Origin of the sequence: Streptomyces sp. NPDC059534, from assembly GCF_042743475.1 — a bacterium.
In the GTDB taxonomy this organism is placed as follows: domain Bacteria; phylum Actinomycetota; class Actinomycetes; order Streptomycetales; family Streptomycetaceae; genus Streptomyces.
Genome location: NZ_JBHWAQ010000034.1, coordinates 1 through 57,671, shown reverse-complemented (window position 1 = coordinate 57,671; position 57,671 = coordinate 1). Strand labels below are relative to the sequence as shown.

General features: G+C 72.9%; 44 protein-coding genes, 1 tRNA gene, 1 rRNA gene and 1 pseudogene (1 of these 47 running past the window's edge). 22 read left to right on the top strand and 25 right to left on the bottom strand.

The window, feature by feature from the left end:
- On the bottom strand, positions 1–134 hold the beginning of the coding sequence (locus tag ACFVZH_RS31575; RefSeq protein WP_384902677.1) for a TIGR03619 family F420-dependent LLM class oxidoreductase. Its footprint begins 784 nt before the window's first position; the window shows 134 of its 918 coding nt (coding positions 1–134); the start codon lies at positions 132–134; the stop codon falls past the left edge of the window.
- Positions 131–1,420, bottom strand: coding sequence for an MFS transporter (locus ACFVZH_RS31570; RefSeq protein WP_384902675.1), 1,290 nt, complete (start codon positions 1,418–1,420; stop codon positions 131–133). Before ACFVZH_RS31570 ends, ACFVZH_RS31575 begins: the two co-directional genes overlap by 4 nt.
- A gap of 311 nt (positions 1,421–1,731) precedes the next feature.
- Here ACFVZH_RS31570 and ACFVZH_RS31565 point away from each other — a divergent pair, with 311 nt between their 5' ends.
- Positions 1,732–3,393 carry a glutamate--tRNA ligase gene (locus ACFVZH_RS31565; protein WP_384902673.1) on the top strand — a complete coding sequence of 554 codons (1,662 nt, stop codon included), beginning with the start codon at positions 1,732–1,734 and terminating at the stop codon, positions 3,391–3,393.
- A 36-nt stretch (positions 3,394–3,429) separates the two neighbouring features.
- Here the strand turns inward: ACFVZH_RS31565 and ACFVZH_RS31560 are convergent, their stop codons facing one another.
- Genes ACFVZH_RS31560 through ACFVZH_RS31550 form a run of 3 tightly spaced genes read right to left on the bottom strand, consistent with a single transcriptional unit; the run spans position 3,430 to position 6,325 of the window.
- Positions 3,430–4,809, bottom strand: a complete 1,380-nt coding sequence (locus tag ACFVZH_RS31560) for a hypothetical protein (protein WP_384902671.1) — start codon at positions 4,807–4,809, stop codon at positions 3,430–3,432.
- 17 nt (positions 4,810–4,826) lie between these two features.
- Positions 4,827–5,792 carry a hypothetical protein gene (locus tag ACFVZH_RS31555; protein ID WP_384902670.1) on the bottom strand — a complete coding sequence of 322 codons (966 nt, stop codon included), beginning with the start codon at positions 5,790–5,792 and terminating at the stop codon, positions 4,827–4,829.
- Between the two features lie 47 nt (positions 5,793–5,839).
- Complete coding sequence (locus ACFVZH_RS31550; RefSeq protein ID WP_384902668.1) at positions 5,840–6,325, bottom strand: hypothetical protein; 486 nt, start codon at positions 6,323–6,325, stop codon at positions 5,840–5,842.
- Positions 6,326–6,999: 674 nt separating this feature from the next.
- Here ACFVZH_RS31550 and ACFVZH_RS31545 point away from each other — a divergent pair.
- The 4 genes from ACFVZH_RS31545 to ACFVZH_RS31530 all read left to right on the top strand — a co-directional run bounded on the left by ACFVZH_RS31545 (position 7,000) and on the right by ACFVZH_RS31530 (position 11,895).
- Complete coding sequence (locus ACFVZH_RS31545; RefSeq protein ID WP_384902667.1) at positions 7,000–8,232, top strand: RCC1-like domain-containing protein; 1,233 nt, start codon at positions 7,000–7,002, stop codon at positions 8,230–8,232.
- A 16-nt stretch (positions 8,233–8,248) separates the two neighbouring features.
- Positions 8,249–9,415 (top strand): RCC1 domain-containing protein, encoded by a 1,167-nt coding sequence (locus tag ACFVZH_RS31540; RefSeq protein WP_384902665.1) that lies wholly within the window; start codon positions 8,249–8,251, stop codon positions 9,413–9,415.
- 19 nt (positions 9,416–9,434) lie between these two features.
- Entirely contained in the window at positions 9,435–10,619 is a 1,185-nt protein-coding gene (locus ACFVZH_RS31535; RefSeq protein ID WP_384902663.1) for an RCC1 domain-containing protein, read from the top strand.
- Between the two features lie 277 nt (positions 10,620–10,896).
- Entirely contained in the window at positions 10,897–11,895 is a 999-nt protein-coding gene (locus ACFVZH_RS31530) for a TAXI family TRAP transporter solute-binding subunit (protein WP_384902710.1), read from the top strand.
- A 66-nt stretch (positions 11,896–11,961) separates the two neighbouring features.
- On the opposite strand, the gene ACFVZH_RS31525 is transcribed toward ACFVZH_RS31530, so the two are convergent.
- Both ACFVZH_RS31525 and ACFVZH_RS31520 read right to left on the bottom strand, forming a co-directional pair.
- Positions 11,962–13,428, bottom strand: coding sequence for an ATP-binding protein (locus tag ACFVZH_RS31525; protein WP_384902661.1), 1,467 nt, complete (start codon positions 13,426–13,428; stop codon positions 11,962–11,964).
- A gap of 18 nt (positions 13,429–13,446) precedes the next feature.
- Entirely contained in the window at positions 13,447–14,151 is a 705-nt protein-coding gene (locus ACFVZH_RS31520) for a response regulator transcription factor (protein ID WP_384902659.1), read from the bottom strand.
- Between the two features lie 274 nt (positions 14,152–14,425).
- Between ACFVZH_RS31520 and ACFVZH_RS31515 the strand changes: the two genes are divergently transcribed.
- The 8 genes from ACFVZH_RS31515 to ACFVZH_RS31480 all read left to right on the top strand — a co-directional run bounded on the left by ACFVZH_RS31515 (position 14,426) and on the right by ACFVZH_RS31480 (position 21,058).
- Positions 14,426–15,211: an amino acid ABC transporter ATP-binding protein gene (locus ACFVZH_RS31515; RefSeq protein ID WP_384902657.1), complete on the top strand. Its 786-nt coding sequence runs from the start codon at positions 14,426–14,428 to the stop codon at positions 15,209–15,211.
- 54 nt (positions 15,212–15,265) lie between these two features.
- Positions 15,266–16,087, top strand: a complete 822-nt coding sequence (locus ACFVZH_RS31510; RefSeq protein WP_384902655.1) for a glutamate ABC transporter substrate-binding protein — start codon at positions 15,266–15,268, stop codon at positions 16,085–16,087.
- 119 nt (positions 16,088–16,206) lie between these two features.
- Positions 16,207–16,881 carry an amino acid ABC transporter permease gene (locus ACFVZH_RS31505; RefSeq protein WP_384902653.1) on the top strand — a complete coding sequence of 225 codons (675 nt, stop codon included), beginning with the start codon at positions 16,207–16,209 and terminating at the stop codon, positions 16,879–16,881.
- Complete coding sequence (locus ACFVZH_RS31500; RefSeq protein ID WP_384902651.1) at positions 16,878–17,768, top strand: amino acid ABC transporter permease; 891 nt, start codon at positions 16,878–16,880, stop codon at positions 17,766–17,768. Before ACFVZH_RS31505 ends, ACFVZH_RS31500 begins: the two co-directional genes overlap by 4 nt.
- A gap of 192 nt (positions 17,769–17,960) precedes the next feature.
- Positions 17,961–19,625, top strand: coding sequence for an FAD-dependent monooxygenase (locus ACFVZH_RS31495; protein WP_384902649.1), 1,665 nt, complete (start codon positions 17,961–17,963; stop codon positions 19,623–19,625).
- Between the two features lie 32 nt (positions 19,626–19,657).
- Positions 19,658–19,744 (top strand): putative leader peptide, encoded by an 87-nt coding sequence (locus tag ACFVZH_RS31490; protein ID WP_315986099.1) that lies wholly within the window; start codon positions 19,658–19,660, stop codon positions 19,742–19,744.
- A gap of 94 nt (positions 19,745–19,838) precedes the next feature.
- Complete coding sequence (locus tag ACFVZH_RS31485) at positions 19,839–20,510, top strand: cysteine dioxygenase (RefSeq protein WP_384902647.1); 672 nt, start codon at positions 19,839–19,841, stop codon at positions 20,508–20,510.
- 134 nt (positions 20,511–20,644) lie between these two features.
- Entirely contained in the window at positions 20,645–21,058 is a 414-nt protein-coding gene (locus ACFVZH_RS31480) for a rhodanese-like domain-containing protein (RefSeq protein ID WP_384902644.1), read from the top strand.
- A gap of 164 nt (positions 21,059–21,222) precedes the next feature.
- Here the strand turns inward: ACFVZH_RS31480 and recX are convergent, their stop codons facing one another.
- From recX to ACFVZH_RS31465, 3 genes and pseudogenes are all read right to left on the bottom strand, one after another.
- The gene (recX, locus tag ACFVZH_RS31475; RefSeq protein WP_384902642.1) at positions 21,223–21,789 is read right to left on the bottom strand and encodes a recombination regulator RecX; all 567 of its coding nucleotides are present in this window, start codon (positions 21,787–21,789) and stop codon (positions 21,223–21,225) included.
- Positions 21,790–21,793: 4 nt separating this feature from the next.
- Positions 21,794–22,927: a recombinase RecA gene (gene recA, locus ACFVZH_RS31470; RefSeq protein ID WP_384902640.1), complete on the bottom strand. Its 1,134-nt coding sequence runs from the start codon at positions 22,925–22,927 to the stop codon at positions 21,794–21,796.
- 297 nt (positions 22,928–23,224) lie between these two features.
- Positions 23,225–24,146: pseudogene (locus ACFVZH_RS31465) on the bottom strand (alpha/beta fold hydrolase).
- Positions 24,147–24,498: 352 nt separating this feature from the next.
- Here ACFVZH_RS31465 and ACFVZH_RS31460 point away from each other — a divergent pair.
- From ACFVZH_RS31460 to ACFVZH_RS31445, 4 genes are all read left to right on the top strand, one after another.
- Positions 24,499–25,758 carry a sensor histidine kinase gene (locus ACFVZH_RS31460; RefSeq protein ID WP_384902638.1) on the top strand — a complete coding sequence of 420 codons (1,260 nt, stop codon included), beginning with the start codon at positions 24,499–24,501 and terminating at the stop codon, positions 25,756–25,758.
- The gene (locus tag ACFVZH_RS31455) at positions 25,755–26,423 is read left to right on the top strand and encodes a response regulator (RefSeq protein WP_384902636.1); all 669 of its coding nucleotides are present in this window, start codon (positions 25,755–25,757) and stop codon (positions 26,421–26,423) included. The genes ACFVZH_RS31460 and ACFVZH_RS31455 overlap by 4 nt, the downstream gene beginning before the upstream one ends.
- A 157-nt stretch (positions 26,424–26,580) precedes the next feature.
- The gene (locus ACFVZH_RS31450; protein WP_384902634.1) at positions 26,581–27,879 is read left to right on the top strand and encodes a cytochrome ubiquinol oxidase subunit I; all 1,299 of its coding nucleotides are present in this window, start codon (positions 26,581–26,583) and stop codon (positions 27,877–27,879) included.
- Positions 27,880–27,918: 39 nt separating this feature from the next.
- The gene (locus ACFVZH_RS31445; RefSeq protein WP_384902632.1) at positions 27,919–28,698 is read left to right on the top strand and encodes a cytochrome d ubiquinol oxidase subunit II; all 780 of its coding nucleotides are present in this window, start codon (positions 27,919–27,921) and stop codon (positions 28,696–28,698) included.
- 47 nt (positions 28,699–28,745) lie between these two features.
- On the opposite strand, the gene ACFVZH_RS31440 is transcribed toward ACFVZH_RS31445, so the two are convergent.
- Together ACFVZH_RS31440 and ACFVZH_RS31435 are read right to left on the bottom strand one after the other, a co-directional pair.
- The gene (locus ACFVZH_RS31440; RefSeq protein ID WP_384902709.1) at positions 28,746–29,906 is read right to left on the bottom strand and encodes an AI-2E family transporter; all 1,161 of its coding nucleotides are present in this window, start codon (positions 29,904–29,906) and stop codon (positions 28,746–28,748) included.
- Between the two features lie 247 nt (positions 29,907–30,153).
- Entirely contained in the window at positions 30,154–30,348 is a 195-nt protein-coding gene (locus tag ACFVZH_RS31435) for a DUF3046 domain-containing protein (RefSeq protein ID WP_030692366.1), read from the bottom strand.
- Between the two features lie 79 nt (positions 30,349–30,427).
- Between ACFVZH_RS31435 and ACFVZH_RS31430 the strand changes: the two genes are divergently transcribed.
- Positions 30,428–31,357 carry a hypothetical protein gene (locus ACFVZH_RS31430; protein WP_384902629.1) on the top strand — a complete coding sequence of 310 codons (930 nt, stop codon included), beginning with the start codon at positions 30,428–30,430 and terminating at the stop codon, positions 31,355–31,357.
- 90 nt (positions 31,358–31,447) lie between these two features.
- Here the strand turns inward: ACFVZH_RS31430 and ACFVZH_RS31425 are convergent, their stop codons facing one another.
- The 3 genes from ACFVZH_RS31425 to ACFVZH_RS31415 form a co-directional block, all read right to left on the bottom strand.
- Positions 31,448–31,756: an AzlD domain-containing protein gene (locus ACFVZH_RS31425; RefSeq protein ID WP_384902627.1), complete on the bottom strand. Its 309-nt coding sequence runs from the start codon at positions 31,754–31,756 to the stop codon at positions 31,448–31,450.
- On the bottom strand, positions 31,753–32,631 hold the full coding sequence (locus ACFVZH_RS31420; protein ID WP_384902626.1) for an AzlC family ABC transporter permease: 879 nt from the start codon (positions 32,629–32,631) through the stop codon (positions 31,753–31,755). The genes ACFVZH_RS31425 and ACFVZH_RS31420 overlap by 4 nt, the downstream gene beginning before the upstream one ends.
- A gap of 68 nt (positions 32,632–32,699) precedes the next feature.
- On the bottom strand, positions 32,700–33,560 hold the full coding sequence (locus ACFVZH_RS31415) for an AraC family transcriptional regulator (RefSeq protein ID WP_384902624.1): 861 nt from the start codon (positions 33,558–33,560) through the stop codon (positions 32,700–32,702).
- 145 nt (positions 33,561–33,705) lie between these two features.
- Between ACFVZH_RS31415 and ACFVZH_RS31410 the strand changes: the two genes are divergently transcribed.
- From ACFVZH_RS31410 to ACFVZH_RS31400, 3 genes are all read left to right on the top strand, one after another.
- Entirely contained in the window at positions 33,706–38,355 is a 4,650-nt protein-coding gene (locus ACFVZH_RS31410; protein ID WP_384902622.1) for a DEAD/DEAH box helicase, read from the top strand.
- A 62-nt stretch (positions 38,356–38,417) separates the two neighbouring features.
- Positions 38,418–39,263 carry an Fpg/Nei family DNA glycosylase gene (locus ACFVZH_RS31405; protein WP_384902620.1) on the top strand — a complete coding sequence of 282 codons (846 nt, stop codon included), beginning with the start codon at positions 38,418–38,420 and terminating at the stop codon, positions 39,261–39,263.
- Between the two features lie 32 nt (positions 39,264–39,295).
- Positions 39,296–40,060 (top strand): SDR family NAD(P)-dependent oxidoreductase, encoded by a 765-nt coding sequence (locus ACFVZH_RS31400; protein ID WP_384902619.1) that lies wholly within the window; start codon positions 39,296–39,298, stop codon positions 40,058–40,060.
- Positions 40,061–40,647: 587 nt separating this feature from the next.
- Here ACFVZH_RS31400 and ACFVZH_RS31395 read toward each other — a convergent pair.
- The 8 genes from ACFVZH_RS31395 to ACFVZH_RS31360 all read right to left on the bottom strand — a co-directional run bounded on the left by ACFVZH_RS31395 (position 40,648) and on the right by ACFVZH_RS31360 (position 54,469).
- A complete protein-coding gene (locus ACFVZH_RS31395) occupies positions 40,648–41,031 on the bottom strand; it encodes a helix-turn-helix domain-containing protein (protein ID WP_384902617.1) in 384 nt (127 codons plus the stop codon).
- A gap of 109 nt (positions 41,032–41,140) precedes the next feature.
- Positions 41,141–41,662 carry a CinA family protein gene (locus ACFVZH_RS31390; RefSeq protein WP_384902615.1) on the bottom strand — a complete coding sequence of 174 codons (522 nt, stop codon included), beginning with the start codon at positions 41,660–41,662 and terminating at the stop codon, positions 41,141–41,143.
- Positions 41,659–42,333, bottom strand: coding sequence for a CDP-diacylglycerol--glycerol-3-phosphate 3-phosphatidyltransferase (gene pgsA, locus ACFVZH_RS31385; protein WP_384902613.1), 675 nt, complete (start codon positions 42,331–42,333; stop codon positions 41,659–41,661). Before pgsA ends, ACFVZH_RS31390 begins: the two co-directional genes overlap by 4 nt.
- On the bottom strand, positions 42,330–43,823 hold the full coding sequence (gene rimO, locus ACFVZH_RS31380) for a 30S ribosomal protein S12 methylthiotransferase RimO (RefSeq protein ID WP_384902611.1): 1,494 nt from the start codon (positions 43,821–43,823) through the stop codon (positions 42,330–42,332). Before rimO ends, pgsA begins: the two co-directional genes overlap by 4 nt.
- Before the next feature lie 90 nt (positions 43,824–43,913).
- Complete coding sequence (locus ACFVZH_RS31375; protein WP_384902609.1) at positions 43,914–44,741, bottom strand: helix-turn-helix domain-containing protein; 828 nt, start codon at positions 44,739–44,741, stop codon at positions 43,914–43,916.
- Positions 44,742–45,032: 291 nt separating this feature from the next.
- The gene (locus tag ACFVZH_RS31370; RefSeq protein ID WP_384902607.1) at positions 45,033–47,846 is read right to left on the bottom strand and encodes a DNA translocase FtsK; all 2,814 of its coding nucleotides are present in this window, start codon (positions 47,844–47,846) and stop codon (positions 45,033–45,035) included.
- 173 nt (positions 47,847–48,019) lie between these two features.
- Positions 48,020–48,694 (bottom strand): two-component system response regulator, encoded by a 675-nt coding sequence (locus ACFVZH_RS31365; protein WP_189834697.1) that lies wholly within the window; start codon positions 48,692–48,694, stop codon positions 48,020–48,022.
- Between the two features lie 294 nt (positions 48,695–48,988).
- Positions 48,989–54,469 (bottom strand): HAMP domain-containing protein, encoded by a 5,481-nt coding sequence (locus ACFVZH_RS31360; RefSeq protein ID WP_384902605.1) that lies wholly within the window; start codon positions 54,467–54,469, stop codon positions 48,989–48,991.
- Positions 54,470–54,737: 268 nt separating this feature from the next.
- On the opposite strand from ACFVZH_RS31360, the gene ACFVZH_RS31355 reads away from it, so the two are divergent.
- Positions 54,738–57,383 (top strand): SpoIIE family protein phosphatase, encoded by a 2,646-nt coding sequence (locus ACFVZH_RS31355; RefSeq protein WP_384902603.1) that lies wholly within the window; start codon positions 54,738–54,740, stop codon positions 57,381–57,383.
- A 117-nt stretch (positions 57,384–57,500) separates the two neighbouring features.
- On the opposite strand, the gene ACFVZH_RS31350 is transcribed toward ACFVZH_RS31355, so the two are convergent.
- Positions 57,501–57,573, bottom strand: a tRNA-Thr gene (locus ACFVZH_RS31350).
- A 4-nt stretch (positions 57,574–57,577) separates the two neighbouring features.
- Positions 57,578–57,671 (bottom strand): 5S ribosomal RNA (gene rrf / locus ACFVZH_RS31345); the annotation flags it as partial.

Below are 57,671 nucleotides of genomic sequence, written 5' to 3'. Positions count from 1 at the left end.
TCCGGGGTGAGCGCCACGTGGTCGGAGACCATGGCGTAGTGGTAGCCCATCGACTCGACCCGCAGCGCCCAGTCGGCGAGGGCGTCGGGGGTGGCCTCGGGCCCGTAGTTGGGCAGATTGACGCCGAACTTCATGGCGCGTTCCTTTCCAGGGGCTCGGCCGCGGTCGCGTCCGCGGCTCCGCCCCCGTTGGCATGGTCCGTGATGCGGTGGTCGGTCGCGTGGCCGGCGCCGGGGGTGACGGCGTCCGCGGGAAGCGGGGCGCGCCGGGCGACCGCGCGGGCCACGGTGAGGTGGAGGAGGACTCCCGCGAGCGCGACCCCGGCGGCGGGGAGCGGGAGCCAGCGGGCGTCGAGCCCGTGGGCGAGGGCGAGGCCGCCGAGCGCGGAGCCGGCGGCGCCGCCGAGGTAGGTGGCGGAGCTGTTGAGGCCGACGGCTGCGGCGCCCGCGGCGCTCCCGGTGGTGTCCTGGGCGAGCAGCCGGTGCTGCTGCGGCACGACGAAGGCCCAGCCGGCCGCGCCCCAGAGGATCAGCGGCAGCAGGACAAGGCCGGGGACCGAGCCGGTCCACGGGAGCAGTGCCAGGGCGCCGCCGAGGGTGCCGAGCAGGGTCACCGCGAGGAGGGCGGGTCTCCCGGTCCGGTCGACGAGGGTTCCGGCGAGGAGGCTGCCGCAGACCCCGCCGATGCCCCAGGCCCAGAGGTACGGGACGGCGCTGCCGACGCCGGCGGCCCGGTGGAGGACGGGTTCCAGGTAGGTGTACAGGCCGAGGCTGGCCACGGTCTGGGTGAAGGTGACGGCGACGACCACGGCCACTCGGGGGCGGGCGAGGGCGCCGAGCCGGGCCCGCAGCGAGGGCGCCGCGGCCCCCTCGACAGCCGGGAGCGCCGTCGCGACGCCGAGGAGCGCCACCAGGCCGAGGCCGGTGATCAGCCACAGGGCGGCCCGCCAGCCGGAGCCGGCGGCGACGAGCAGTCCGAGCGGGACGCCGAGGACGGTGCCCGCGCTCATCCCGCCGAGGACCAGGCCGAGGGCGCGCCCGCGCCGCTCGGGCGGGACGAGCGCGACGGCCGCGGTCGCCGCCGCCGGGGTGAACAGGCCGGCTCCGGCGCCGGAGAGCGCGCGGGCGGCGAGGAGTTCGGCGTACGAACCCGCGAGGGCGCTCCCGGCGTTGGCGACGGCGAAGACGACCAGCGCGGTCACGAGGAGCGTACGGGTGCCCCAGCGGGCGAGTACGGCCGAGAACAGCGGGGCGGCGAGCGCGTAGCAGAGGGTGAAGGCGGTGACCGTCTGGCCCGCGAGCGAGACGGAGACGTGCAGGTCGGCGCCGATGGCGGGGAGCAGTCCGGCCATCGCATAGGCGTCGGTCCCGACGGCGAAGGAGCCGAGCGCCAGCAGGCCCACGGCGCGCGTACCGCCCATCACACCCTCCTTGTCGTGCGTCTCCGTGCGTCGTACGGCCGTCCGTCGCGGTACGGCGTACGTCTCCGTGCTCGGGGACGTCCCGTGCTCCGGAGGTCCCGTGCTCGGGGACGTCCCGTGCCCCGGACGTCACGCCCCGTCGTGCTCCGTACGGAGCGGTCCTCGGGACGCTACTGACCGGGCACGGCCCTCGCAGCCTCCAACGCCGAAGAGGGTTCGGGGTTCCGCAGCCTCGCGCCGCCGGGCCTCTCGAATCGGCCGGTCACCGGCCTACGGTGGATCTCTCCAGGAACCCCAGGAGGGAGTCCACCGTGCTCGACCTGTCCGTCATCAACGCGATGTTCCCGCCCGACCTTCCGGAACCGGCCGACTGGGAGCGCCGGTTCCGGCCGCGCGCCCTGCCGGACGGCGCGGAGGTGACGCGCTTCGCCCCGAGCCCCACCGGACATCTGCACATCGGCGGCCTGTACACGGCGGCCGTGGCCCGGGCGCTGGCCCACCAGTCGGGCGGTGTGCACGTGCTGCGCGTCGAGGACACCGACCGTGCGCGTCAAGTGGCGGGCGCGGCCCAGGAGTTCTCCCGGCTGCTCGGGGCCTTCGGTCTCGCGCCCGACGAGGGCGGCGTCTCCGGGGACGGGGCGTGGGGTCCGTACCTCCAGTCGGAGCGCCGGGACGTCTACCTCGGCCATGTGCGCGAGCTGCTGAGGCAGGACCGCGCCTACCCCTGCTTCTGCGGCAAGGAGCTGCTGGCGCACAGCGGCGTGGAGCAGAGGGCGGGCCGGTCCCCGCTGGGCTACTACGGCCGCTGGGCGCCGTGCCGGACGCTCGCCCCGGAGGAGGCGGCGCGCCGGATCACGGCGGGCGAGCCGTACGTGGTGCGGTTCCGCTGCCCGTACGAGTTCCCCGGCCGGGTGCGGTTCGCGGACCGCATCCGCGCCTCCGTCACGATGCAGGACAACGGCAACGACATCGTGCTGCTGAAGTCGTCGCAGGACGAACTGCCGCTGCCGACGTATCACTTCGCGCACGTGGTGGACGACCATCTGATGCGGGTGACGCTCGTCGTGCGCGGCGAGGAGTGGCTCTCCTCGACGCCGGTCCACCTCCAGCTGCACCGCGCGCTCGGCTTCGAGCCGCCGGCGTACGCGCACCTCGCGCCGCTGATGAAGGCCGAGGGGGCCTCGCGCCGCAAGCTCAGCAAGCGCAAGGACCCCGAGGCGTCGGTGGACTACTACCTGTCCGCCGGCTATCCGCCGGCCGCCGTCCAGCACTATCTGCGCGGTCTGGCCAACATCCGGCTGATGGACGTGCCCACGGCCGAGGCGCTCGCCGCGACCGTCCGGCTTGACGGCATGCGGCCCTCGGGCCCTCTGCTCGATCTGCCCAAACTGCACTCCCTGAGCCGGGAGTTCATCGCCTCACTGCCTCCGCGGGAGGTGTACGCGCAGCTCCTCGCCTGGGCGGAGGAGTACGACCCGGAGCTCGCGGCCGTCCTCGCCCGACAGGAGGGGCTCGCCCTGGCGGCCGTCGCGGCGGGCCGCCCGGAGGGGGCGCCGGCCCGGAAGGACCTGGAGCGCTGGTCGTGCTTCCGGGACCGTTACGGCTTCTTCTTCGCGGAGCTGTTCGGCGCGGTGCCGACGGCCGGGGACGACCGGTACGGCGGCCTCGCCCCGGAGCTGGTGCGCCGGATCGCCGCGGACTTCGCCGCCGACGCCGCCTTCGCCACCGGGCCCGGCGCCTCCCCCGACGCGTGGTACGGACGGCTCGGGGAGCTCGCGGAGCGGCACGGCTTCGCCCCGGACACCGCCGCCTGGCGCCGGGAGCCGGGCCGCTGGGCGGGGCCGCCGAGGGAGGTCGCGAACGTGGTCCGCGTCGCCCTCACGGGCGCCACCCGCAGCCCCGACCTCTTCGCGGTGGCCCGGGCCCTGGGCCGGGACGAGGTCCTGCGCCGTCTCACCGCGGTGGCGCGGTGAGACGGCGCGGTCCCGGTCCCGCGGTGGAGGTGCCCGTCACCCCAGCGGCAGGCTCCGGGACGCGGCGCGGACGCCCGGGGCCGTCGGCGCCGGTGTCCTGAGGAGCCCCTTGTCGCTGGAGCTCGCGGGCGCGTCCGCGCCCACCGGGGTGGTGGTCATGGGACGGGAGGCGGCGCAACGCTGCTTCTCGGCCTCCGACATGGGGCCGGTGCGCTGGAGCAGCCGGTCGGGGACGGCCCGGGAGGGGCCGTCGACGACGGCGTGCAGCCGGTAGTCGTCCTTCTTGCTGACGAACCAGCCCTCGACCCGTTCGCGGCTCGGCTGCATCTCGACCCAGCTCACCTCTCCGGGCTGGATCCGCTCCACGATCGTCCGCTGGTCGCTGCTGAACCACTGCCAGGGCCGCTGCCAGCCCTTCTCGTACGCGAGGGCGAACTGGGTGGCCATCGGGCGTTCCTTGACCCGCTTCTCGTCCTCCTCCCGCACCCCGCTGGTGGGCAGTCTGGCCACCTCGTTGAGCGCGAGGCCGGCGTCGGCGTAGGTCTGGGCGATGCTGTCGTGGCTGCGCTCGGCGTACGACAGGAGCCGGCTGTGCTCCAGGGTGTTCCGGGTGCAGTTGACGAAGGCTTCGCCGACCACCCGCGCCTCGTCGTAGTAGCGGAAGGACATCCGGGCGTCGGGCCGGAAGACACAGGCGTTCTCGCCGTTGCAGGCGGCGGCCGCGTTGTGGAGGGTGCTCTCGCGGTCGTTGCCCTTGTACGCCTCCGACGTGCCGAGGCGTGTCTTGTCGACGGTCTTGTCGAGGGCGGGCGGCACCTCGGCCGCGCGGACGCGGGCGATCATCGGCGAACAGGTCACATGGGTACGGGTGTCGGTGACCCGGGAGGTGAAGGTGAGCAGCGGCTCGTTCTCGCCGGCGGTGAACACATAGGCGCGGCCGGTCCAACGGCCCTTGCCGGGCGTGCCCTTCACCCGGTCGGGGTCGCCGGCGGTGGTGACCTCCTGGACGGGGCCGCCGGAGGCGGTGACCGCGTACGGCTGGCCGTCGGCGACCTGTTCCCCGGTGCACTCCTTGGAGACGGCGGGGCTGTCCTCGTAGGTCACGGTGACGCGCGCCCCGGCGCGCACGCCGCGGAGCCGCTGCCGCAGGGTGTTGCCGTCCTTCTGGAGGGCGACGCCGTGGGAGGCGTCGGTGCGGCCCGAAGCGGCGGGCGAGTAGCGCTGGTTGAGGCCGGTCCAGAAGTCGATGCCGACGGTGGTCGGGCCGTCGCCCTTCATGACCGGGTCGGCGAAGTCGCCGTTGAGGACGGGGACGGCCTGCTCTGCGGGGGCGGCGGCCGAGGAGGGGAGGGCGGCGGCGGGGAGCAGCAGCCCGGCGGCGCCGAGGACGGCGAGCGCGGAGAGCGAACGGTGCATGGCGGGACTCCTCCGGCTCAGGAACCGTGGGACGACAGGACGACTTCGCGCTTCGGGTCGGCGCCCGGGGGCACCGCCCGCACGGCCGGCACCTCCCGTACGGCGTCGCGGAGTCCGCCGGGCGGGGGCGCGTTGTCGTTGTCGGGCGCGGTGTCGCCGGTGGGGCGCTTGCGGCCGCAGAGCCCGTCGGGGACGGCGTACGTCTGGGCGACGAAGGTGCTGCTGTTGACCATGGAGGGGCTGTCGACGCGGATGCCGAGGACCTTCTGCCCGTTGTCCGTGACGAGGCTGCCGACCACGCGCCGCATGGCGGCGCTCGCCCCGAAGACCAGCATGTCGTAGGGCTTGACGGTGGTCTTGTACGTGGTCGTCTCGGAGTTCTCGATGGTCCAGGACTTGGAGTACGTGGCCTTGAAGGCGGCCTCGAAGGCGAGCTTCGCGCTCATCGAGCCGGCCACCTTGCCTCCGGCGGCGACGCTGGTCTTGGTGCCGTTCGTCGAGGTCGGACCGTCCTTGAGGTTGGGGGTCTTGTTCTCGCTGGTGATGTCGTTGGTGAGGTTGGTGGTGACCTCGCCCGAGGCGGTGACCGTGCCCTCGGCGGCGATCTTCCCGGAGATCTCGCCGCCGATGTTGTCGGTGCTGCTGGTGCGCAGGGTGACGGCCCGGTCGACGCTCATGTCGCTCGTGGTGCAGTTGACGACCGCGTTGCCCAGGGACTTGACCGCGGTGGCGTACTCCCGGTCCTGCTTCGGGTCGATCGTGAAGGTGCAGGCCGTGCGCTTCGTCCCGCAGTACTCCAGGACGTCGGCGATCTTCGCGGGGCGGCCGTCGGCGCGGACGGCCCGGGGCGCGGGGGTCTCGCCCGGCCCCTCCTCGGCGGCGGCGGGCTGGACGAGCAGGCCGAGGGGCGCGGCGAGGCCGAGGGTGAGCGCGAGGGGGCGGGCGAGGGACGGCAGGCTGGCGCGGGGACGGCGCGGAGGCATGACGGAGGAACCCTTCGTGCGAGGGAGGACGTGGGGGGCGGGGTGGTTCAGGAACCGAGCAGGGAGCAGAGCTGGGAGACCGGGAAGGGTGACTGTCCCTGGCCGTCGGATCCCTGCGGCAGGGAGGCGGGGAAGGCCGTGCAGGTGGAGGTCACGGCGGTCTGCGCGTTGTCGGTGGGCTCCGGCTCGTACGTGGAGATGGTGGTGGTCATCTCCGCGAGCCCCTTCTCCTCGGCGGCGCCCTTGCCCCCGGTCAGCTTGCCCATGCAGGAGCTGGAGCCGGGCGGGCATTCGTCGAGCTTCTTGCCGACGTCCGCGATGTCCTTGTCGGCCTTGCCGGCGGCCTCCTGCGTCTTCTTCTGCTGCTCCTCGATCTCCTTGGCCTCCTTGGCGTTGGCCTCCTTGTCCTGACATGCCTGGTCGTCGGGCTTGCACTCCTCGGCGTGCGCGACGGCGGTCATGGGCAGGGCGAGGGCGGCGGCGAGGACGGCGGCGGTCAGCACACGACGTGCCGATGCCTTCAGTGCGGGCATGGGAACTCCCTTGGGACAGGGGTGACTTGGGGCGCTCGGGCGGGGACGCCAGGGGCGGACAGGGGACTGCCCTCAAGATCACCGAGCGCATTCCGACGCTAGCCCCCGGGGCCCCGGCGCCCCGGCAGGACACACGGCGCGGCGCCCGCCGACGGGCCCGCTCACCACTTCGGCGGAGCGCACTCGGAGCCGCCCCGGGGGCCCGGCGCGGGGACGTCCGGGGGCGGCTCGGCCGGCGCGCCGGTCCACCCGTTCGTAGGGATTCGGGGCGCCGGGCGGGAGGCCGGGGCACCGTGCGCGGCGGGGCCCCTCACTCCCCCGGACGCCGCCGAACGGCGGCCCGCCGGCCGCCGGGCCGAACAGTCCCGCAGGGCGTACGCCGAAGCCGAACGCGCCCCCCGAGGCACCACCCCGAACGGACGTCCGTCAGACGGGTGTTTCAGCGGGTCCCGCTCGCCGTGGTGATCGTTCTCGGCCAGTCTGCTCATGTGCCCGGCGGCCCGTCCCGGCCGCCGCACCCGGCCGTGGGCGCCCCATGCCCGAAGGCCCGGCACGGCCTGTCCGCATGACCCGCACCCGGCCCCGGCCCGCCTGTCCCCGCCCTCCCCGCGGGGCCACCGGGACGCCCCGGGCGCAAGCGCTCCCGTGTGTCCCCGTCGAAGGAGAGCAGAGCCATGTCCCGTACACGCCGCAGTCCCCTGCGTCCCCCCTTCCCCCGGCGGCCATTGGCGGCCGCCGCCGTCCTCACGGCCGCCGCCGCGCTGACCGCCGTTCCGGCGCTCGCCCCGGCCGCGAGCGCCAACGAGGGCAACCCGACCGTGCTGAGCTGGGGTGCGGGCCGCACCGGCCAGCTCGGCAACGGCACCCTGTCCGACAGCCTCAGCCCGTCCTCGGTCACCAGCCTCTTCCGCGGCGACGTCGACCAGGTCTCGGCCGGCGGCACCTCGTCGGCCGACTCGTTCGTCCTCGCCCGTACCGACAAGACGGTCAAGTCCTGGGGGCACAACTCCTCGGGCCAGCTCGGCAACGGCGGCAACACCAACCAGGCCGTGCCCACCACCGTCCCGCGCCTGGCCAACATCAAGGACATCGCGGCCGGCGGCAAGCACGCCCTCGCCCTCGACACCTCCGGCCAGGTCTACTCCTGGGGCGACAACGCCTACGGCCAGCTCGGCAACAACCGCACCGGCGACAGCCGCACCGTCCCCGACCGCGTCCAGGGCATGCCCAAGGTCAAACAGATCTCGGCCGGCTGCGACTTCAGCCTCGCCCTCCTGGAGAACGGCAAGGTGTACGCCTGGGGCCGCGGCATCCACGGCCAGCTGGGCAACGGCAGCCGCGCCACCAGCTCCGTACCCCGGCAGGTCACGGGCCTGGAGAACATCGTGGAAGTCGACGCCGGCTGCCACCACGCCCTCGCCCTGACCGCCGACGACACGGTCAAGTCGTGGGGCTACAACCTCTACGGCCAGCTCGGCAACTCCTCCACCAAGTCCGCCACCCTCCCCGTCGACGTTGACTGGGTCGAAGGCGTCTCCGACATCGAGGCGGGCGCCTTCCACAACTACGTCAAGACCAGCGACAGCCACGTCTGGGGCTGGGGCAACAACCAGTACGGCCAGCTCCTGGAAGGCGACGAGGCGTTCGGCGACAACGTCTCGCGCACCAACCGCACCGCGCCCGTCGAGATCCCGCGCCTGGAGGGCGTCCAGCATCTCGCCGCCGGCGCCCGCCACGGCGTCGCCGTCACCGCCGACGACGTCTTCACCTGGGGCCACAACGGCGAGGGGCAGCTCGGCAACGGCACGACGGTCTCCCGGTACGAGTCGGTGAAGATCCTCAACGAGGGCTCGGCGATCAAGGCGGTGGCCGTCTCCCTGGGCGGCAACACGACGTACGCGTACTGAACCGGGGTGCGCTCCGATGACGTACACCTTGATACGGGGTCTCGCCGCCGCCCTCGGTCTGGCGGTGCTCGCCACCACCCCGGTCCACGCCGAACCCCGTGACCCCTGGGTACGGGCCTGGGGCCAGAACAACTCGGGCCAGCTCGGGAACGGCTCCACGCTCGACCAGCTCACACCCACGGCCGTGACGGGCCTCGCCCGCGACGACGTGACCGAGGTGACGAGCGGCGGCTGGACCACCCACCAGGTCTTCGCCCTCGCCCTGCTGCGCGACGGCACCGTCGAGTCCTGGGGCGGCAACGTCAACGGCCAGCTCGGCGACGGCAGCACCGCCAACCGGTCCTTCCCGGCCGCCGTCGCCGGCCTCCACGGCGTCTCCGACATCGCGGCGGGGCTCGACTTCGCCGCCGCCGTCAGGGACGGTCGCGTGCTGGCCTGGGGCAACGACGCCTACGGCCAGCTCGGCAACGGTCTCCCCGACTCGGCGGAACCGGCCACCCGGCCCGTCGCCGTCCAGAGCCTGAACAAGGTCAGGACCGTCTCGGCGGGCTGCCAGTTCGCCGTGGCCCTGCGCGAGGACGGAACGGTGTGGGCCTGGGGCCGGAACCACGAGGGCCAACTCGGCGACGGCACCACCACCGACCGCAGCACCCCCCGGCGGGTGCCCGGCCTGACGGACGTCGTGTCGGTCCGGGCGGGATGCCGGCACGTGCTGGCCCTCACCGCCGATCACACGGTGAAGGCATGGGGCCGCGGCGGCAACGGCGAACTCGGCAACGACACCACCGATCCCAGCTCCTCCCCCGTCGACGTCCGGCACCTCGACGACGTCACCGAGATCTTCGCGGGGCCGTACCACAACCTCGCCCTCCTGGCGGACGGCAGCGTCCGTGCCTGGGGTGCGAACTGGTCCGGCCAGCTCGGCGACGGCACCAACGTCAGGCGTACCACCCCCGTCCCCGTGCCCGCGCTGAGCGGCGTCTCCAGCCTGCTCGGGGGCTACGACTTCTCCCTCGCCGTGCTGGACGACCAGTCCGTCCTCGCCTGGGGCGGGAACGACGTCGGCCAGCTCGGCGACGGCACCACCACCCCCTCCCTGTCCCCGGTCGTCGCGCTGCCCCCGGGCAGCGGCACGACCCGCCTCGCGAGCGCCGCCGCGTGGAAGACCGGCTATGCCTACTGAACCCCGAAAGGTTCCGCAGATGTCCCCCACCCTGCGCAGCACCCTCCTCGCCGCCCTCACGGCGGCCGCCGCGGCCGCCCTCCCCGGCCTCCCCGCCCACGCCGCCGCCGGCACCGACCCCTGGGTCCGCGCCTGGGGCGAGAACGCCCAGGGCCAGCTCGGCAACGGCAGCGTCCTCGCCCAGCAGACCCCCGCGGCCGTCACCGGCATCACCCGCGACGACGTGCGCGAGCTCTCCGGCGGCGGAGGCGGAGCCGCCGCTGCCGCCAACCCCTTCGCCGTCGCCCTCCTCAAGGACGGCACGGTGAAGAGCTGGGGCTCCAACGCCACCGGCCAGCTCGGCAACGGCACCATCACCGCCCAGTCCTTCCCGGCGACCGTCGCGGGCCTCTCCGGCGTCAGCGAGGTCTCCGCGGGCCTCAACCACGTCCTCGCCGTCAAGGGCGGCCGGGTCCTCGCCTGGGGCAGCAACGCCTCCAAGCAGCTGGGCACCGGCCAGGACACGACCAACCCGTACAAGACCCCGATCCCCGTGCAGAGCCTGGACAAGGTCAAGGACGTGGGCGCGGGGTGCGACTTCAGCGTCGCGCTCCGTCAGGACGGCACGGTCTGGACGTGGGGCAAGGGCGACAACGGGCGGCTCGGCACGGGCAACAACACCACCCGCGAGACCCCGCAGAAGGTCCCCGACCTCGCGGACGTCGAGTCCGTCGCCGTGGGCTGCGACCACGTTCTCGCGCTCACCGCCGACGGCACGGTCAAGTCCTGGGGCAAGGGCGCCGAGGGCCAGCTCGGCAACGACTCCACCGCCGACAGCAACAAGCCCGTCGACGTCGCCTACCTCGACGCCGTGGCCAGGATCTTCGCCACCTCGGCGTCCGGCTTCGCGGTCCTCGACGACGGCAGCCTGGCCGGCTGGGGCAAGAACACCGACCGTCAGCTCGGTGACGGCACGAACGCCAACCGCACCACACCGGTCGTCCTGGACAGCCTCAAGGGCGTCCAGAGCATCGCGGGCGGCGCCGACTTCACGGTGGCCGCGCTGGACGACGGCTCGGTGATCGGCTGGGGTGCCAACGCCGCCGCCCAGCTCGGCGACGGCTCGACCACCAACCCCACCGGCACCACGGTGGCGCTGCCGCCCGGCAGCGGCATCACCCACGTCGCCACGACCATGACGGGCAAGTCCGGCTTCGCCTACTGACGGGACCGGCCCACGACCGGCGGGGCCGCATCCGGGCCGGGCCCTCGCCGGCCCGGGGCGGAGGAGGCCGGGGCCACGACCGGCTCGGGCCCGTGTCCGGCCCGTGCGCATCGGCCCCGGGCCCTCGCCGGCCCCCGATGCCACGGCCGGTCCCGCCCGCCGGGGTCCCGCGCGGGACCCCGGCGACACCCGGACGGCAGCCCGGCGACACCCGGGCGGCAGCCCACCGCCCGGCCGAGCCTGGCCAGGAACGGCGGTGAGCTGGCAGGATCCCTCCATGCTCGCCTCGCTCTCCCGTGCCGCCCGCCGCCGTGTCCTGGCGGCGTCGGCCGCGCTGCTCGCGCTGTGCGGGGTACTGGTGTGGTGGCTGGTTCCCTTCGGTCCGCCCGCGCCGAGCGGCACGGTCACCTTCAGCACGGGTGTCCCCACCGGCGTCTACCAGCGGTACGGCGCGCTCCTCAAGCAGGCACTGGCCCAGGACCTGCCCGAGGTGTCGATACGGCTCACCGACAGCGAGGGCTCGCAGCAGAACCTGGCCCGGGTGGCCTCGGGCGAGGCCGACTTCACCGTCGCCACGGCCGACGCGGTGGCCCAGTACCAGCGGGAGCGCAGGCCCGGCTTCGAGCGGCTGCGCGGCTGCGCCCGGCTCTACGACGACTACGTCCAGCTCGTGGTGCGCAAGGGCTCCTCGATCCAGCGGGTCCAGGACCTGCGCGGGCTGCGGGTCGGTGTCGGCCAGGCCGGGTCCGGCGTGCGGCTGATCGCCGACCGGGTGCTCGCGGCGGCGGGCATCGCGCCCGTCCGGGACATCGAGCCGGTCTCGGCGGGCATCGACACCATGCCCGACCTCCTGGAGCGGGGACAGCTCGACGCCTTCTTCTGGTCGGGCGGCCTGCCCACCCTGGCGGTGCAGACCCTGTCCGAGCGGCTCAAGATCCGCCTCATCCCGCTGGACGCGCGCCTGGTCGACCGACTGCACGACGTCGGCGGGTCGACCCGCCACTACCGGTCCGCGGTGATCCCCGCCGACGCGTACACGAAGGCGCAGGACGGCCGGCCGATCGAGACACTGGCGGTGGCGAACCTCCTGGTCACCACGGACAAGGCCGATGCCGACCTGGTGGAGGGCTTCACCCGGACCGTGATCAGGAGCCGTGACCTCATCGGCAGCAAGGTCCACCCGGCCCAGCTCGTGGACCTCCGTACCGCCGTCTACACCGAGCCCCTCACACTCCACGAGGGCGCCCGCCGCTACTACCGCTCGGTGAAGCCCTGAGCCTGCGGCGCCCGCCGCGTACCGGCACGACCGACCGGAGCCACTTCCGGCGCGGGCCGTGGACCGCTACCGCTCCGTGAAGCGCTGACCTGACGCGCCCCCGGGCTCCCGATCACGGTCCCGGTCACGGTCCCGGTCGGCGGGAGCGTGGCGGGGGACGGTGACCTTCACGCGCAGGCCATGGGGCTCGTTCGGCGCGAAGGCGATGCCGCCGCCGCCCGCCGTCAGCAGGACGCGCGTGATGGAGAGGCCGAGGCCGGAACCCTTGACGTTCTGGTGCCGACCCGAGCGCCAGAAGCGGTCGCCGACCCGGGCCAGCTCGTCCTCGGTGAGTCCGGGCCCCCGGTCGGCGACGACGACGTCGACGCCCTCCCCGCCCGCGGACGCCGCGACCGAGACCGCGACCTCCTCGCCGGCGGGGGTGAACTTCAGCGCGTTGTCGATCACCGCGTCGAGGGCGCTGGAGAGGGCCACCGGGTCCGCCCAGGCCGTGACGGGCGCGCACGTGCCGGAGAGCAGGACGCCCTTGTCCTCGGCGACCGGCCGCCAGGACGCGACCCGCTCGGCGGTGAGCCCGCCGACGTCGGTGAGCCGGAGCTCGGCGGCGGCGTGCTCGGCGAGGGCCAGGTCGAGGAGGTCGTCGAGGACCTGTGAGAGGCGCTTGCCCTCGGTGCGTACGGAGGCGATCTCCTCGTTGCCCTCGGGAAGCTCCATGGCGAGCAGTTCGATCCGCAGGAGCAGCGCGGCCAGCGGGTTGCGCAACTGGTGGGAGGCGTCGGCGACGAAGGCCCGCTGCTGTTCGAGCGCCTCCTCGACGTTGTCGGCCATCTCGTTGAACGAGCGGGCGAGGCGCCGCAGTTCGGGGGGCCCGCCGGCCGCGGCGACCCGGGAGTTCATGCGTCCGGTGGCGATGTCGTGGGTGACGGAGTCGAGGACGCGCACCGGCCGCAGCACCCAGCCGGTGAGCCGGAAGGCGGCGCCGACCGCGAGGAGCATCGCGGCCGCCTCGCCCGCGAAGATCAGCAGCCAGCCGCGCAGGATGCGCAGACGGAGCTGCCCGGTGGGCGAGTCGGTGACGACGACGGCGACAACGTCGCCGTCCCGGACGACCGGGGAGGCGATGGTGAGCCGCGCGTTGCCCTGCCACGGCCACACCTGCGGCGGGTCGTGGCTGCGCCGGCCGACGAGCGACTCGTTGAAGGCGCGCCGGCCCTCCCCTTCGTACGGGACGACCCAGTCCTCGGGGGCGGCGACCATGGCGCGGTTGTCGCGGTAGAAGATCCCGGCCCGGATGCCGTAGACGTCGTGGTAGCTGGCGAGTTCACCGCCGAGGGTGGCGCGCCGCTCGTCGGTGCCGGGGCTGCTCTCGCTGACGAACTGCGCGAGGGCGGCGAAGCGGGCGGCGTCGTCGAGCCGGTCGACGACGACCCGCTGCTGCTCGGAGGCGGCGAGGCTGGCGGCGAGCGGGAAGCCGAGGGCGAGGAGTACTCCGGCCATCAGGACGATGAGGAGCGGGAGGAGTCGGGTGCGCACGAGTCGGGGATCCGGGGGTTACGGGGCGGGGGCGACGAGGCGGTAGCCGACGCCCCGCACGGTCTCGATCAGGGCGGGCATCCGCAGCTTGGAGCGCAGGGACGCGACGTGCACCTCCAGGGTGCGGCCGGTCCCCTCCCAACTGGTGCGCCAGACCTCGCTGATGATCTGTTCACGGCGGAAGACGACCCCGGGCCGCTGGGCGAGGAGCGCGAGCAGGTCGAACTCCTTGCGGGTCAGGGCGACGGCCTCGCCGTCGACGCTGACGCGGCGGGTGGGCAGCTCGACGGTGACGGTGCCGAGGCGCAGCTGCGTTCCGTCGGCGGCGCCGGCGGTCTCCTCGGGTCCGGCGTTGCGCCGGCTCACGGCGTGGATCCGGGCGAGGAGCTCGCCGGGGTCGTAGGGCTTGACGACGTAGTCGTCGGCGCCGAGGTTGAGCCCGTGGATCCGGGAGCGTACGTCGCCGCGGGCGGTCACCATGATGACCGGGGTAGTGGTGAGTTTCCGGATGCGGCCGCAGACCTGGTAGCCGTCCTGGTCGGGGAGGCCGAGGTCGAGCAGGATCACGCCGTACGACGGGCGGTCGCCCTGCGCGGTGGGCAGGACGGCCTGGAGCGCCTCCTCGCCGCTGCGGGCGTGGGTGACGGTGAAACCGTGCTTGGCGAGGATCGCGGAGAGGGCGGCGGCGACATGGTCGTCGTCCTCGACGAGCAGCAGTCGCATACGTACCTCCTCCGTGGTGATCTGTCGTTCGGCGGCTCTCTGTGTACCAGGTGGCACCAGGGCATGAACACCGAACATCGGTGCCACAGTCAAGTGTCCCCCTGTGACGACGCCGTTTCCGTTATGCAGCCGGTACGGCCCGGGGCACCGTCTTCACCCGCCGTGTCCGGTCGCAGCCGGATCGTTATCCTCAATTTCCGCTCAGATGTGATGACGCTCGTCACATCGGGTCTCTAGTGTCCTCCCCAACCGAGGAGGACGGAGCAAGAGCCCGATGAGCGGAGAGTCTGTGTCCAAGGGTCCCGAGGACACCCCGCGCGCCGCGGACGACCTGGTCGTCATGTCCGGCGTGAACAAGCACTTCGGCGCACTGCATGTCCTCCAGGACATCGAGCTGACGATCACCCGCGGCGAGGTCGTGGTCGTCATCGGACCGTCCGGGTCCGGCAAGTCGACGCTGTGCCGCACGATCAACCGGCTGGAGACCGTCGACTCCGGCACCATCACCATCGACGGCAAGGCGCTGCCGCAGGAGGGCCGGGAGCTCGCCCGGCTGCGTTCCGACGTCGGCATGGTCTTCCAGTCGTTCAACCTCTTCGCGCACAAGACGGTGCTCGAGAACGTGATGCTGGGTCAGGTCAAGGTCCGCAGGACGGAGAAGAAGGCCGCCGAGGCCAAGGCCCGCGCCCTGCTCGACCGGGTCGGCGTCGGCACCCAGGCGGAGAAGTACCCGGCGCAGCTCTCCGGCGGCCAGCAGCAGCGCGTGGCGATCGCCCGCGCCCTCGCCATGGACCCCAAGGTCATGCTCTTCGACGAGCCGACCTCGGCGCTCGACCCCGAGATGATCAACGAGGTCCTGGAGGTCATGCAGCAGCTGGCCCGGGACGGCATGACGATGGTGGTCGTCACCCACGAGATGGGTTTCGCCCGCTCCGCCGCCAACCGGGTCGTCTTCATGGCCGACGGGAAGATCGTCGAACAGGCGTCGCCCGAGGAGTTCTTCAGCAGCCCGCGCAGCGACCGCGCCAAGGACTTCCTCTCCAAGATCCTTCACCACTGAGCGAGTTCGGATCTATTCTTCCCAACTCACTTCTAGACCAAGGGACATTCCTCGATGAAGCTTCGTCGCACCCCCGCCGCCGCCGCGGCCGCCCTCGTCCTCGCGCTGACCGCCACCGCCTGTGGCGGCGGCTCGGACTCGGGCAGCAACGGTGACAAGATCACCGTCGGCATCAAGTTCGACCAGCCCGGCCTGGGCCTGAAGACCCCGGACGGCACCTACGCCGGCTTCGACGTGGACGTCGCCCGTTACGTCGCCAAGGAGCTCGGCTACGCCGAGGACAAGATCAACTTCAAGCAGGCGCCCAGCGCCGAGCGCGAGAACCTGATCAAGAGCGGTGACGTGAAGTTCGTCGTCGCCAGCTACTCGATCAACGACAAGCGCAAGAAGGAGGTCGACTTCGCCGGTCCGTACTTCCTGGCCCACCAGGACCTGCTCGTGCGCGCCGATGACAGCTCGATCACCAAGGTCGAGGACCTCAACTCCAAGAAGCTCTGCTCGGTCACCGGCTCGACCTCCGCGCAGAACGTCAAGGAGAAGCTCGCCCCGAAGGCCGACCTCCAGCAGCTCGGCGGCTACTCCGAGTGCCTGACCGGCCTGGAGAACAAGGCCGTCGACGCCCTGACCACCGACGACTCCATCCTCGCGGGCTACGCCTCGCAGAAGGAGCACCAGGGCAAGTTCAAGCTCGCCGGTCTCCGGATGAGCGACGAGAAGTACGGCATCGGCGTCAAGAAGGGCGACGACGAGCTGCGCGGCAAGATCAACAAGGCCCTGGAGAAGATGGTCTCCGACGGCACGTGGGAGAAGCTCGTCAAGCAGCACTTCGGCCCCTCGGGCTACAAGTACGAGGCCGCGCCGAAGGTCGAGAACTGACCTGACCCGCCTCGGCCGTGACGGCCGCCCCGGACAGGGGCGGCCGCGCACCGGCACCGGCCGCCGCCCACGCGGCGGCCTCCACACCGACCGACCACCAGGGGAGAGCGCGGGGCATCGTGTTCGACTTTCTTGATTCCGGGCAGTACGACCTGCTCGGCGCCTTCTGGGTGACGGCGCAACTCGCCCTCTACTCGGCGATCGGCTCGCTGATCTGGGGCACCGCCCTGGTCGGCATGCGGGTCAGCCCGGTCCCGGTGATGCGCGGCTTCGCCACCACCTACGTCAACATCGTCCGGAACACTCCGCTGACGGTGGTCCTCGTCGCCTGCCTGCTGGGCCTCAACCAGACCCTCGGCATCACCCTCGGCGGTGAGCGCTCCGAGGGCATCGGCTTCCGGCTCGCGGTCCTCGGACTCGTCGCCTACACCGGCACCTTCGTCTGCGAGGCGCTGCGCTCGGGCATCAACACCGTCCCGCCGGGCCAGGCCGAGGCCGCCCGCGCGCTGGGCCTGAGCTTCACCCAGGTCCTCACCCTGGTGGTGCTCCCGCAGGCATTCCGCGCCGCCGTGACGCCGCTCGCCAACGTCCTGATCGCCCTCACCAAGAACACCACCGTGGCGTCCGCGATCAGCGCCGCCGAGGCGGCGGTCCTGATGAAGGAGATGATCGAGAACGAGGCCGACGCGCTCTTCGCGGTCTTCGCGGTCTTCGCCTTCGGATTCATCGTCCTCACCCTCCCCACCGGCCTCATCCTGGGCTGGGCGGCCAAGCGACTGGCGGTGAAGCGATGAGCTCCGTCCTGTACGACACCCCGGGCCCCCGCGCGAAGCGGCGCAACGTCGTCTACACGATCGCCTTCCTGGCGGTCCTGGCCCTGGTGGCCTGGTGGGTGCTCGCCGCCCTGGCCGAGAAGAACCAGCTGGACGCGGACAAGTGGAGCCCGTTCGTCACCGACTCCGAGGTCTGGACGACGTATCTGCTGCCCGGCCTGACCGAGACCCTCAAGGCCGCCGCGCTCTCCATCGTGATCGCGCTGCCCCTCGGTGCCGCCCTGGGCATCGGCCGGCTCTCCGACCACCGCTGGGTACGCGTGCCCGTCGGCGCGGTCGTGGAGTTCTTCCGCGCCATCCCGGTGCTGCTCCTGATGATGTTCGCCAGCCAGGCATACCAGGAGTTCACGACCGTCAGCTCCGACTTCCGCCCGCTGTACGCGGTCGTCACCGGCCTCGTGCTCTACAACGCCTCGGTGATCGCCGAGGTCGTCCGGGCCGGCGTGCTCTCGCTGCCCCGGGGTCAGGGCGACGCGGCCGTCGCGCTCGGCCTGCGCAAGGGCCAGACCATGCTGTACGTCCTGCTCCCGCAGGCCGTGACCGTCATGCTGCCCGCCCTGGTCAGCCAGCTCGTCGTGATCGTCAAGGACACCGCGCTCGGCGGCGCCATGCTCGGCTTCGCCGAGCTGCTCAGCCAGAACCGGCAGATCACGGCCAACTACGGCGCCAACACCATCGCCACCCTCACGGTCATCGCACTGATCTACATCGGCATCAACTTCGCCCTCACCAGCTTCGCGGGCCGGCTGGAGCAGCGGCTGCGGCGCGGCCGGAAGTCCGGTGCGGTGACCCTTCCGGCCCAGGCCGGAGCCCCCGAAGCGAAGTCGGAGGCGGTCAGCGGCGCCTGACCCCGAAGGGGCCAGTGGGACACCAGGGGTGGGCCGAAGCGGTACCGACGTGATGTCGACCGCACCGCGCCCACCCCGTCGCTTGACGCAAGCACCCTCAGTGGGTTGCATACGGTCTGTGATCAACCACCGGGCTCGTGCCACACTCAGCTGTGCTGCCCCCATGACCGTCCGGCCTACAGGAGCCGCGCCGTGGACCCGGTGATCATCGTGGGCGCGGGGCCGGTCGGCCTCGCGCTCTCCCTCGCGCTCGCCGCGCAGGGCGTGCCCAGCATCGTCCTCGACGAGGGCTCGGGCAAGGACGAGCCCCGCCCCGCCCGCAGCGTCCTGCTGCGCGCCGACATGGCCGCGATGGTCGAGCGCCTGGGCTGCACCACCCTCCGTGACGAGGGGGTCCGCTGGGTCGGCTGGCGCAGCATGCGCCGCGGCCGGCTGATCCGCCACCTCCCCCTCGACCTGGGACTCAGCGGTACGGAGGAGTGGGCCGAGGACCCGGACGCGCCCGCCGCTCCGGCCGCCCCGCTGCACATCCCCCAGCACGCCCTCGCCCGCGGCCTGCGCGACGCCATCAGCCGCGAGAAGCTGATCCGGCTCGTCACCGACGCCCGCCTCGACACCATCGAGCAGGACCCCGACGGGGTCACCGCCCACACCCGCGGCCCGGACGGCACCTGGTGGCGCGGCAGCCACCTCGTCGGCTGCGACGGCGCCCGGTCGACCGTACGCAAGCTGCTCGGCATCCGCTTCCCCGGCCGCACGGCGGTGGAACGGCACGCCGTCGCCGCCCTGCGCACCGAACTCCCCTGGCCCGGCGAAGCCCTGATGCACCGCCAACCGCCGTGGCGGGGCGCTCCGGACGAGATCACCGCCCGCCCGCTGCCCGACGGCGTGTGGCGGATCGACTGGCTGCTCCCGCCCCGCGGCGACCTGGTCACCCCGGACGCGCTGGTCGCCCGGATCCGCGAGACCCTCGCCGGCTGGTGCGACGGAGTGACACCCCCGTACGAGCTCATCGACACCGGTGTCCACACCCTGCACCACCGGCTCGCCCGCCGCTGGCGCGTCGACCGCGTCCTGCTCGCCGGGGACGCGGCGCACCTGCTCGGCGCGGTCGGCACCCAGGGCCTCGACGAGGGCTTCAGGGACGTCGACAACCTCGCCTGGAAACTCGCCCTCACCTGGCACCACGGCGCCTCCGACCGGCTGCTCGACAGCTACCAGAGCGAACGGCGGACGGCCGTCGCCTCCCGGCTGCGCGCCGCCGACCAGTCGCTCCCGGCGCTGCGCGGCGGAGGGGGCCTGCGGACGTACCTCCCCGGGTCGACCCGGGGTCACGACGCCCTGCTGACCGAGGGGCACGTGGGGCGCGGCCCGCTCGGCGCGCCCCCCGCCTACCCGCACTCCCCCCTCGCGCCTCCGCACACCGACGGCCTGACACCGGTCGGCACTCCGCCGGGCGCCCCCGTCGAGGACGTCCGCGTGACCGCCCCGGACGGCACGACCGTACGGCTCCGGGACCGCCTCGGTCAGGGCCGGCTCCTCGTGGTCCTCGTCGCCCCCGGCACCGGCGTGTGGGACCGGCGCCACTGGCGGAGCGCGGGAGTCATGCCCCGGCTCGAAGAAGCGGTCCGCGCCCTGCCGGTGAAGGCCGAGGTCCTGGTGACCGAGGCGTACCCCGGCGCCCCGGCCCACGCGGTCCTGCTCGTGCGGCCCGACGGCCACCTCGCCGCCTCGTTCTCCGGCGTCCTCCCGGAGGAGCTGTACGCGGCGGCCGACGCGACCCGTGGCGGCTCCCCCACCGCCGAGGAGCCCGCCGAAGTGCCCGTCGCCGCCGACCGTACGGCGGACATGCATTGATTCCCGCGGGCGCGCATGGTGTACTCCGGAGCGTGACCGACACCTATGCGCGCCTGTGGCGGAGGGTCCACATGGACCTCGTCCGCTACGCGGGCTGCGTGTGTCGCCCTTCCTGCTGATCTCGCCCCTTCCTCGCGCGCGCCCCGCCGCCGACGCATGTCCGCGGCGCCGTGAGCCGTCGCGCGCTCTTCGCGAACCTCAGGACGGTCACCCGTGTCCCCACGCGCCTCCGCACCCTCTCCCACCCCCTCGACCACCCCCAACGCCCCGCCACCCGCCGCGCCTCCGGCCGGTACGCCCGCCACCACTCCGGCCCGTACGCCTTCCAGGGCTGCCGCCACCGCCACTACCCCCACCGGCTCCACCGACTCCACGGGGCCGGCCGACTCCACCGGGCCGACGGCGGCCGACCTGCTCGACTTCGTGCGCCGCACGGCCGCCGACCGGCAACTCGTCGACTCGCTGCCGCTCGACCCCGAAGGCCGCACCTGGGTACGCCTCGACGGCCCCGGCGGCAGCGAGGCATGGCTCATCGGCTGGCCGCCCGGCACCGGCACCGGCTGGCACGACCACGCCGAATCCCTCGGCGCCTTCGCCACCGCGCGCGGCACCCTGACCGAGAACGCGCTCGCGGTCCGGCTGCCCGCGAGCGGCTGGAAGACCCTGGAACTGGACGACGGCCTCGACCGCTCCCGCCTACTGACGGAAGGCCGGGGCCGGGCCTTCGGCCGCCATCACGTCCACGAGGTACTCAACGAGTCCCGCGACACCCACGCGGTCTCGGTGCACGCCTACTACCCGCCGCTCCCGCTGATCCGACGGTTCAGCCGGACGGGCGCGGTACTCCGTCTTGAGCAGGTCGAGCGTCCGGAGGACTGGCAGTGAGCGACACGACAGCGGTTGACACGACGTCAGCAGACGACACGGCGGCGGGCGAGACGACAACGGAAGCCGAACACGTGGGCCACGCACGAGCGGACACCGGACGCACGGATACTGCACGAGCGGACACAGGACGCTTGAACACCGGACGTGTGGACACCGGACGCGTGGGCATCGACGAGCTCCTGGAGCAGGTCAGGTCCGGCATCGACCGGATCGAGCCCCGCGCCGCCCACGAGGCGGGTGACGCGCTCCTGGTGGACACCCGCTACGCGGCCCTGCGGGAACGGGACGGGCTGATCCCGGGCGCGCTGGTCGTGGAACGCAACGAACTGGAGTGGCGGCTCGACCCCCTGGGCAGCCACCGCGCGGCCGAGGCGGACAGCCACGACCTCCGGGTCGTCGTCCTCTGCAACGAGGGCTACGCCTCCTCCCTCGCCGCCGAGTCACTCCGCCGTCTCGGCCTGCACCGCGCGACCGACCTCATCGGCGGCTTCCAGGCATGGAAGGCGGCTGGCCTCCCGGTCCTCCTCCCCGCCACCCGCACCTGACACCCCCGAGACCTCAGCCCGCCTGCCCCCGGAAGATCAGCCCGCTTAGCGCCACTCCGGAGGATCAGCACGCCTGGCGCCACCCCCGAGGATCAGCACGCCTGCCCCCCCTGGAGATCGGCAAGTCTCTCCCCCGCGCCCTCTCTCTCTCCCCCCCCGGAAGATCAGAACGGTTCGTCCAGCCCCTCCGTGTCCTCGCCCTCGGCCTCCAGCGCCTGGCGGACGACACGGAGGGCCATGCCCTCGGGGTATCCCTTGCGGGCGAGCATTCCCGCGAGCCGACGCAGACGCCGGTCGCGGTCGAGACCGCGGGTGGCCTGCAGCTTGCGGGCGACGAGCTCGCGCGCCGTGGCCTCCTCCTGCTCGGAATCGAGCTGGCCCACCGCCTCCTGGATGAGGCTCGGCTCGACACCCTTGGTACGCAGCTCCCGGGCGAGGGCCCGGCGGGCGAGGCCCCGGCCGTGGTGGCGGGACTCCACCCAGGCTCCCGCGAAAGCCGCGTCGTCGATCAGTCCGACGTCCTCGAAACGGGAGAGGATCTCCTCCGCCACGTCGTCGGGGATCTCCCGCTTGCGCAGCGCGTCGGCGAGCTGCTTGCGCGTGCGGGGGGTCCCGGTGAGCAGGCGCAGGCAGATCGCCCGCGCCCGCTCAGCCGGATCCTGGGGTGACAGCTCCTTCTCGGCCCTCGACGAGTCGGGGCTGTCACCCGGCCATTCGGTGCGACCGGTCACCGGTTCAGCTCTTGACCGCGGTGGCCTTGGTCGCCTTCGCGGTCTTGGTCGCAGGTGCCGGGACGGTCTTGGCGTCGTCCGCGCCGGCCGTGTCGGCGGCGCCCGCCGCGTCCGCCGCGGCCTCGGTCTTCGCGGCCTCGGGCCGGACGCCGACGCCCAGCTTCTCCTTGATCTTCTTCTCGATCTCGTCGGCGAGGTCGGGGTTGTCCTTCAGGAAGTTGCGGGCGTTCTCCTTGCCCTGGCCGAGCTGGTCGCCCTCGTACGTGTACCAGGCGCCGGCCTTGCGCACGAAGCCGTGCTCGACGCCCATGTCGATCAGACCGCCCTCGCGGCTGATGCCCTGGCCGTAGAGGATGTCGAACTCGGCCTGCTTGAAGGGGGGCGCGACCTTGTTCTTGACGACCTTGACGCGGGTGCGGTTGCCGACCGCGTCCGTGCCGTCCTTGAGGGTCTCGATGCGACGGATGTCGAGGCGCACCGAGGCGTAGAACTTCAGGGCGCGGCCACCGGTCGTGGTCTCCGGCGAGCCGAACATCACGCCGATCTTCTCGCGGAGCTGGTTGATGAAGATCGCGGTGGTCTTGGACTGGTTGAGCGCGCCGGTGATCTTCCGGAGCGCCTGGCTCATCAGACGGGCCTGCAGACCCACGTGCGAGTCACCCATCTCGCCCTCGATCTCCGCACGCGGGACGAGCGCGGCGACGGAGTCGATGACGATCAGGTCGAGGGCGCCGGAGCGGACCAGCATGTCGACGATCTCAAGGGCCTGCTCGCCGCTGTCCGGCTGGGACAGGATGAGGTTGTCGATGTCGACGCCGAGCTTCTTGGCGTACTCGGGGTCGAGGGCGTGCTCGGCGTCCACGAAGGCGACCTGACCGCCGGCCTTCTGCGCGTTGGCCACGGCGTGCAGGGTCAGGGTCGTCTTACCGGAGGACTCCGGGCCGTAGACCTCCACGACACGGCCGCGCGGCAGGCCGCCGACGCCGAGGGCGATGTCGAGGGCGGTCGATCCGGTGGAGATCACCTCGATCGGCTCCTGGACGCGGTCACCCATGCGCATCACGGCGCCCTTGCCGAATTGGCGTTCAATCTGTGCGAGCGCGGCGTCGAGCGCCTTCTCGCGGTCGGTTCCTGCCATGGGTTCCACCCGGTTTGCTTGAGTCGATCGCTTCATGTGAAAGACGCTAACCCCTGCCACTGACAATGGGCCCCGGCGTCCCCTCCGACCTGTGGACAACTCGTCGACAACCCAGTAATCCCAAGGGCCGGACCTCCATCAGAATGGATGTTCGATTTCACTGTCAAGCGCACCACGCCCACCCGACGACCCCGGTCCGCCACTCCGCCTACCCCCGGATGTCCGCCTACCGTGTCCCTCCACGGGCGGCTCCAGGCCGAAGTGGACGAGGCCGGCGGCACGCTGCTCCCTGGGCGCTCAGAGGGACGCGAGCCCCGCGAGCCACTTCAGTGCGTCCGGGGCGCCTCGGAGGGCGGAGATGTGGCCGTCGGGCGGGGTGGGGCGGAGTTCGGCGGTGGGGCAGTGGTCGGCGAGCCAGCGGGCGTGGGGAGCGGGGGCGATGCGGTCCTGGCCCCCGTGCAGGAGGAGGACCGGGGCGGCGATGCGGGCGGGGTCGAAGCCCCAGGGAGCGACGTAGGCGAGGTCGTCGTCGATGAGGCCGCCCGGGCCGGACGCCATGGCGGGGCCGACGACGTCGTCGAACCAGGACCAGTCGCCGGCGAGGGCCGCATGGTCGGCGGGGGTGAACATCTCCGGGTCGTAGGCGGCGGTCGCCTCGTACGTCTCCTTCGTCGTCCGCCCGGCCGCCGCGGCGCGCAGGGCCGCCACGCCGGAGGGCGTCATCCCCGCGAACCAGTCGAGCCCCTCGGCGTCGTACGGGGCGAGCCCGGACACGCCGACCACGCCGATGACCCGGTCCGGCAGCAGGGCGCCGCACGCGAGCGCGTGGGGGCCGCCGCCGGAGTGCCCCATGACCGCGAAGCGGCCGACGCCCAGCGCGTCGACTACGGCGCGCGCGTCGGCGGCGGCCGACGCGACGTCCCGTCCCGGGTGGGGGGGTGGAGCCGCCGTAGCCGGGGCGGTCGTACGAGACCCAGCGGATGCCGAGCCGTGCCGCGGCCGGGAACAGGGGCTCGGGGGGCGCGCCGATGTTCGGCGTCCCGTGATGCCAGAAGACGACGAGCCCGCCGCCGGAGCCGCCGTCCCCGGTGGCGCGGGAGCCGCCGTCCCCGGTGGCGCGGGAGCCGCCGTCCCCGGTGTCGTAGACGTGCAGCCTGCGCCCGTCGTCCAGCTCCACGTCGCGCTCGGCCACCCCGCCCACCCCCTGGCACCCGGGCATTCCCGGTCGTCGCCCACTCCGGCGCCACGACGCTACTGGCCGCCCACCACCACCGGCAACGACCGCCACCCTTTCCCCGCCGCCGAGCAGCCCGACCGGGCGTCGGGGCCGCGGACGAGACCCGCGCCTCCGATCCGAGTCGAGCCGCAGGCCCCACCCGCGCCTCCGACCAGGCCGAGCCCGCGCCGGAGAGCGAAGACCGGGCCCGAGCCCAGACCACGCCGGAGTCCGAAGAGACCGGCCCGACCCACAGACCGGGTCCGACCCGCACACCGCGCCCGAGCCGCCCGCCGAGACCGCGGCCACCCCCGAAGCGGCCCCGTCCTCCCGCCCGGCGCCTATCCTTCGACGCATGCCCCTCCCCCTCCGCGCCCCCGGTGGCGGCCGCCCGTCGCAGCGGGCCGCCGACGCCCTTGTGGCGGGTGTCGTGCTGCTGGTCGTCGCGGTCTGGACGCTCGTGTCGGCGCGGTACGCGAGTGAGCCGGTGGTGCGCTCGGTGCTCGGCTGGGCGCTCATCCTGGTGGGCTGCGGGGCGCTGTACTTCCGGCGGAGGCAGCCTGTCGCCGTCGCGGTGGTCACGCTGCTGGCCTGCGTCGTCTACTACCCGCTGTCCGCCCAGGACGGCCCGCTGATGATCGCCTTCGCGCTGGCGCTGTACACGACCGCCGCCGAGGGGCGGTTCGCCGCCGCCGTGGCGCTGGCCGCCGTGACGCTGCTCGCGGTGGGGCTCGGTGAGATCCGGCAGCAGCCCGGGCACCGGCAGATCGACGACACGTCGCTGGCGATGCTGGCCGGCTGGCTGATCAGCCTCGTCGCCGTGGGACGGGCCCAGCGGACCCGGATCGCCTATCTGCACGAGGTGGAGCAGCGGGCGCTCGCCGCCGAGCGGGAGCAGGAGGCGCGGGCGCGGCAGAGTGCCACCGAGGAGCGGCTGCGGATCGCCCGGGAGGTGCACGACGTGCTGGGCCACAGCATCTCGCTGATCAACGTCCAGTCCGGCGCCGCGCTGCACCGGCTCGGCAAGGGTCCGGCTCCGGAGGCCGGGCTGGTCACCGCCACCGAGGCACTGGAGGCGGTGAAGGCCACCAGCAAGGACGCGCTGCGCGAGCTGCGGGCGACCCTCGGGATGCTGCGGCGGGCCGACGAGGCCACTCCGACGGCCCCGGCCTCGTCCGGTCTCGCCCTCCTGGGCGACCTGGTCGAACGGGCCCGGAGCGCCGGTCTCGACGTCCGGACGAGCGTCACCGGCAGCCCCGTGCCGCTGGCGCCGCCCGTCGACCTGGCCGCGTACCGGATCGTGCAGGAGTCGCTGACGAACGTGACCCGCCACGCGGGCGCGGGGACCGTGCTCGTCACCCTCGACTGGGGCGCGGACGCGGTACGGCTGCGGATCGCGGACGACGGCGCGGGCGCGCCGGAGGGCCGCCCGCTGGGCAGTGGCATCCGGGGCATGGCCGAGCGGGCCCGCGCGTTCGGCGGGGAACTCACCGCCGGGAACGCCGAGGACGGCGGCTTCCTGGTGGACGCCCGGCTGCCCGTGACCCCACCGGGAACACCCGAACCCGAGCAACCACCCGTCTCACCCACCGCCTCCGAAGGGGACTCCCGATGATCCGCGTCGTGCTCGCCGACGACCAGACCCTGGTCCGGGCCGGCTTCCGGTCGATCCTGTCGGACGAGGAGGACATCGAGGTCGTCGGGGAGGCCGGAGACGGCGAGCAGGCGATCGGGCTCGCCCGTGAACTGCGCCCGGACGTCGTCCTGATGGACATCCGCATGCCGGTCCTGGACGGGCTGGAGGCAACGCGCCGCATCACGGCCGACGACCGTCTCGAAGGGGTCCGGGTGGTCATCCTGACCACGTTCGACGCGGACGACCACGTGTACGGGGCGCTGCGCGCGGGCGCGTCGGGGTTTCTCGTGAAGGACACCGAGCCGATGGAACTGCTGCACGCGCTACGGGTCGTGGCGCGCGGCGACGCCCTGATCTCGCCGACGGTGACCCGCCGGCTGATCGCCGAGTTCGCCGGGCGGGCCGAGCGCCGGCCTGACCCGAGCCCGCGGCTGAACGCGCTGACCGAGCGGGAGCGCGAAGTGCTGGGCCTCGTCGGGGCGGGCCTGTCCAACGACGAGATCGCCGGCCGGCTCGTCCTCTCCCCCGCCACCGCGAAGACCCATGTCAGCCGCATCATGACCAAGCTGGCCGTTCGGGACCGGGCGCAGCTGGTGATCCTGGCGTACGAGTCCGGCATGATCACCCCCGGCTGGCTGGCCTGACGTCTTCGCAGGGCCCGGACCCCCGCCCCCTAGGGGACAGGGGTCGAGAGAACGACTCACGGGGTACGCGCGCGAGGGCCGGCACAACTCCTGGGGTACGGCGGGTGTCCTCCCCGGGGTGATGCCGGGCACCTGACCGTACGCCGACGCTGACGGTGTGAATCAGGACGTACTCGATCTCGCGCGGCTTCAGTTCGCCCTCACCGCGGGCGGCCACTTCCTCTTCGTCGCCCTCACCCTGGGGCTCGCGACGGTCGTCGCCGTGCTCCAGACCAGGGCCACCCTGAGCCGGAAGCCTCTGCACGCGCGCATGGTGCGGTTCTGGGGCCAGCTGTACGTGATCAACTACGCGGTCGGCATCGTCACCGGCCTGGTGATGGAGTTCCAGTTCGGCATGGCCTGGAGCGGGCTCACCCACGAGGCGGGCAACGTCCTCGGCGCCTCGCTCGCCGTCGAGACGATCGTGGCGTTCTTCGTCGAGTCGACCTTCCTCGGCCTGTGGATCTTCGGCTGGAACCGGCTCAACCGCTGGGCCCACCTGGCCGTGATCTGGGTCGTCGTGCTGACCGCCTACCTCTCCGCGTACTGGATCCTCGTCTCCAACGGCTTCCTCAACCACCCCGTGGGGTACCGCTCCGAGGGCGGCGAGCTGGTCCTCGACGACCCCGTCGCGGTCCTGACCAATCCCTCGGCTCTCCTCGCCTTCGGGCACGTCGTGGCGGGCGCACTGCTCACCGCCGGGTTCTTCATGGCCGGGGTGAGCGCGTACCACCTCTTCCGGCGCACCCCCGAGTGGGAGTTCTTCGGTCGCAGCCTGCGGATCGGGGTGTTCGTGTCGGCGCCGGCGCTGATGGCGGCGGCGGTCTTCGGCGGGCTCCAGTTCGGCACCCTCGCCACCTTCCAGCCGATGAAGTCGGCCGTGTTCAGCGGGAAGGCGGCCGAGATCGCGCGGCTCCAGGCGGAGATGACGGACCGCTTCGGACCGGGCGACTACGTGCCCTCGGAGGCGTGGACGCGGGGCGGCGGGCTCGTGATGCTGATCAGCTTCGCCCTGATGATGTACCTGTGCTTCGCCGGGGTGATCCTGGCCTGCTTCAAGAAGGTCGTCTTCCGGTTCCGGCTCTGGCACCTCGTCCTGATGGCGGCCGTACCGCTGCCCTATCTCGCCATGATCGCCGGCTGGGTCTTCCGGGAGGCCGGACGGCAGCCCTGGGTGGTCTACGGGCTCCTCAGGACGGAGGACGCGGTCTCGGACCTCTCCCCCGGCACCATGCGCCTCTCCCTCACCGTCTTCACCACGGTCTTCGTCCTGCTCGCCCTGCTCAACGCCTGGCTCCTCGCCCGGCACGCCCGCCGCGGCCCCGTCGAGTACGGCCTCGGCCACGACGAGCGGCCCGACGCCGCGGCGGACGGGACGCCCGACCCCGCCGACGAGCTGCCCGCCCCCCGCTACTGACACCGCCCCGCACCACCGAGGAACGCCCGAGGAGCCCCCGTGGAGACCCTGGCCATCGCCCTGCTCGCCTTCTTCGCCACGGGCTGGTTCGTGCTCGCCGGGGCGGACATCGGCACCGGCATGCTCACCCCCTGGCTCGGCCGGGACGACCGCGAGCGGCGTCTCGTCCTCGCCTCCTTCGCCCCGTTCTTCCTGGGCAACGAGGTCTGGCTGGTCGCCACCGCCGGCGTCCTCGTCGGCTGCTTCCCGGCCCTGGAAGGGGAGCTCATGAGCGGCCAGTTCCCGGTCCTGGTGGCCCTCCTGACCGGCTGGATCGTCCGGGACGTGGGGCTCTGGTCGCGCGGCCGGGGCCCGGGGCCCCGCTGGCGCGCGGGCTGCGACACGGCCGTGGCGTGCGGGAGCTGGGCCGTGGCGCTCGCCTGGGGGTGGCTGCTCGCGGCCCTGCTCACCGGACGGCCGTACGCCCCCGCGACCGGCCCCACGGCCGTCCTCACCGCCCTCGCGGTGGCCGCGCTGTTCGCCGCGCACGGGCTGGGTTTCGCCTCGCTCCGGCTCACGGGGGCGCCGTACGAGCGGGCCCGGCGGCTCGTGGGACGCGCCGGGCGCCCGTGGCAGTCGTTCGCGCTCACCGGTGTCCTGCTCGGCGGGCTGCCGCTCGGGGCCGGCACCGCGCTCCCGCTGGCCGAGCGGGCGGCGGACCCGGCCACGCTCGGCCTGCTCGTGCCCGCCCTGCTCGTCGTCACCCCGCTCCTGGTGGCCGTCCAGGCATGGACCTGGCACGCCTTCCGGCACCGGGTGACCCGCCCCTCGTACCTCTGACCGCCCCTCGTACCTCTGACCGCCACACGCGGCGCGGCCGGGACCGGTCAGGACCGCCCCGTCGGGGACTCCTCTGCCGGGGGCTCTTCGGCGGCGGACTCCTTCTTGTGGTGCAGGGCCTTCTGGAGCCGGGCGACCACCGCCTCGCCGTACCTCCGGTGGCCGTGGACGCGCGGGTCGTCCGTGACGTCGTACCGCTTCACGTACGCGCCCAGGAACGCCTGGAGGGTGGCGACGGCCGGGATGGCGATCAGCGCGCCGACCGCGCCGAGGAGCGCCGTGCCCGCGATGACCGAGCCGAAGGCCACCGCCGGGTGGATGTCCACGGTCTTGGAGGTCAGCTTCGGCTGGAGCATGTAGTTCTCGAACTGCTGGTAGATCACGACGAAGCCGAGCACCCACAGCGCGTACCAGGGGTTGACGGTGAAGGCGATCAGCATCGGCAGCGCACCGGCCAGGTAGGTGCCGATCGTCGGGATGAACTGCGAGACCAGGCCGACCCACACGGCGAGCGCGGGGGCGTACGGCACGCCGAGGATCTCGAAGAGCACGAAGTGCGCGACGCCCGAGACGAGGGCCATCAGGCCGCGCGAGTACAGATAGCCGCCGGTCTTGTCGACCGCGATCTCCCAGGCCCGCAGGACCTCGGTCTGGCGGGCGGGCGGCAGGACGGAGCAGAGGGCGCGCCGCAGCCGGGGCCCGTCGGCGGCGAAGTAGAACGAGAACAGGAAGATCGTCAGGAGCCGGAACAGGCCGCCGAGCACGGTGGCCGAGACGTCGAGGACTCCGGACGCGCTGTTCTGCACGTACTTCTGCAGCCAGTCGGAGCTGAGCACGCTGTCCTGGACCTCGACCCGCGAGAGGTCGGTGTGGAAGTTCTGGTTGATCCAGTTGATCAGCGAGTCGAGGTACTTGGGGAAGTTCTCGACCATGTCGACGATCTGGCCGGCGAGCATCGACCCGAGCAGGACGACGAAGCCGACACCCGCGACCAGGACGACGAAGAAGACCAGGAAGGTCGCGAGGCCCCGGCGCATCCCGCGCGCCGCCATCCGCCCGACGGCGGGTTCTATGGCGAGGGCGAGGAAGAAGGCGAGCAGGATGTTGACGAGGAGGCCGACGAGCTGGTGGAACGCCCAGTTGCCCAGCAGGAAACAGGAGTAGAGCGCGAGGGCCAGCACGAGCGCCCGGGGCAGCCAGCGCGGCATCCGCGCCGCCGGAGCCGAGGACGCGGCGCCGCCGCCGGTTCCTCCACCGGTACCGCCGGCACCGCCGGCCGCCGGGCCCGCCGGAACGGGAGCGGGAGCCGGCGGATCGGTCCGATCCGTCTCGTCGGTCGGAGCTGTCTTGTCGGTGTCGTGAGTCGGGGCCACCCCGCCAGTCTCGCGCACCGCCCGGACATTCCACCCGGGGCCCCGCACATCGCCGTTTGTCACCCCGGCGTTCGCCGGGAGATCACCGCTTGTCGGCCGGTACGTCGACGGCCGCGCAGACGGCCCGCCACACGTCCTTCGCCTCCCAGCCGGCGTCCAGCGCGTCCCGCACCGTCCGCCCGCCGAGTTCGGCCATCACATGGTCCCGCGCGAAGGACTCGGCATAGGACGCACCGAAGTGGTCGGCCATCCGTTCCCAGAAAATCGTCAACCGCATGACCCCAGTATCCCGCTCCCAAGAGTGCAGCCCGGCCCACAGGTCTTGTCACCGCGACTTTCCGCCCTACGGTCGGAGCATGGCCGAAAAACCCCTCTCCTCCCCTCCCGCGACTCCCATGGCGCGTGCCGAGCGTTTCGTCTGGCTGACGGCCCGGGTCCTCGAACAGCGCCGGTTCGCCTACCACTTCCTCCGCGGTGGCGCGGACCAGGTCGAGACGGCCCTTCTCGCCCACCTCAACGAGGACGGCGGTTACGGCCACGCGCTCGAACCCGATCTCCGCGGACCGGTCAGCCAGCCCCTGCACACCGCGCACGCGCTGCGGGTCCTGGACTCCATCGGCCGCTGCGGCGGACTGCGCGTGGAGCGGATCTGCCGCTACCTCACGGAGGTGTCGACGCACGAGGGCGCGCTCCCGGCGATCCACCCCTCCCAGCGCGGCTATCCCTCGGCGCCGTTCGTCCCGGTCGTCGACTCCCCGCCGGGCGCCCTGCTCTCGACCGGACCCGTGGTCGGGCTGCTGCACCGCAATCAGGTGTGGCACGCCTGGCTCTTCCGGGCCACCGAGTTCTGCTGGGCGGCCGTCGAGGCGCTGGACAAGACCCATCCGTACGAGGTCCAGGCCGCCGTCGCCTTCCTCGACGGGGCGCCGGACCGCTCGCGCGCGCAGGCCGCCGCCGACCGGCTCGGCCGACTGGTCAGGGAGCAGCGCCTCGCCGTCCTCGACCCGGACCGGCCGGACGACTTCCCGGTCGCGGACGGGTACGCGCCCGGCGAGCACCACTTCCCGCACGACTACGCGCGCGTGCCGGACTCGCTGGCCGCCCACTGGTTCACGGACGAGGAGATGGCCCGCTCGCTCGACGGGCTCGCGGCCGGCCAGCAGGAGGACGGCGGCTGGCCGATCCGCTGGCGTGCCTGGGCGCCCGGCTCGGCCCTGGAGTGGCGCCCGATCGTCACGGTCGAGGCCCTGCGCACCCTCCGCGCCCACGGACGCCCCATCGACTGACACGAGGGCCCCGCCGGACCTCCCGGGCGTCCGGGCGTCCAGGCGTCCAGGCGTCCAGGCGTCCAGGCGGATGTCCGTACGGTCCCGAGGTCACCAGCCCAGGGCCCGTACCCCCGCCGTGACGACGACGGCCGCACCGACGACGACCAGGAAGGGGGCCCGCAGGACGAGCGCGACGCCGGCCGCGGCGAGGCCGGCGGCCCGGGCGTCCAGGACGAGCGAGCCTCCGTCGCTGAACGTCTGCTGTGCGGTGAGCGCGGCGAGCAGGGCGACGGGGAGCAGGGCCGCGAGCCGCTGCACGAGCGGTCGCTCCAGCGCTCCGGCGGGTACGAGCAGGCCGATCAGCTTCACCAGGTAGCACCCGGCGGCGGTCAGGCCGATCGCGATCCAGACGTTCATCGGGGGTCCTCCTGTGCCGTCGTCTCCCGGCCCGCGGCGTCGCCACGGACCGGACCGGATACCGCGTCGCCACGGACCGTCCCGCCCGCTGAGTCGGTACGGGCCGTCCGGGCCGCTCCGCCGTCGTGGGCCGCCCCGTGCGCGCCCTCCGGTCCGGCGGGGCCCATCCTCCGGCCCTGGAACCAGAGCACGGCCGGCGCGGCGAGGGCGGCGGCGAGGACCGGGACGCCGGCGGGCAGCACGGGCAGCAGCCCGAGGCCGAGCAGGACGGCGATCCCCGCGGTGGCCCGCTCGGTCGCCGACCTCAGCATGGGGGCGAGCAGCGCCAGGAAGACCGCGGGACCGGCCGCGTCGAGCCCCCAGGCAGCCGTGTCGCCGACCGCTTCGGCGCCGAGCGCCCCGAGCAGCGTGGTCAGGTTCCACAGGACGTACAGGGTGAGCCCGGTGACCGTGAAGCCGATGCGCGCGGCACGCCGGGACGGCTGGGCGAGCGAGACCGCCGTGGTCTCGTCGATCACCCAGTGCGCGGCGAGCGGCCTGACGGCCTTCGGCAGGGCGAGGAGCTGGGAGAGCCGCAGCCCGTAGAAGGCGTTGCGGGTGCCGAGGAAGAAGGCCCCGGCGGCGGCCGTGAAGGGGTTGCCGCCCGCGGCGAGCGCGCCGACGAGGGCGAACTGCGAGGCGCCGGTGAAGACCAGCAGGCTGAGCACGCAGGTCTGGAGGACGCTGAGGCCGGAGCCCGCCGAGGTGACGCCGAAGGCGAACCCGGAGAGGCCGACGGCGACGCCGACGCCGAGGGCGTCGCGGACGACGGCCGCGTCGGCCTTCGCCGGTGCCGCGCCGTCGCGTATGACGGGGGGTGCTGTCTGTTCTGCCACGTCAGGGACGTTACGTCAGCCGGAACGGCCCGGTCTTGTACGTTCTTGCGCCCCGTCCCGGCCTGGGGTCACCCGGGCTCCCCGGGGCCTCCCGCACCGCCGCTCCCCCGGACGCCCCGCGCGCGCTGGTAGGCGCCCGGCGGCACCCCGACGCTGCGGGTGAAGTGCCGGTTGAGGTGGGACTGGTCGGTGAAGCCGACGGCGGCGGCCGCGTCCGCCGGGGAGGTCCCCGCGTCGAGGAGCTGTCGGGCCCGCCGCACGCGCGCGTCCGTGAGCCAGGTGTGCGGCGGCATCCCGTACGCCGCCCGGAAGGCCCGCAGGAGGGCGAAGGGGCTGGTGCCGAGGTCGGCGGCGAGCCGCTCCAGGGTCGGCGGGCCGGCCAGCCGGTCCTCCAGGACCGCACGCGCGCGTGCGGCGTTCCGCGCGCCCGCCGAGCGGGGCGGGAGCGGGGTGATCAGCCCGCCGTGGCTGCGCAGCATGCGGGCGGTGACCAGCCGGAGCAGGCTGTCGGCCGCGAGCGCGTTGCCCTCCTCGGCGGCCCGGTGGACGCCGACGACGAGCCGGGCGGCGTAGGGGTCGTCGACGACGGGCGAGGTGAAGCCGACCGCTCCGCGCAGGGCGAGGGTGTCGGCGGCGATCGAGCGGACGATGTCCGCGTCGGGGTAGATCGTGCGGTAGGTCCAGCCCTCGGGCACGCCCGCGTGCCCGGTGTGCGAGGTGTCCGGGTTGACCAGGGCGATCTGCCCGGGGCCCGCGTGGACCAGTTCGTCGCGGTAGTGGAACGCCTCGACGCCCTCGGTGATCGCGGCGAAGACGAAGGTCTCGTGGGTGTGCCGGGCGAACGCCTTCTGGATGTAGTGGGCGTGCAGCAGGTCGACGCCGGGCAGCTCGGAGTACTGCCAGTACCGTGCCCGCTCCCTGCTCGCCATGCCCCCATTCTGCGCCAGGGACCGGTGGGGACTCGCGGCGAGGAGCCGCCGCCCGGGCCTCCCCGGGACGCGGTGGGACCGCCCTCGGCGGCCGGTTGTCCACAGGTCCGGGCGGTTGTCAGTGGCGGGGTGCACGATGGGGGGCATGGTCAGGTCCGCGCTCGACTCGTTCTCCCCCGCGACCCGTGGTTGGTTCACCGGGGCCTTCAGCGCGCCCACGTCGGCGCAGGAGGGCGCCTGGAAGGCCATCGGCGAGGGTTCGGACGTGCTCGTCGTCGCACCGACCGGCTCCGGCAAGACGCTGGCCGCCTTCCTCGCCTCCCTGGACGGGCTGGCGTCCGCGCCGCCGCCCGCCGAGGCGAAGAAGCGCTGCCGTGTGCTGTACGTGTCGCCGCTGAAGGCGCTCGCCGTGGACGTCGAGCGGAACCTGCGCTCGCCGCTCACCGGCATCCGCCAGGAGTCGGTCCGGCTGGGACTGCCGGAGCCGGACGTCCGGGTCGGGATCCGTTCCGGAGACACCCCGCCCGCCGAGCGCCGCGCGCTCGCCACCCGGCCGCCGGACATCCTGATCACCACCCCCGAATCCCTGTTCCTGATGCTGACCTCCGCCACCCGCGAGGCCCTGTCGGGCGTGGAGACGGTCATCCTCGACGAGGTCCACGCGGTCGCGGGCACCAAGCGCGGCGCGCACCTGGCCCTCTCCCTGGAGCGGCTCGACGAGCTGCTGCCCCGGCCCGCGCGCCGGATCGGCCTGTCGGCCACGGTCCGCCCGGTGGACGAGGTGGCCCGCTATCTGTCCCCCACGCGCGCGGTGGAGATCGTCCAGCCGCCGTCGGGCAAGGAGTTCGACCTCTCCGTCGTCGTGCCGGTCGAGGACATGGGCGAGCTGGGCGGCTCCCCGGCCTCCGAGGGCAAGGACGGCGGCGACAAGCCGTCGATCTGGCCGCACGTCGAGGAGCGGATCGCCGACCTGGTCCAGGCCCACCGGTCGACGATCGTCTTCGCCAACTCCCGCCGCCTCGCCGAGCGCCTCTGCAACCGGCTGAACGAGATCGCGTACGAGCGGGCGACCGGCGAGCCGCTCCCCGAGGGGGCTCCGCCGGCCCAGGTCATGGCCCAGTCGGGGGCGGCGCAGGGCGCCCCGCCGCTGCTCGCCCGGGCCCACCACGGCTCGGTGTCGAAGGAGCAGCGCGCCCAGGTCGAGGAGGACCTGAAGGCGGGCCGGCTGCCCGCCGTGGTGGCCACCTCCAGCCTGGAGCTGGGCATCGACATGGGCGCGGTCGACCTGGTCGTGCAGGTCGAGTCGCCGCCCTCGGTCGCCTCCGGGCTCCAGCGCGTGGGCCGCGCGGGGCACCAGGTCGGCGCGGTGTCGACGGGCGTGGTCTTCCCCAAGTACCGCGGCGACCTGGTGCAGGCCGCGGTGGTCACCGAGCGGATGCGCTCCGGGTCGATCGAGTCGATGCGGATCCCCGCCAACCCGCTGGACGTCCTGGCCCAGCAGCTGGTCGCGATGGTCGCGCTCGACACCTGGCAGGTGGACGACCTGCTGACGGTGGTGCGCCGCGCGGCGCCGTTCTCGTCACTGCCGGAGTCGGCGTTCACCGGTGTGCTGGACATGCTGGCCGGCCGCTACCCCTCGGACGCCTTCGCCGAGCTGCGCCCGCGCGTGGTGTGGGACCGGGTGGCCGGGACGGTCACCGGACGGCCGGGCGCGCAGCGGCTCGCCGTCACCTCCGGCGGCACGATCCCCGACCGGGGCCTGTTCGGCGTCTTCCTGGCCGGCTCGGACCCGAAGAAGGGCGGCGGCCGCGTCGGGGAGCTCGACGAGGAGATGGTGTACGAGTCCCGGGTCGGCGACGTCTTCACGCTCGGCACCACCTCCTGGCGCATCGAGGACATCACCCGGGACCGGGTGCTCGTCACGCCCGCGCCCGGCGTGCCGGGCCGGCTGCCGTTCTGGAAGGGCGACCAGCTGGGCCGCCCCCTCGAACTGGGCCGGGCGGTCGGCGCGTTCCTCCGCGAGGTCGGCGCCCTCGCCGACGAGGACGCGCGGCTGCGGCTGCTCGCCGCCGGCCTGGACGCCTGGGCGGCGGACAACGTCCTCGCGTACCTCAGGGAGCAGCGCGAGGCGTGCGGGCACGTGCCGGACGACCGGACGATCCTGGTCGAGCGCTTCCGGGACGAGCTGGGTGACTGGCGGGTCGTCATCCACTCCCCCTTCGGCGCGCAGGTGCACGCCCCCTGGGCGCTGGCGCTCGGCGCCCGCCTGGCCGAGCGCTACGGCATGGACGCCCAGGTCATGCACGCGGACGACGGCATCGTGCTGCGCCTGCCGGACGCCGACCTGATGGGCCTGGAGTTGGGCCTCGACCTCCTCGACCACGAGCCGGTGGACCCCGGCCGGCACCTGGACACCACGTACGACGCCGACAAGGCGCCCATCGGCGCGGCCGACGCCCTCTTCGACAAGGGCGAGATCGGTCAGATCGTCACCGACCAGGTGGGCGGCTCCGCGCTGTTCGCCTCCCGCTTCCGCGAGTGCGCCGCGCGCGCCCTGCTGCTGCCCAAGCGCAACCCGGGCAAGCGGACCCCGCTCTGGCAGCAGCGGCAGCGCGCGTCGCAGCTCCTCCAGGTGGCGAGCGAGTTCGGGTCGTTCCCGATCGTCCTGGAGGCGGTCCGCGAGTGCCTCCAGGACGTCTTCGACGTCCCCGGCCTGACGGAGCTGATGGGCGACATCGAAGCCCGCCGGGTCCGCCTCGTCGAGGTCACCACCCCCGAGCCGTCCCCCTTCGCCCGCTCGCTGCTCTTCGGGTACGTGGCGCAGTTCCTGTACGAGGGGGACTCCCCGCTCGCCGAGCGCCGGGCGGCCGCGCTCTCCCTGGACTCCCGGCTGCTCGCGGAGCTGCTGGGCCAGGCGGAGCTGCGCGAGCTGCTCGACCCGGAGGTGCTGGCCGAGCTGGAGCGGGAGCTCCAGTGGCTGGCGGAGGACCGGCGGATCAAGGACGTGGAGGGCGTCGCCGACCTGCTGCGGGTCCTGGGACCGCTCACCGACGCCGAGCTCGCCGAGCGCGGCGCCGAGCCGGGCTGGGCGCCGGAGCTGGCGGCCGCGCGCCGCGCCATCCTGGTGCGCGTCGCGGGCCGGGAGCACTGGGCGGCGATCGAGGACGCCGGCCGGCTCCGGGACGCGCTGGGCACGGCCCTGCCCGTCGGTGTGCCCGAGGCGTTCACCGAACCCGTCAAGGACCCGCTGGGCGACCTCCTCGCGCGGTACGCGCGCACGCACGGTCCGTTCACCTCGTCCGGCGCCGCCGCCCGCTTCGGCCTGGGCGCGGCCGTCACCGACGGCGCCCTCCAGCGGCTCGCCGCGTCGGGGCGGGTCGTCCAGGGCGAGTTCCACCCCTCCGGCATCGGCCAGGAGTGGTGCGACGCCACGGTCCTGCGCCGGCTGCGGCGACGCTCCCTGGCGGCCCTGCGCCACGAGCTGGAGCCGGTGCCGCCGGCGGCGCTCGCCACCTTCCTTCCGCAGTGGCAGCACCTGGGGAGCAACAGCCTGCGCGGCATCGACGGCCTCGCCCGCGCGGTCGAGCAGCTCCAGGGCGCGCCCGTGCCCGCCTCGGCCCTGGAGAAGCTGATCCTGCCGTCGCGGGTCCGGGACTACTCCCCGACGCTGCTCGACGAGCTCACGACGACCGGCGAGGTGCTCTGGGCGGGCGCCGGGTCACTGCCCGGAAAGGACGGCTGGGTCTCGCTCTACCTCGCGGACGCGGCCCCCCTGCTCCTGCCGCCGCCGCACCCGCTGGAGCTCACCGCGCTGCACGAGTCGGTGCTCACCGCCCTCTCCGGCGGGTACGGCCTGTTCTTCCGCCAGATCGCCGACCAGATCCGGGCCACCACCCACCCGGACGCGACCGACCCCCAGCTCGCCGACGCCCTCTGGGACCTGGCCTGGTCGGGCCGGCTCACCAACGACACCCTGGCCCCGCTGCGCGCCCTGCTCGGCTCGGGCCGCACCGCCGGGTCCACCGCCCACCGCGCGCGTCGCACGGTCCCCCGCGGCCGGTACGGCACGCTGACCGCCGCGGCCCGTCCGGCGTCCCGCACCGGTCCGCCCACGGTCTCCGGCCGCTGGTCGCTGCTGCCGCCCGTCGAGCCCGAACCGACCCACCGCGCGCACGCCCTGGCCCGTACGCTCCTGGACCGGCACGGCGTGGTCACCCGCGGCGCGGTGGCGGCCGAGGGGGTCGAGGGCGGCTTCTCCGCCACGTACCGCATCCTGGCCGCCTTCGAGGACAGCGGGCAGGCCCGGCGCGGCTACGTGGTCGAAGGTCTCGGCGCGGCCCAGTTCGCGATGGACGGCGCGGTGGACCGGCTCCGCGCGGCCGCGACCGCCCGCGACCGGGGCACCGAGGCCGCCGCCGGCCCCCGCGCGCTGGTCCTCGCCGCCGCCGATCCCGCGAACGCGTACGGGGCGGCCCTCTCCTGGCCCGAGCCGCCGACCGGCGCCGGCCACAAGCCCGGGCGCAAGGCGGGCGCGATGGTGGTCCTGGTCGACGGCGAACTCACGCTCTACATGGAGCGCGGCGGCAAGACCCTGCTCTCCTGGCCCACCGACCCCGACGACCCCGCCCTGACCGCCGCCGTCGAAGCCCTCGCCGCCTCCGCCCGCACCGGCGCCCTCGGGACGGTCACCCTGGAGCGCGTCAACGCCGCCCCCGCCCTGACCTCCCCGCTCTCCCGCCCCCTCGAATCCGCCGGCTTCGTGGCCAACCCCAAGGGCCTCCGCCTCCGCCCCTGACCCCGGCCGGGTCAGGGACCCCGTGCCCGCACGGCGCCGCGGAAACCCCGCACAATGGACCCGTGCCCGAAGGAGACACCATCTGGCAGGTCGCCCACCGCCTGCACGCCGCTCTCGCCGGCCAGGTCCTCACGCGTGCCGACCTCCGCGTCGCCCGGTTCGCCACCGCCGACCTGACCGGCCGCACGCTCCTCGACGTCACTCCCCGGGGCAAGCACCTGCTCGCCCGGATCGAGGGCGGGCTCACCCTCCACTCGCATCTGCGGATGGAGGGCGCCTGGCGGATCTACGCCACCGGGGAGCGCCCGCGCGGCGGCCCCGACCATCAGATCCGGGCGATCCTCGGAAACGTCCGGTCCACCGCGTACGGCTACCGGCTCCCGGTCCTGGAGCTGATCCGTACCGCCGAGGAGTCCCGCGCGGTCGGCCACCTCGGCCCGGACCTCCTGGGTCCCGGCTGGGATCCGGAGGAGGCCGTACGCCGGCTGTGCGCCGACCCGGCCCGACCGCTCGGCGAGGCTCTGCTCGACCAGCGCAACCTGGCCGGCATCGGCAACGTGTACAAGTCGGAACTGGCCTTCCTCGCCGCCGTCTCGCCCTGGCTCCCGGTCGGCGACCTCGGTCCCGACGTCCCCGCCCGGCTGGTGGCGACCGCCCACCGCCTCCTGGAGGCGAACAAGGACCGCCCGGACCGGCGCACCACCACCACGCGCTTCCCCGGCACCCCCCTCCATGTCTACGGCCGCGAGGGGCGCGCCTGTCTGCGCTGCGGCACCCGGATCCGCAGGGCCGACGCCGAGGCGGGGAACGGCGACCGGATCACGTACTGGTGCCCCGGCTGCCAACCAGGCCCCACCCGAAGCACCCCCGCCGCAAGCCCCACCCCCCGTACCCAACCCAACGATTGACGATCCGTCAGATCTGGTCGTACGGTCCGGACATGACCCTCTCGGCGTACGACCTCACCGGCCGCTCCGCGTTCGTCACCGGCGCCGCGAGCGGGATCGGCCGCGCGACCGCGGCCCTCCTCGCCCAGGCGGGCGCCACCGTGCACTGCGCCGACCTCGACGAGCACGGGCTGAAGGAGACCACCGAGCTGATCGCCCGCGACGGCGGCACCGCGCACCCGCACACGCTGGACGTCACCGACCGGGCGGCACTGGCCGCCGCCGTCCGCTCCGCCGGCCCGCTCCACGTCATGGCCGCCATCGCCGGCATCATGCACACGAGCTCGGTCCTGGAGACCCGCGACGAGGACCTCGACCGCGTCCTCGCGGTCAACTTCAAGGGCGTCCTGTACGCGTGCCAGGAGGCGGCCCGTTCGATGATCACCTCCGGCACCCGGGGCTCGATCGTCACGATGGCGTCGGGCGCGATGGACACCGCGAGCCCGGGGCTCCTCTGCTACAGCGTCACCAAGGCGGCCGTCGTCCAGCTGACGAAGACCCTGGCGACGGAGGTGGGCCCGCACGGCATCCGGGTCAACGCGGTCGCCCCGGGCTGGATCCGCACCCCGATGACCGACCGCCACGAGCCGGCCGCCCAGCAGCAGGCGGAGGCGGCGATGGTCCGTCACTCGCCCCTGGGACGGGTCGGCGAGGCCGAGGACATCGCGCACGCGGTCCTGCACCTGGCCTCCGACGCCTCCTCGTTCACGACGGGTCAGATCCTGCGCCCCAACGGCGGCGTCGCCATGCCCTGGTAAACCCCGACCCGCGCCCGTTCGACCCCCGCCCGCCCGATGCGCGCCCGCCGTCCCCTCGCCCGCCCGGCTCTCGCACACGGTCTCCCGATCCGCCCGCGCGCCCCCGTCCGCCCGGCCCCCCGGACACCCCCGCGCGTCGCGTCGAAGCGGCCACATGCACCGGCAGCAGGCTCAGTCCCCAGCCGCCCGCCGCCACCGCGCCTTCCACCGGCCCGGCCTCGGCCGGCACGAGCAGCAGGCGCAGCACCGCCCACCACCAGAGCCCTCCGGCCACCAGTCCGACCGCCACGAGCGCGAGCGTCACCAGCGGAACCCGTCGCCGCACCATGGCCGCCTCCTGCCGTCGACGCTAGACCGGCAGGATCACCCTTCGGGAGGGCGCACCGGGGCAGTCCCGGCGCACGCCCTGCGTCTTCCACCATGGCACGCCTCACCGGAACACGGCATCTCAGGCACATCGCCCCAAGAGTGCGACGACTCGATCCGGCCAGGAGAAAGCCAGGAGAAAGCCAGGACAAAGCCAAGAGAAAAGCCCCGGCAGGCGCCCCGCAGGGCACCGACCGGGGCTTCGCCCCACGTGCTTCGGATCAGGCGGCGACGACGTCCACCGCTTCCGCGGGCGCCTTGATGGTCACCCGCTCGGTGGGCACACCTGCCACCGACGTCACCGACACCGAGTTGAGCCTCGGGCGTACCGGTGTCGGCACCGGTTCGCTCGACGCTGCCGACTCGGCCAGTTCAGCGAGCGACAGCTCGTCGCTCACTTCGCGCATGAGCTCGGACATCCGTACGTCCAGCGCGTCGCAGATCGCGGAGAGCAGCTCGGAGGAAGCCTCCTTCTGCCCCCGCTCCACCTCGGAGAGATAGCCGAGCGAGACTCGGGCGGACGAGGAGACTTCGCGCAGAGTACGGCCCTGGCGCTGGCGCTGCCGACGCAGCACGTCACCCAGCAGGCGACGGAGCAGAATCATCGGTGGCTCCCTCCTCGGACCGCGTAGCCGCATCCTTCACGCCCCACCGTACCGCCTCGCGCTGCGGCCGTGCGGGGAGCGATGTCGTGTTCACTCAGGGCTGCAAACATCAATTCCCCCCGTTGTGTTCCGTATCCTGTGCCCGCGCATTTCCCGAGAGTTCCTCAAGGAGCAGTTCCAACACGCTCCGTACGCTCTCTTTACGGATGTCCGCGCGGTCGCCGTTCAACCTCAACGAGACCACTTTCCCGGCCCGGGCGCCTGTCGCGGCCGGGCCGGCGACTGCCACGTAGACGGTTCCGACGGCCTGCCCGTCCTGGGGGTCGGGTCCCGCGACCCCGGTCGTCGAGATGCCCCAGTCGGCACCGAGCCGGTCCCTGACACCGGCCGCCATCTGCAGCGCGACCTCCGGATCCACCGCGCCGCGCTCCGCGAGGAGGGCCCGGTCGACGCCGAGGAGCTCGTGCTTGAGGGGCGTGGCGTAGGCCGTGACGGACCCCATGAAGGACTTCGAGGCTCCGGGTACGCCCGTCAGCTCGGCGGCCACCAGACCACCCGTGAGCGACTCCGCGGCGGCCAGCGTGTGGTCACGCTCCGCGAGCAGCGCCAGCACCCGGGCGGCCTCGGTCATCGCGTCGCCGCCTCCGAACGCGCCGCCGCGCGCTCCGCGGCGAGCCCCTTACGGCGTAGGACGACGGCCTGTCGCACATAATCCAGACCGGTGACGACCGTCAGCACGACGGCGACCGCCATCACCCAGAAGCGCAGGGTGGCCAGTGGCCCGGTGAGCATGAGGACGTACATGCCGACCGCCGTGCCCTGGGCGAGCGTCTTCATCTTGCCGCCGCGGCTGGCCGGGATGATCCCGTGCCGGATGACCCAGAACCGCATCAGGGTGATCCCCAGCTCGCGGGCGAGGATGACGCCGGTCACCCACCAGGGCAGGTCCCCGAGGCAGGACAGACTGATGAGTCCGGCCGCCATGATCGCCTTGTCGGCGATCGGGTCGGCGATCTTCCCGAAGTCGGTGACCAGGTTGTACGCACGGGCCAGGTGCCCGTCGAAGACGTCCGTGATCATGGCGACCGCGAACGCCGCCCAGGCCCAGGCACGCCACACCGGGTCGTGCCCGCCGTCCTGGAGCAGCAGCACCACGAAGGCCGGCACGAGCACGAGCCGGATCATGGTGAGGATGTTGGCGATGTTCCACAGGCTGGCCTGGTTGACGGCCGCCGTGCCCAGCTTGCCGCGGGGCGCCGGCCTACCGGTCCCGCCCGTCGCGGATGCCGGGACTCCGGTCATCTGCCTGCCTCCTCGAAAAGACACTCGGCCACCAGGTCGACGCCTTCCGTGCCGACGACCTTCGCACTGACCATACGGCCCGGAGCCAGGTCGGGGCTCGTACCGTCTGCCGAGGTGAGGTACACCTGGCCGTCGGTCTCGGGCGCCTGGTGGGCGGCGCGGCCGATCCAGCCGTCCTCCTCGTCGAGGGACTCGACGAGTACCTCCAGGGTCTCTCCGAGACGCTCCTCCGCGCGCTGCGCGGTGAGCTCCTCGGCGAGCCGGGACAGGTGGGCGAGCCGCTCGTCGACGACTTCCTGGTCGAGCTTGTGCTCGTACGTGGCGGCCTCGGTGCCGTCCTCGTCGGAGTAGCCGAAGACGCCGATGGCGTCGAGCCGGGCGTGGGTGACGAAGCGTTCCAGCTCGGCGAAGTCGGCCTCGGTCTCGCCCGGGAAGCCGACGATGAAGTTGGAGCGGGCACCGGCCGTCGGGGCCTTGGACCGGATGGTCTCCAGGAGCTCCAGGAAGCGGTCGGTGTCGCCGAAGCGGCGCATGGCCCGCAGCACGTCCGGGGCGCTGTGCTGGAAGGACAGGTCGAAGTAGGGCACGACCTTCTCGGTCGAGGTGAGGACGTCGATCAGCCCCGGCCGCATCTCGGCGGGCTGGAGGTAGCTGACGCGGACGCGCTCGATGCCGTCGACGGCGGCCAGCTCGGGCAGCAGGCTCTCCAGGAGCCTGATGTCGCCGAGGTCCTTGCCGTACGAGGTGTTGTTCTCGGAGACCAGCATGACCTCCTTCACACCCTGCTCGGCGAGCCAGCGCGTCTCGTTCAGCACGTCCGAGGGACGGCGCGAGACGAAGGAGCCGCGGAAGGAGGGGATGGCGCAGAAGGAGCAGCGGCGGTCGCAGCCGGAGGCCAGCTTCACCGAGGCGACGGGGCTGGTGTCCAGCCGGCGGCGGAGCGGCGCCCGCGGGCCCGAGGCGGGCGCGAGGCCCTCGGGCAGGTCGGCGGGTGCGTCGACGGGGGCCTCGGCCGCGTCGCCGTGACCCGGCAGGGCCACGGCCGCGGCCGCCTCCTGGCGCTCCACGGGCGAGAGCGGCAGCAGCTTGCGCCGGTCACGCGGGGTGTGGGCCTCGACACTGCCACCGTTGAGGATGGTCTGGAGGCGGTTGGAGATGTCGGCGTAGTCGTCGAAGCCCAGGACGCCGTCGGCCTCCGGGAGGGCCTCGGCGAGCTCCTTGCCGTACCGCTCGGCCATACAGCCGACGGCGACCACGGCCTGGGTCTTGCCGTGGTCCTTCAGATCATTGGCTTCGAGCAGGGCGTCGACGGAGTCCTTCTTGGCGGCCTCGACGAATCCACAGGTGTTGACGACGGCTACGTCCGCGTCCTCGGCGTTCTCGACGAGCTCCCAGCCGTCCGCTGCCAAGCGGCCTGCGAGCTCCTCCGAGTCCACCTCGTTACGGGCGCAGCCAAGAGTGACAAGGGCGACGGTACGGCGTTCGGGCATGGACTCAAGACTACTTCGTCCCGGCCGTTCCCCCGTCGCGCAGGGTTCACCTGCGCGACAGAGGTCACATCACACGTCTGACCTCGGGGCTCATCCGGCCTCGGGGTCGCCCTTCGTGTAGCTGAGCCGCTCGACCTGGCCGGATTCGAACTTGTCCGCGACCTGCTTGCCGTTCACGTAGAGCTCGATCGCGCCGGCGTTGCCGAGGACGAGGTCGACGCGCTCGTCGTCCTGGAAGGTCTTGGACTCGCCCTTCAGGAGGAGGCCGTCGAAGAGCAGCTTGCCGTCGTGGGCCTTGGCCGAGATCCAGCTCTTGTCGTCGACGGCGGTGAGCTTGACCGTGACCTTGTCCTGCGGGACCGCGGCGATCGCGCTCTCGGTCGGCTTCGGCGCGACGGGCTTGACGGGCTTCGGCTTGGCGGCGGAGGTCGCCTTCTCCGGCGCGGGGGCCGGGCCGGCGTCGGCCGCGGTGGTCCCCTTCGGAGCCTCGTTCCCGTTGAACATCGTGAAGCCGACGAAGCCGACGACGGCGACGATGGCCGCGACCATCGCGGCGGTCCAGTTGGGCCGGCGCGGCTCGGGGCGGATACGTTCCGCCTCGAAGAGCGGGGCGGCGGGGGTGGGCGCGGGACGGCCGCCGTGCTCGGCGTCGTACTGCTCGATCAGCTCGGCCGGATCGAGCCCGACGGCGCGCGCGAGGGTACGGATGTGGCCGCGTGCGTAGACGTCGCCGCCACAGCGCGAGAAGTCGTCCTCCTCGATCGCGTGCACGATCGGAATCCGGACACGGGTGGAGGCACTGACCTCTTCGACGGTGAGACCGGCGGCGATACGGGCCTGCTGGAGAGCGCGACCGATCGAGTCCCGGTCGTCTGCCGGGAACGTCCGGTCGTCTTCGGGGGAGTTGCCGATGGACACGAGAGCGCCTTTCGAGCGTGTAACCACCTGCTGGATGTTCAGTCTATGGGTGGTACGAAAGGGTGGGGCAACCGGGCGGGTGCCGTTTGTACGCCATGAGGCTGGTTGTTCGCCACGGGGCTGGGACATCCTTCTGTCCCACCGTCCAACTTGACGTACGGCCAGGGGAAACGGTTGCCCCCGTTCCCTTACGAGTGAGTCTCGGCCCGGTCTCGAACCGGTACGGCGGCGACTCCCGTCGGCGGCGGGGACTCGCGCCCCCGCCGGACCGGCTACCCCGCGTCCCGGCCCCTACTCCCCCGACTCGCCCCGGATCACGGCCAGCACGCCGTCCAGCTCGTCGGGCTTCACCAGGACGTCCCGCGCCTTCGAGCCCTCGCTGGGCCCGACGATGTTCCGCGACTCCATCAGGTCCATCAGCCGGCCGGCCTTCGCGAAGCCGACGCGCAGCTTGCGCTGGAGCATCGAGGTGGAGCCGAACTGCGTCGAGACGACCAGCTCGGCGGCCTGGCACAGCAGGTCCAGGTCGTCGCCGATGTCCTCGTCGATCTCCTTCTTCTGCCGCTGGCCGACGGTGACGTCCTCCCGGAAGACCGGGGTCATCTGGTCCTTGCAGTGCTGCACGACGGCCGCGACCTCGGCCTCGGTGACGAAGGCGCCCTGCATGCGGACGGGCTTGTTGGCACCCATCGGCAGGAAGAGGCCGTCGCCCTTGCCGATCAGCTTCTCGGCGCCGGGCTGGTCGAGGATGACCCGGCTGTCGGCGAGCGAGGAGGTGGCGAAGGCCAGCCGCGAGGGCACGTTCGCCTTGATGAGGCCGGTGACGACGTCCACCGACGGCCGCTGGGTGGCGAGCACCAGGTGGATGCCGGCCGCTCGGGCCAACTGGGTGATACGGACGATCGAGTCCTCGACGTCCCTCGGCGCGACCATCATCAGGTCGGCGAGCTCGTCGACGATCACCAGGAGGTACGGGTAGGGGTTGAGCTCGCGCTCGCTGCCCTCGGGCAGCTTGATCTTGCCGTCGCGGATCGCCTGGTTGAAGTCGTCGATGTGCCGGTAGCCGAACGCCGCCAGGTCGTCGTAGCGGAGGTCCATCTCCTTCACCACCCACTGGAGCGCCTCGGCGGCCCGCTTGGGGTTGGTGATGATCGGCGTGATCAGGTGGGGGATGCCCTCGTAGGCGGTGAGTTCGACCCGCTTGGGGTCGACGAGCACCATCCGGACGTCCTCGGGGGTCGCTCTTATCATGATCGACGTGATCAGGCAGTTGATGCACGAGGACTTGCCGGAGCCCGTGGCGCCGGCGACCAGGACGTGGGGCATCTTCGCCAGGTTGGCCATCTCATAGCCGCCCTCGACGTTCTTGCCGAGCGCGACGAGCATCGGATGGTCGTCCTCCGCCGCCGCCGCGAGCCGCAGCACGTCGCCGAGGTTGACCATCTCCCGGTCGCTGTTCGGGATCTCGATGCCGACCGCGGACTTGCCGGGGATCGGCGAGATGATCCGGACGTCGGGGGAGGCCACGGCGTACGCGATGTTCTTGGCGAGCGCCGTGATCTTCTCGACCTTCACGGCGGGGCCGAGCTCGACCTCGTACCGCGTGACCGTCGGGCCGCGGGTGAAGCCGGTGACGGCCGCGTCGACCTTGAACTCGGTGAAGACGTTGGTGAGCGCGTCCACGACGGCGTCGTTGGCGGCGCTGCGGGTCTTGCCCGGCCCGCCGCGCTCCAGCAGATCGAGCGAGGGCAGCGCGTACGTGATGTCGCCGGCGAGCTGGAGCTGCTCGGCGCGCGGCGGCAGGTCGGTCGGCTCGGGAGCCGGCTTCGTCAGATCGGGTACGCCACCGCGCCGGTCGGCTCCGCGCGCGGGCGGCACGGGAGCGGCCGGCGCCGCCTTCTCGGCCCGCTCCGCGGCGGCCGCGGCCACGGCGGCGTCCCGCTCGGCCGTGACGTCCCTGGTCAGGTCGGCGACGATCGGCGAGGGCGGCATGCCGTTCAGCACCGCGCCGTCGAGTGCGGCGGCGGCGGCCGCGGCGACGTCCACCGGGTCCATGCCGAGGTCGAAGGCGGGCGCCTCGGCGGAGCGGCGGCCGGTGCGGCCGCGCCGGTCCGGCATGTCCGCCTCGGCCCGGTCCACGTCGTACGGCTCCGCCGGGCCGGGGCCCCGGCGTCGCGCGGGCCGGGAGGGCCGTGCGGGGTGCGGCCCGGCATCCCGCCACTCCTCGTCGTACCCCTCGTACCCCTCACGTCCCTCGGCCTCGGCCGGGTCGTACGCGGGTTCGACGATGCCGAGCTTGGCGCCGAGGGCGCGCAGCCGCTGCGGGATCGCGTTGACGGGGGTGGCGGTGACGACCAGCAGGCCGAAGATCGTGAGCAGCACCAGCATCGGTACGGCGAGGACCTCGCCCATCATGAAGACGAGGGGCTGTGAGGCGGCCCAGCCGACGAGGCCGCCCGCGTCCTGCATGGCTCCGGTCCCGTCGCCGCGGCCCGGTGAGCCGCAGGCGATGTGCACCTGTCCGAGGACGCCGATGACGAGGGCGGAGAGCCCGATGACGATCCGGCCGTTGGCCTCGGGCTTCTCCGGGTAGAGGATCAGCCGGATGCCGATCCCGGCGAGGAGCAGGGGCACCAGCAGGTCGAGCCGGCCGAAGGCGCCGGTGACCAGCATCTCGACGAGGTCGCCGACCGGGCCGCGCAGGTTGGACCAGGTGCCCGCGGCCACGATCAGCGCGAGGCCGAGGAGGAGCAGCGCGAGCCCGTCCTTGCGGTGGGCGGGGTCGAGCCCCTTGGCACCGCGCCCTATCCCCCGGAACATCGCGCCGACCCCGTGGGCGAGACCGAGCCAGGCACCGCGCACGAGCCGGTAGACGCCGCCGGTGGGCGAGGGGGCGGGACGGGGCGCGGCCTTCTTCGCCGCCGTCTTGCGCGCGGGCGCGCGTTTGGCGGGCGCTGCCTTCTTCGCCGGCGCCTTCTTGGCGGGCGGCTTGACGGGGGGCTTCGCGGGTGCCGCTTTCTTCGCGGCGCCCGTCGTACGGCCGGCGCGCGGCTTCGCGGCGCCCGCCGTGCCCTGGGAACCCTTGCCGGACGTACGTGAAGCCATGGTGCTGAGGTTACCGGTGAAGGTACGGGCTGTCCGCCTCACCCGATCGTGTCGTCCGTGCCGGGGCACGATGCTGACGCCCGATCACGAAGTCCGTCCACGGGTGACGGTGCGTCAGCCCCGGGCGGACGGGCCGGCCCTGGGCGGGAAGGGTCAGCCCTGGGCGGGAAGGGTCAGCCCTGGGCGGGAAGGGTCGGCGCCGCGCCGGTACCCGGCTCCAGCGCGTCCAGGGCCCGGCGCAGCCCGGTGAGCTTGCGCTCCAGGTGGGCGGCGGTGGCCACGGCCGCCGCGTCGGCCGAGTCGTCGTCGAGCTGCTTCGACAGTGCCTCCGCCTGCTCCTCGACGGCCGCGAGCCGGGCGGACAGTTCGGCGAGCAGACCCGCGGACTCCTTGCCCTGACCGCCCTCGCCGCCGCCCTCCAACTGCAGCCGCAGCAGGGCGGCCTGCTCGCGCAGCTTGCAGTTCTTCATGTAGAGCTCGACGAAGACGGAGACCTTGGCGCGCAGCACCCACGGGTCGAACGGCTTGGAGATGTAGTCGACCGCGCCGGCCGCGTACCCCCGGAAGGTGTGGTGGGGGCCGTGGTTGATGGCGGTGAGGAAGATGATCGGGATGTCCCGGGTCCGCTCCCGCCGCTTGATGTGCGCGGCGGTCTCGAAACCGTCCATCCCCGGCATCTGGACGTCGAGCAGGATGACCGCGAAGTCGTCCGTCAACAGCGCCTTGAGCGCTTCCTCCCCGGACGATGCCCGCACCAGCGTCTGATCGAGCGCGGAGAGAATGGCCTCCAGCGCCAGCAGATTCTCCGGCCGGTCATCGACCAGGAGGATCTTGGCCTTCTGCACCATGCCCCGTCCTCCTCGTCCCGGCAACGGCTCGCCCCGGCTCCCGTAACCGGGGGAAGCACCGGGCGCCGCCCCAGAGGACGACTCTCTGACGCCGTCCGTCCTTGTGCCGGTCATCGTAGCCGCACCCCGCCCGTCGCCACACCCTGTCACCGCGATGTCACTGTGCACGTAGCAGAAACGCGGTGGGAGACCAGAAGGTTCCCCGTATCCCGCCCTCTCACACGCCGGTGACGACGTTCCGTCAGCGGAGCCCGGGGGTCCGCGCGGCAGCTCGCGCGGACCCCCGGCCCGGACTCACTCCCCGCGCATCCACTGCTCCATCACGGACAGCAGATGGTCGGGGTCGACCGGCTTGGTCACATAGGCCGAGGCCCCCGACTCGATCGCCTTCTCCTTGTCGCCCTTCATGGCCTTCGCCGTGAGGGCGATGATCGGCAGCCCGGCGAACTGCGGCATCCGCCGGATCGCGGTCGTCGTCGCGTACCCGTCCATCTCCGGCATCATGATGTCCATCAGGACGACCGTCACGTCGTCGTTCTGCTCCAGGACCTCGATGCCCTCCCGCCCGTTCTCCGCGTAGAGCACCGCGAGCCCGTGCTGCTCCAGGACGCTGGTGAGCGCGAAGACGTTGCGGATGTCGTCGTCCACGATGAGCACCCGCTCGCCGGAGAAGTTGAAGGTACGCCGCGGCTCGACGACCTCCTCCGCCCGGTCCGGCGCGGTCTGCTGGCCGGACTGCCCCGGCACCCCGTTCCGCGCCCCGGTCGCCTCGGCCGCGGCCTTGCGCCGGTGCCGGAACAGCGCCCCGGCCCCGGACCGCGCCTCGGTCCGCACGGGCGGCGGCGGGAAGTGCGGGAACGGGTGGACCGCCCCGCCCGTCCCCTCCCCGGTCCCCTGCTGCGGGTCCTCGGCGTCCGGCCCGCCCTGCCCGTACCCGTGGTTCGGGAGCTCGGTCGGGCTCAGCGGCAGGTAGAGCGTGAACGTCGAGCCGCGGCCCGGCTCGCTCGCCGCGAAGATCTCGCCGCCGAGCAGCCGCGCGATCTCCCGGCTGATCGACAGCCCCAGACCCGTACCGCCGTACTTCCGGCTGGTCGTGCCGTCGGCCTGCTTGAACGCCTCGAAGATGACCCGCATCTTGCTGGCCGCGATCCCGATCCCGGTGTCGGTGACCGAGAACGCGATCAGCGCGGCCTCCGGGTCGCGCAGCGAACCGGCTTCCAGGAGCTGCTCGCGGATCGACTGCGGCACGTCCGCGCCGGCCGGCCGGATCACCAGCTCCACCGCGCCCGTGTCGGTGAACTTCACCGCGTTGGACAGCAGGTTGCGCAGTACCTGGAGCAGCCGCTGCTCGTCGGTGTGGAGCGTGGCCGGCAGTTCGGGCGAGACCCGCACCGAGAAGTCGAGCCCCTTCTCCGCGGTGAGCGGCCGGAAGGTGGCCTCCACATAGTCGACGAGCTGGACGAGCGCGATCCGGGTCGGCGACACGTCCATCTTGCCCGCCTCGACCTTGGACAGGTCGAGGATGTCGTTGATCAGCTGGAGCAGGTCAGAACCGGCCCCGTGGATGGTCTCCGCGAACTCGACCTGCTTCGGCGTCAGGTTCGTCTCGGCGTTGTCCGCGAGCAACTTGGCCAGGATCAGCAGCGAGTTGAGCGGGGTGCGCAGCTCGTGCGACATGTTGGCCAGGAACTCGGACTTGTAGCGCATGGAGACCGCGAGCTGCTCCGCGCGCTCCTCCAGGACCTGCCGGGCCTCCTCGATCTCGGTGTTCTTCACCTCGATGTCGCGGTTCTGCCGGGCGAGCAGCTCGGCCTTCTCCTCCAGCTCCAGGTTGGAGCCCTGAAGCTCCTTCTGCCGGTGCTCCAGTTCGGCCGACCGCTCCTTGAGCTGCTCGGTGAGCTCCTGCGACTGCTGGAGCAGCACCTCGGTCTTGGTGTTGACACTGATGGTGTTGACGGTGGTGGCGATCAACTCGGCGAGCTGGTTGAGGAAGTCGCGCTGGATCTGGGTGAACGGCTGGAACGACGCCAGCTCGATCACCCCGAGGACCTTGCCCTCGAAGAGGACCGGCAGCACGATCACATGCGCCGGCGCGGCCTCGCCGAGACCCGACGAGATCTTCAGGTAGCCCGGCGGCACGTTGACCTGGATCGTCCGCTTCTCCTCGGCGGCCGTCCCGATGAGGGTCTCGCCGGGCCGGAACGAGGTCGGCATGGACCCGGTGGAGTACCCGTAACTCCCGCGCATCCGCAGCTCGTACGAGCCTTCGCCCTCGCCCACCAGTTCCGCGTCGCTGTGCGCCTGGCCGGTCGGCACCGCCACGAAGAAGGCGCCGTGCTGGGCCGAGACGACCGGGGTCAGCTCGCTCATGATGAGCGAGGCGACGTCGTCCAGGTCCCGGCGGCCCTGCATGAGACCGGAGATACGGGCCAGGTTGCCCTTCAGCCAGTCCTGCTCCTCGTTGGCGAGGGTGGTGTCGCGCAGGTTCGCGATCATCGTGTTGATGTTGTCCTGGAGGGCCTGGATCTCGCCCGCCGCGTCCACACCGTCGATCTTGAGGTTGAGGTCGCCCCGGGTGACCGCCGTGGCGACGGCCGCGATGGCCCGCACCTGGCGGGTCAGGTTCCCGGCCATCTCGTTCACCGACTCGGTCAGGTCGCGCCAGGTGCCGTCGACGTCCCGTACGCGCGCCTGGCCGCCGAGGATGCCCTCCGTACCCACCTCGCGGGCCACTCGCGTGACCTCCTCGGCGAAGTTCGACAGCTGGTCGACCATCGTGTTGATGGTGTTCTTCAGCTCCTGGATCTCGCCGCGCGCGTCGATGTCGATCTTCTTGGTGAGGTCGCCCTTGGCGATGGCGGTGGTGACGGCGGCGATCTGGCGCACCTGGCCGGTGAGGTTGGAGGCCATCGAGTTCACCGACTCGGTGAGGTCCTTCCACGTGCCGGAGACACCCGGCACCCGGGCCTGGCCGCCCAGTTCGCCCTCCGTGCCCACCTCGCGGGCCACCCGCGTGACCTCGTCCGCGAAGGACGACAGGGTCGTCACCATCGTGTTGACGGTCTCGGCGAGTTCGGCGACCTCGCCGCGCGCCTCGACCGTCACCTTCTTCGTCAGGTCGCCGTTGGCGACGGCCGCCGAGACCCGGGAGATGTTCCGCACCTGGCTGGTCAGGTTGTTGGCCATCAGGTTGACGTTGTCGCTGAGGTCCTTCCACGTACCCGTGACACCGCGCACGCGTGCCTGGCCGCCGAGGATGCCCTCCGTACCCACCTCGCGGGCCACCCGCGTGACCTCGTCGGCGAAGTTCGACAGCTGGTCGACCATCGTGTTGACGGTCGTCACCAGCTCCAGGATCTCGCCCCGGGCGTCGACCGTGATCTTCTTCGACAGGTCGCCCATGGCGACCGCCGTGGTGACCTCGGCGATGTTCCGCACCTGGATGGTGAGGTTGTTCGCCATGAAGTTCACCGACTGGGTGAGGTCCTTCCAGGTGCCGGAGACACCCTGCACCTCGGCCTGACCGCCCAGCATGCCCTCGGTGCCCACCTCGCGGGCCACCCTGGTCACCTGCTCGGCGAAGTTCGAGAGCTGGTCCACCATCGTGTTGAGGGTGTTCTTCAGCTCCAGGATCTCGCCGCGCGCGTCCACGTCGATCTTCTGCGACAGGTCACCGCGCGCCACCGCGGTGGCGACCTGGGCGATGTTGCGGACCTGGGTGGTGAGGTTCCCGGCCATGCCGTTCACCGAGTCCGTCAGATCCCGCCACACACCGGCCACGCCGGGCACCTGCGCCTGGCCGCCGAGCCGACCGTCCGTACCCACTTCGCGGGCGACCCTGGTCACCTGGTCGGCGAAGGCGGACAGCTGGTCCACCATCGTGTTGATGGTGTTCTTCAGCTCCAGGATCTCGCCGCGCGCGTCCACGTCGATCTTCTGCGACAGGTCGCCGCGGGCCACGGCCGTCGTCACCTGGGCGATCTGACGCACCTGGGACGTCAGGTTGCCGGCCATGAAGTTGACGGAGTCGGTGAGCTCCCGCCAGCGGCCGGAGACCCCGTCCACCCGCGCCTGGCCGCCGAGGCGGCCCTCCGTGCCCACGTCCCGGGCCATCCGCGTCACCTGGTCGGCGAACGACGACAGCTGCGACACCATCGTGTTGACGGTGTTCTTCAGCTCCAGCATCTCGCCGGCCACGTCCACCGTGACCTTCTGCGACAGATCGCCGTTGGCGACCGCCGTCGTCACCTGCGCGATGTCCCGCACCTGACCGGTCAGGTTGCGGAACGCCGTGTTCACCGAGTCCGTGAGGTCCTTCCACGTCCCCGCCGCACCCGGCACCTCGGCCTGGCCGCCCAGCAGACCCTCGACACCGACCTCCCGAGCCACCCGGGTCACCTCGGAACCGAAGGCCGACAGCTGGTCCACCATCGTGTTGACGGTGTTCTTCAGCTCCAGCATCTCGCCGGCCACGTCCACCGTGACCTTCTGCGACAGGTCACCGTTGGCGACCGCCGTCGTCACCTGCGCGATGTCCCGCACCTGCGTGGTGATGTTCCGGAAGACGGTGTTGACGGAGTCCGTGAGGTCCTTCCACGTCCCCGCCGCACCCGGCACCTGCGCCTGACCGCCCAGCAGGCCCTGCGCGCCGACCTCGCCCGACACCCGGGTCACCTCGTCGGCGAACGTCCGCAGCGTCTCGGTCATCTGATTGATCGTGTCCGCCAGCTGCGCGATCTCACCGCGCGCCGAGACCCGCACCTTCTGCGAGAGATCGCCGTTGGCGACCGCCGTCGTCACCTCGGCGATACCCCGCACCTGGTTGGTGAGGTTCCCCGCCATCGTGTTGACGGAGTCGGTGAGGTCCTTCCAGACGCCCGCGACGCCCGCCACCTCGGCCTGCCCGCCGAGTTCGCCCTCCGTGCCCACCTCGCGCGCGACGCGGGTCACCTCGGAGGAGAACGACGACAGCTGGTCCACCATCCGGTTGACGGTGTTCTTCAGCTCCAGCATCTCGCCGGCCACGTTCGCCGTGACCTTCTGCGACAGATCGCCGTCCGCGACCGCCGTCGTCACCAGCGCGATGTCCCGCACCTGGGCCGTCAGCCGGTTCGCCATCGTGTTGACCGAGTCCGTGAGGTCCTTCCACGAACCGGACACCCCGCGCACCTGCGCCTGCCCGCCCAACTTGCCGTCGGTACCCACCTCGACGGCCACCCGGGTCACCTCGGAGGCGAACACCGACAGCTGGTCGACGAGGTTGTTCGCGGTACGCGCGACCTTCAGGAACTCCCCGCGCAGCGGCCGTACGGTCCCGTCGGCACCCTCCGAACGCAGGTCCATCCGCTGGTCCAGGTCGCCCTCGGCCACCGCCGACAGGACCCGGCCCACCTCGGACACCGGCCGGGCCAGATCGTCGACGAGCGCGTTCGCGGCCTCGATCGCCGCCGCCCACGCCCCCTCGCTGGCCCCCGCCTCCAGGCGCTCGGACAGCTTGCCCTCGCGCCCCACCACCCTGCGGACCCGGGACAACTCCCCCGTCACGTGCATCTGCCGGTCGGCGACCTCGTTGAACACGGCGGAGATCTCCGCCATGACCCCGTCGCCGGACACCGTCAGCCGCTTGCGGAAGTTCCCGTCCCGCATCGACACCAGCGCGGCCAGCAACCGCTCCAGCGCCGCCGCGTCCACCTGTACCGTCCCCCCACGGGAACGCCCGCCCCTCGCGCGCGTGCCACTGCCTCCGCCGCGCCGCGCCGCCGTGCCAGACTCCACCGTGTCCCTCCCGAAAGGGGTCGACCGTACCGCTCCGGCTCTCGCCGGTAGCCTGCCCAGTGTTTCACCGTGCCCGAACCAGGCGATAACAGTTCGGCAGCTTCGCACAGCGTCCCTACCCCCGGGGGACGGAATCAGCGGTGACCGGCATCCGCTCGGACAGTGAAGGTAAGTAACCTGGCTTCCGGTGTCCAACCGCCCCGGTCCGCCCGGCGGGGGCGGTGTGGTGCGCACACGACCACCGGGCAGCGGGAGGGACAGACCGAGCATGGCAGAGCCGGGCGTCGAGACGCGTACGAGGAGTGCTGTGATCACCGCGCGGGCGACTGCCAGCTTCGAGCCCGTCGGGCGGTCCGTCGCGGCCGCCCGCGCCTTCGTCAGGGACACCCTCCAGGGCTGGGGACACCCCGAACTCGTCGACGACGCCGTCGTCCTCACCAGCGAGCTCGTCACCAACGCCGTCATCCACGCCGGCACCTCCGCGGAGGTCCTCTGCCTCCGCGCCGACGACAGCGTCCGCGTCGAGGTCTCCGACCGCTACCCGGAGCGCGAGATCCCCGTCCAGAGCGGCCGCACCTTCGGCAGCCCCGACCGCGAGAACGGCCGCGGACTGCTGCTCTGCGCCGCCCTCGCCCACCGCTGGGGCGTCGACTACTCCCCCACCCGCAAGCACGTCTGGTTCCACCTCGACCTCCCCCAGCGCCCGGTCGGCACCCGCTCCGCGGGCCCCGTCCTGCCCGACGCCCTCCTCCCGGTCGCCGACAGCCGCGTCCGCGTCGCCGTCGTCCAGATCGACCGCGGCGGCGCCGTCACCGCCTGGAACGAGGACGCCGAGGAACTCTTCGGATACGGCTCCGACCAGGTCACCGGCAAACCCCTCGGCGACCTCGCCGCCTGGCCCCACACCCCCGGCATCGGCACCGGCCTCGCCGAGGCCCTGCGCCTCTCCCGCTGGGAGGGCAGCTACGGCATCCGCTGCGCCGACGGCCGGGTCATCCCCGTCTACGCCTCGCACCTCCGGGTCCGCTCCGCCCAGGGCGACCCCTCCACCGTCTGCCTGCTGGTCCGCGAACACGAGCGGGCCGTCCTCCAGACCCCGCACCGCCCCGCCGCCGAGGCGGGCTCCGAGAGCCGCGCCGCCGACCCGTTCGAGGTCTTCATCGGCTCCCCCGCCCCCGACGACCTCGACGGCCTCCTCCAGCGCACGGTCGAACGCGCCCGCGACATGCTCGACGGGGACGCCGCCTTCCTGCTGCTCGCCACCGACGACGAGACGGAACTGGAGGTACGGGCCACCACCGGACTCCCCGCGGCCCGCCAGCGGTTCGCCCGCGTCCCCGTCGAGACGGGCGCCAGCCGGTACGGCTCCGCCCGCATGCCCGCGGTCCACGAGGACCTGGCCGCCGTCCCCGGCGCCGTACCGCTCCTCGAAGGCACCGGCATGCGCGCGGTGGTCACGGTCCCGCTGAAGGTGGAGGGCCGTCTCACCGGCTCCCTCGGCGTGGCCGCCGAGACCGCGAACCGCTACTCCAACGAGGAGGCCCTGCGCCTCCAGTTCGCCGCCGACCGCATCGCCCTCGCCGTGGAGTCCGCCCGCCTCGGCGAACTGGAACGCCTGCGCCGCGGCTCCCTCAGCTTCCTCGTCGAGGCATCCGACCTCCTGGCCGGCACCCTGGACCGCGATCAGACCCTGGCCCTGATGGCCCAGATGACGGTCCCCACCCTCGCCACCTGGTGCGCGGTCTACACGATCGCCGACCAGGCATCCGACCCGTACCTGTCGTACGTGCTCCACGAGGACGAGGACCGCATCGACGGCCTCAAGGACCTGCTCTCCTCCATCGCCCCGCCGGACCCGGTGACGACTCCCGGTGCCCGCGTCTGGACCGCACCGGCGGACGCCGCCCACCGCGCCGCGCTCACCGCCTCGGTCCGCGCCCTCGACCATCCGACGAGCCCGCTCTCCTCCGGCATCGACACCACTCTGGCCACGGCCGGCACGGTCGCCGGCGAGACGGTCGTCCTGCCGCTGGTCGCCCGCAACCGGGTGATCGGCATGCTGACGCTCGGCCGGCCGGCCGAGGACCACTTCCGCCAGGAGATCCTGGAGCTCGCGGAGGACCTCTCCCGCCGGGCCGCCCTCGCCCTGGACAACGCCCGCCTCTACTCGGAGCGCGTGGCGATCAGCCAGTCCCTCCAGCGCAGCCTCCTGCCGCCCGGTCTCCCCGAGATCCCGGGCGTCGAGGTCGACGTCATCTACCGGGCCGCGGGCGAGGGCAACGAGGTCGGCGGCGACTTCTACGACCTCTTCCCCATCCGCGACGGCGCCTACGGATTCGCCATCGGCGACGTGTGCGGTACGGGCCCGCAGGCCGCGGCCGTCACCGGCCTGGCCCGCCACGCCCTGCGCCTGCTGGCCCGCGAGGGGTTCGGCGGCCCGGCCGTGCTGGAGCGTCTCAACGCCGCGATCCTCGACGAGGGCGACCGCAGCCGCTTCCTCACCCTGCTCTACGGCGAGATGCGCCCGCAGCCCGACGGCTCCGCGATCCTCAAGGTCGTCTGCGCGGGCCATCCCCTCCCTCTGCGCCTCCGCCCGGACGGCACGGTCCACCCGGCGGCGGAACCCCAGCCGCTCCTCGGCGTCATGGAGGACCTGGAGCTGTACGAGCAGACCGTCACCCTCGAACCGGGCGACGTCCTCCTGTGTGTCACGGACGGCGTGACGGAACGCCGTGAAGGCACCCGCATGCTCGGCGACGACGGCCTCGCCGAAGTCCTCAAGAGCTGCACGGGCCTGACCGCGGGCGCGGTCGCCTCCCGCGTCCTGCGCGCCGTCGAGCGCTTCGCCCAGGCCCCCGCCTCGGACGACATGGCCATCCTCGCCATGCGTCTCCGCGGGCCCGACCCCAGCTGATCCCCAGGCCGGCCCTCCCCACGAGGGCCGGCTCCGTCGGACCACTGCGGATCACCGCCGACCATCACGACAAAACAAAAAAGGCCCCGCCAGATGGCGGGGCCTTTTTCTTTTCGGAGCCCTTTAACGGAATCGAACCGTTGACCTTCTCCTTACCATGGAGACGCTCTACCGACTGAGCTAAAAGGGCGGGTGTTCGGCGGCGTCCTACTCTCCCACAGGGTCCCCCCTGCAGTACCATCGGCGCTGAAAGGCTTAGCTTCCGGGTTCGGAATGTAACCGGGCGTT

Bases quoted from the DNA above. Each gene is read 5' to 3' on its own strand.
- ACFVZH_RS31570 (WP_384902675.1), bottom strand. From the start codon at position 1,420: ATGGGCGGTACGCGCGCCGTGGGCCTGCTGGCGCTCGGCTCCTTCGCC.
- ACFVZH_RS31560 (WP_384902671.1), bottom strand. From the start codon at position 4,809: ATGCACCGTTCGCTCTCCGCGCTCGCCGTCCTCGGCGCCGCCGGGCTG.
- ACFVZH_RS31555 (WP_384902670.1), bottom strand. From the start codon at position 5,792: ATGCCTCCGCGCCGTCCCCGCGCCAGCCTGCCGTCCCTCGCCCGCCCC.
- ACFVZH_RS31550 (WP_384902668.1), bottom strand. From the start codon at position 6,325: ATGCCCGCACTGAAGGCATCGGCACGTCGTGTGCTGACCGCCGCCGTC.
- ACFVZH_RS31545 (WP_384902667.1), top strand. From the start codon at position 7,000: ATGTCCCGTACACGCCGCAGTCCCCTGCGTCCCCCCTTCCCCCGGCGG.
- ACFVZH_RS31540 (WP_384902665.1), top strand. From the start codon at position 8,249: ATGACGTACACCTTGATACGGGGTCTCGCCGCCGCCCTCGGTCTGGCG.
- ACFVZH_RS31535 (WP_384902663.1), top strand. From the start codon at position 9,435: ATGTCCCCCACCCTGCGCAGCACCCTCCTCGCCGCCCTCACGGCGGCC.
- ACFVZH_RS31530 (WP_384902710.1), top strand. From the start codon at position 10,897: ATGCTCGCCTCGCTCTCCCGTGCCGCCCGCCGCCGTGTCCTGGCGGCG.
- ACFVZH_RS31520 (WP_384902659.1), bottom strand. From the start codon at position 14,151: ATGCGACTGCTGCTCGTCGAGGACGACGACCATGTCGCCGCCGCCCTC.
- ACFVZH_RS31515 (WP_384902657.1), top strand. From the start codon at position 14,426: ATGAGCGGAGAGTCTGTGTCCAAGGGTCCCGAGGACACCCCGCGCGCC.
- ACFVZH_RS31510 (WP_384902655.1), top strand. From the start codon at position 15,266: ATGAAGCTTCGTCGCACCCCCGCCGCCGCCGCGGCCGCCCTCGTCCTC.
- ACFVZH_RS31500 (WP_384902651.1), top strand. From the start codon at position 16,878: ATGAGCTCCGTCCTGTACGACACCCCGGGCCCCCGCGCGAAGCGGCGC.
- recA (WP_384902640.1), bottom strand. From the start codon at position 22,927: ATGGCAGGAACCGACCGCGAGAAGGCGCTCGACGCCGCGCTCGCACAG.
- ACFVZH_RS31460 (WP_384902638.1), top strand. From the start codon at position 24,499: ATGCCCCTCCCCCTCCGCGCCCCCGGTGGCGGCCGCCCGTCGCAGCGG.
- ACFVZH_RS31455 (WP_384902636.1), top strand. From the start codon at position 25,755: ATGATCCGCGTCGTGCTCGCCGACGACCAGACCCTGGTCCGGGCCGGC.
- ACFVZH_RS31440 (WP_384902709.1), bottom strand. From the start codon at position 29,906: ATGCCGCGCTGGCTGCCCCGGGCGCTCGTGCTGGCCCTCGCGCTCTAC.
- ACFVZH_RS31435 (WP_030692366.1), bottom strand. From the start codon at position 30,348: ATGCGGTTGACGATTTTCTGGGAACGGATGGCCGACCACTTCGGTGCG.
- ACFVZH_RS31430 (WP_384902629.1), top strand. From the start codon at position 30,428: ATGGCCGAAAAACCCCTCTCCTCCCCTCCCGCGACTCCCATGGCGCGT.
- ACFVZH_RS31425 (WP_384902627.1), bottom strand. From the start codon at position 31,756: ATGAACGTCTGGATCGCGATCGGCCTGACCGCCGCCGGGTGCTACCTG.
- ACFVZH_RS31415 (WP_384902624.1), bottom strand. From the start codon at position 33,560: ATGGCGAGCAGGGAGCGGGCACGGTACTGGCAGTACTCCGAGCTGCCC.
- ACFVZH_RS31410 (WP_384902622.1), top strand. From the start codon at position 33,706: ATGGTCAGGTCCGCGCTCGACTCGTTCTCCCCCGCGACCCGTGGTTGG.
- ACFVZH_RS31400 (WP_384902619.1), top strand. From the start codon at position 39,296: ATGACCCTCTCGGCGTACGACCTCACCGGCCGCTCCGCGTTCGTCACC.
- ACFVZH_RS31395 (WP_384902617.1), bottom strand. From the start codon at position 41,031: ATGATTCTGCTCCGTCGCCTGCTGGGTGACGTGCTGCGTCGGCAGCGC.
- ACFVZH_RS31390 (WP_384902615.1), bottom strand. From the start codon at position 41,662: ATGACCGAGGCCGCCCGGGTGCTGGCGCTGCTCGCGGAGCGTGACCAC.
- pgsA (WP_384902613.1), bottom strand. From the start codon at position 42,333: ATGACCGGAGTCCCGGCATCCGCGACGGGCGGGACCGGTAGGCCGGCG.
- rimO (WP_384902611.1), bottom strand. From the start codon at position 43,823: ATGCCCGAACGCCGTACCGTCGCCCTTGTCACTCTTGGCTGCGCCCGT.
- ACFVZH_RS31370 (WP_384902607.1), bottom strand. From the start codon at position 47,846: ATGGCTTCACGTACGTCCGGCAAGGGTTCCCAGGGCACGGCGGGCGCC.
- ACFVZH_RS31365 (WP_189834697.1), bottom strand. From the start codon at position 48,694: ATGGTGCAGAAGGCCAAGATCCTCCTGGTCGATGACCGGCCGGAGAAT.
- ACFVZH_RS31355 (WP_384902603.1), top strand. From the start codon at position 54,738: ATGGCAGAGCCGGGCGTCGAGACGCGTACGAGGAGTGCTGTGATCACC.